The organism is Pseudomonas sp. E45-MNA-CIBAN-0222, from assembly GCF_040310405.1.
Classification (GTDB): domain Bacteria; phylum Pseudomonadota; class Gammaproteobacteria; order Pseudomonadales; family Pseudomonadaceae; genus Stutzerimonas; species Stutzerimonas stutzeri_AC.
This window is the reverse complement of record NZ_JBEOPU010000022.1, coordinates 1-45,650: the sequence shown is the minus strand read 5'-3', so window position 1 is coordinate 45,650 and position 45,650 is coordinate 1. Positions and strand designations below refer to the sequence as shown.

Below are 45,650 nucleotides of genomic sequence, written 5' to 3'. Positions count from 1 at the left end.
GAAGACTCGAACTTCCACGGTGTTGCCACCGCTAGGACCTGAACCTAGTGCGTCTACCAATTCCGCCACCTGGGCACGGGAAACGATGATACTTAGCCGTTTCCGTGTTACAACGTCTACCAGACATTGTGGGCGCGAACTATACGGCCGAGGTATTGCCTTGTAAACCCCTGATGGCGAAAAATAATTCGCGCGAAAGCTGCCGTCAGAGAGCAATTCGCGCTTCAATAGATAGAGGACGTTCTGTCCCTATAAATGAATGAAAGGTGACATCTCTTAATGGCCGATTGGCAATCCCTCGATCCCGAGGCCGCTCGTGAAGCGGAAAAGTACGACAACCCTATTCCTAGCCGCGAGCTGATCCTCCAGCACTTGAGTGAGCGCGGCTCGCCTGCCGCCCGCGAGCAGCTGGTCGAAGAGTTCGGGCTTGTGTCCGAAGAGGATATCGAAGCGCTACGTCGCCGTCTGCGAGCGATGGAGCGAGATGGTCAGCTGATCTACACCCGGCGTGGCACCTATGCCCCGGTGGACAAGCTGGACCTGGTTTGTGGTCGTGTAAGTGGCCATCGTGATGGTTTCGGGTTCTTGATCCCGGATGATGGCAGCGATGACCTGTTTCTCAGTCCTGCGCAAATGCGGCTGGTTTTCGACGGCGATCGCTGCCTGGCGCGAGTCGCCGGACTTGATCGGCGGGGCCGACGCGAAGGTGCGGTCGTTGAGGTAATCAGTCGCGCCCACGAAAGCATTGTGGGCCGCTATCACGTCGAGAGTGATGTCGGCTTCGTCATACCAGACAACCCCAAAATCCAGCAGGAAGTGCTGGTTACGCCGGGGCGGGCGTTGAACGCCAAGCCCGGTCAGTTCGTCGAGGTAAAGATCACTCATTGGCCTACGCAGCGTTTCCAGCCGCAAGGTGACATCGTCGAAGTGATCGGCAACTACATGGCGCCGGGCATGGAAATCGATGTGGCGCTACGCAGCTTCGACATTCCGCACGTGTGGCCTGAGGCGGTGTTGAAGGAAGCTTCGCGACTCAAGCCCGAAGTGGAAGAAAAGGACAAGCACAAGCGCGTCGATCTGCGTCATCTGCCGTTCGTGACTATCGATGGCGAGGATGCCCGCGACTTCGACGACGCGGTGTACTGCGAGAAGCTGGGTGGCTGGAAGGTGCTAACCGGCGGCTTCAGGCTGTATGTGGCGATTGCTGACGTTTCGCATTATGTCAAAGTCGAATCGGCGCTCGACAAGGAAGCTTTGGTTCGCGGCAACTCGGTGTATTTCCCTGAGCGTGTCGTGCCAATGCTGCCCGAGCAGCTTTCCAACGGTCTTTGCTCGTTGAATCCGCAGGTCGACCGCTTGGCGATGGTTTGTGAGGTCACCCTCAGCAAGGCTGGGAAAATGACCGATTACCAGTTCTATGAGGCGGTGATCCACTCACACGCGCGGCTGACCTACAACAAGGTCAGCTCGATGCTCGAGCAGCCCAAGTCCAATGAGGGCAAGCAGCTGAGCGGGGAGTACGCCGAAGTATTGCCGCATCTCAAGCAGCTCTATTCGCTCTACAAGGTACTGCTAAAAGCGCGTCATACCCGCGGTGCGATCGATTTCGAGACCCAGGAAACGCGCATCGTCTTTGGTGCCGACCGCAAGATCGCCGAGATCAAGCCTACGGAGCGCAACGATGCGCACAAGCTGATCGAGGAGTGCATGCTCTGCGCCAACGTGGCCACAGCGGCATTCCTGCAGAAACATGAGATCCCCGCGCTCTATCGTGTCCACGATGCGCCGCCGCTGGAGCGCCAGGAAAAGCTGCGTGCGTTTCTGGGCGAGCTCGGCTTGTCCCTGCACAAGGGCAAGGAGGGGCCGACGCCGAAGGATTATCAGGCGCTGCTGGAGCAGATTCAGGGTCGTCCGGATTTCCATGTCATCCAGACCGTCATGCTGCGCTCACTGAGCCAGGCGGTGTATAGCGCCGAGAATCACGGGCACTTCGGTCTGAACTACGAAGCCTATGCGCACTTTACTTCACCGATCCGGCGCTATCCTGACCTGCTGGTGCATCGGGCTATCCGCAGCGTCATCCGTTCCCGTCGCGATACGCCGCACGTGCGCCGTGAAGGCGCGACCAGCATGCCGAAGGCGCGTATCTATCCTTACGACGAGGCGGCACTGGAGCAGTTGGGCGAGCAGTGCTCGATGACCGAGCGGCGGGCTGACGAGGCTACCCGCGACGTCACCAACTGGCTCAAGTGCGAGTTCATGAAGGATCGCGTCGGCGAGACATTCCCAGGCGTCATCACTGCGGTAACCGGCTTCGGTCTGTTCGTCGAGCTGACGGATATCTATGTCGAAGGTCTGGTGCACGTTACGGCGATGCCGGGCGATTATTACCACTTCGATCCGCTGCACCATCGCCTGTCCGGCGAGCGCAGTGGGCGCAGTTTCCGTCTCGGTGATAGCGTCGAAGTGCGAGTCATGCGTGTCGATCTGGATGAGCGCAAGATCGATTTCGAACTGATCGGGGGCGGTAGCAAGACTGCACCGGGACAGCGAGATGGCGAGGGGCGCGGTCGTGAGCCTGGTAACGCGGATGTGCGTAAAAGTCGTGAGCTTAAAAAGGCTCTCATGGCAGATGCCAAGGGCGGCAGGAAAGACAAGGGTGACAAGGCGAGCGCTAGCAAGGGGCGGTCGGCCTCTGCCAAGCCGAAGTCTGCGGCCAAGTCGGCTGATAAGCCTTCCGGCCCGAGCAGCGGCTCTAGAAAGCGCAAGGCCAAGTCATGAGTCAGCTGGAAAAGATCTATGGCGTGCATGCCGTTGAGGCACTGCTGCGCCATCATCCGAAGCGCGTGAAGCAGGTGTGGCTTGCCGAAGGGCGTGGCGATCCGCGCGCTCAGGTGCTGATTGAGCTCGCAGCGCAGGCGCGCGTCAGCGTCGGGCAGTGTGAGCGTCGGGAAATGGACGCCTGGGTTGAAGGCGTTCATCAGGGCGTTGTGGCTGAGGTCAGCCCGAGTCAGGTCTGGGGCGAGGCGATGCTCGAAGAGCTACTCGATCGAGCGGATGGACCTCCTTTGTTGCTTGTGCTGGACGGTGTCACTGATCCGCACAATCTTGGCGCGTGCATGCGAACTGCCGACGCGGCCGGCGCGCTTGCGGTGATCGTGCCCAAGGACAAGTCGGCCACGCTCAACGCTACGGTGCGCAAGGTCGCTTGTGGTGCGGCTGAGGTTATCCCGTTAGTGGCGGTGACCAATCTTGCGCGTACGCTGGAGAAGCTTCAGCAGCGGGGGTTGTGGGTCGTCGGTACGGCTGGTGAGGCCGAACAGTCGCTCTACGATCAGGATCTCAAAGGCCCCATTGTTCTTATCATGGGCGCCGAGGGTCGCGGTATGCGGCGTTTGACCCGTGAGCATTGCGACTATCTGGTGCGTCTGCCCATGGCGGGGAGCGTTAGCAGTCTGAACGTTTCCGTTGCCACTGGTGTTTGCCTATTCGAGGCATTGCGTCAGCGCAAGACCGTAAAGGCTGCGGGCTGAGTCCTCCGGTCCGCAGCTGACGCTCATCTGAAACCGATTGACTTTTTTGTGGTCAATCGCTGTCCCAGGCCCATCCGCCGGATAGCGGCTTCTCGTCATATTGCTTGAGGGCTCCGGTTGTTTTCGGAGCCTTGCTGAGTTCGTTACGCGGCGTCAGGCTCGTACCATGGAGGTTGTATGCAGCAGCGCCCGTCTTTCGAAAGCCTTTTCCGGCTATCCCCGAACGCTTATGTTCTGCTTGATCGCGATCTGGTCATCATGGACGCCAATGCAGCGTATCTGAATCTGACCGGGCGAAAACTGGACGATATCCGCGGGCAGCGCCTACACGAGGCGTTTGCTGCCGACCCGTCAAGTCCGGAGACGACCCGCGTGCAGGAGCTGCTGGACTCCTTCGCGCGGGTTCTCAGCCGCAAAGCGGTTGATACGCTGCCGGTAATTCGCTACTCCATAGCGCGTCAAACACCGCTCGGCCCCGTTTATGAGGATCGCTACTGGAGCGCTACGCACACACCTATCCTTGATGAACAAGGTGAGGTTGTTGCGATATTGCAGCACACCTCTGACATCACCGAGCTGCAGTCCATGAGGCGCTCGCTGAGTGAATCGGTAATCGGAAAGCAGCCAGTGCAGCAGCTCGAGCAGGACGTCATGTCGCGCGCCAAGTTGCTGCAGTCCGAGGGCGAGCAGCTACGTCGGCTTTTCTCCCAGGCGCCAGGGTTTGTCTGCTTTTTGCGCGGGCCAAGTCATGTTTACGAACTGGTCAACGATGCCTATCGGCAGGTCACCGGCCATCGGCAGTTGCTCGGTAAGACGGTTCGAGAGGGATTGCCAGAGATCGAAGGGCAGGCCCTTATCGGGCTGCTCGACGAAGTCTATCGAACAGGTCAGGCTTATATCGGCAAGCGCGTACCCCTATTTCTCAAGCGACAGCCCGACAGAGACCCGGAAGAGACAATTCTGGATTTCGTTCTGCAGCCGATCCTTGAGAATGACGGCGCTGTCATCGGCATCTTCGTTCAGGGGCAGGATGTGACCGAGCAGCAGCGCAATGAAACGGAGCTACGTCGGTATCGCGATCATCTTGAAGAGCTGGTTGACGAGCGCACGCTGGCCTTACAACAGAGCGAGGCTGAGCGACAGGTCGCCGAGCAAGCCTTGCTGCAGGCGCAGCGGCTGGAGGCGGTAGGTAAGCTGACCGGCGGCATCGCCCATGACTTCAATAATATGCTGCAGATCATCGGCGGTAACCTGCAATTGCTGCGGCGCAGTCTCGGCAGTGATGAGACTGCCGCGCGACGTTTGGATTCTGCTGTCAGTGGTGTGGAAAAGGGCGCTCGCCTGGCTTCACAGCTGTTGGCGTTTGCCAGTCGCCAGCCGCTTCTTCCCCGCCAGATCCTCCTGCCGGAGCTGCTTGAGCAGATGCATGAGCTCCTCAATGGTGCGTTGGGTTCAGCCGTTCGGGTCGAGCTCGAGGTACTGGGAAAGCCTTGGCCGGTGTTGGTGGATGTCGGCAATCTGCAGACTGCGGTCCTGAACCTTGCGGTTAATGCGCGTGAGGCGATGGAGGGCAGTGGTCGGTTGGTGTTGCGCCTGGAAAACCGTACGCTCGGACAGGCTGAGTCATCTGCTCAGGACGCGCCAAGTGGCGACTATGTGTTGCTCAGTGTCATCGATGAGGGTAGTGGCATGAGTGCGGACGTTCGCGCCCGTGCTTTCGAGCCCTTCTTTACGACCAAGCAGGACGGTAGTGCATCTGGGCTGGGCCTGAGCATGGTGTATGGGTTCGTCAAACAGAGCGGCGGTTTCGTTAGCCTGGAGGACGGCGCGTGCGGCGGCACGGTGGTCCATGTGTACCTGCCGCGTTGCGTCGAAGGCGAGCAGGCCGGCAGCGGGCGACCCCTCGACCAGGCGGGTGAGGCTTCGGGCGCGTTGCTGCCCGCCGTTGAGCCCGGAGTCACCGCAGACGATGCTGGGCTGAGGATTCTATTCGTCGAGGATGATCCGACTCTGCGCATGCTGACCGGCGAAGTGATGATGGAGCTCGGTCATCAAGTCGTGGCGAGCGAAACGGCCGAAGAGGCGCTGGAGCTTCTCGAACAGCAGCCTTTCGATGTGCTGCTTACCGATGTCGGGCTGGCGGGCATGAGCGGTATCGATCTTGTGCGTGAGGTCGGGGTGCGGCAGCCGCAGCTGTCTCTGGTGATCGCTTCAGGGTATGCGGTCAGCGCTTCGGATGTCGGTCTGGATCGGCTTCGTACCATGCTCAAGCCCTACGATATCCATCAGGTTCGCCAGTTGCTCGAGGGGATTCGAGCCGAGCGCGGGGCACTGCGGAGCTGAATGTGCTGCGCTGGTTAAATAATCACCAGTTTGCCTTGCGCCCCTGATGACCCTTCTCTAGAATGGCGCCCCTTGCCTGGGTGGCAGGCGTTTGCGCGCCTCTTTACAGGCAGGACACAAGTCATTCACTCCTTGCCTGACCGCATAGTCGGCAGGCTGCAACCCGTAAGGAGCAATTATGCGTCATTACGAAATCATCTTTCTGGTTCACCCGGACCAGAGCGAGCAGGTCGGCGGCATGGTGGAGCGTTACACCAAGCTGATCGAAGAAGACGGCGGCAAGATTCACCGCCTGGAAGACTGGGGTCGTCGTCAGCTGGCTTATGCCATCAACAACGTCCACAAGGCTCACTATGTGATGCTGAACGTCGAGTGCAGCGGCAAGGCTCTGGCCGAGCTGGAAGACAACTTCCGCTACAACGACGCCGTCATCCGCAACCTGATCATCCGTCGCGACGAAGCCGAGACCGAGCAGTCTGAAATGCTCAAGGCCGAGGAAAACCGTAGCGAGCGCCGTGAGCGTCGTGATCGCCCTGACAGCACTGATGGCTCCAGCGAGAGCGACAGTGACAGCGATAACAACGCTGACGAGTAATCCACGGATCTATTGAGGAGCCTATTTCATGGCACGTTTTTTCCGTCGTCGTAAGTTCTGCCGTTTCACCGCCGAAGGCGTGAAAGAGATCGACTACAAGGATCTCAACACCCTGAAGGCCTACATCTCCGAGACCGGCAAGATTGTTCCTAGCCGTATCACCGGAACCAAGGCACGTTATCAGCGTCAGCTGGCTACCGCTATCAAGCGCGCCCGCTACCTGGCCCTGCTGCCCTACACCGACAGCCACGGCCGTTGATCCGGCTGGTCGGCAGAAGTAAAGGATAAATCGCATGCGCGCCTTGGCTGAGTTCATCATGCGCGGCCGTATGCAAGCCATCTTCGTGGTGGCTGGTGCTGCAGCTCTGCCCATGCTGTTCTGGTTGAGTGCCGCCGCAGGCAGCCTAGTGCTGTTGCGGCGTGGCCTAAGTGATGCGCTGGGTGTACTGGTCTGGGCCGTATTGCCTGCACTGGCCTGGTGGTACTTCGGCGATCCGCGAACTCTGCTGGTATTGCTCGGTTCGTTCGGGCTTGCCTTGGTGCTGCGTGGTCAGGCGTCGTGGGTGCGGGTGATGTTGTGCAGTGTGGGCCTCGGACTGCTGTATGTCTGGGCTCTCGGTGCGGTGTTCGGCGAGCCCATTGCGGCGCTGGCCAGCGAACTGCAGAAAGTGTTGCCCGATGCATTTTCGGGCGCCTATCAGCAGCTTTCGGTGGAAGAGCGCAGCCGTGTGGAGTCGCTGTTGGCACCGGTGCTGACCGGCCTGTTGGCCGCGCTGCTGCAGGTCGTCACTTTGCTAAGCCTGATGCTGGGGCGCTACTGGCAAGCGGCGTTGTACAACCCGGGCGGTTTCGGCAGCGAGTTTCGCGCGCTGCGGTTGCCGCCGATGCTGGCGATTCTGCTGCTGGTGGGCATGCTACTGGGGCCGAACCTTGGTGCGCAGTTGGCCGTGCTAACGCCGTTGTGCAGTGTTCCGCTGGTGTTCGCCGGTATCGCGCTTATGCACGGTCTGGTGGCTCAGGGTCGTCTACCGCGCTTCTGGCTGGTGGGGCTGTACGTCACGCTGGTGCTGTTCATGCAGTTGATTTATCCGTTACTGGCCGTTTTGGCCATTGTCGACAGTCTGTTTGATTTTCGTGGTCGCGCAGCCGGTAAGAACGGTGCGGGACCTGCGAACGGTGAAGGTTAAAAGTTAAGAGGTAAGACTCAAATGGAAGTCATCCTGCTGGAAAAGGTCGCAAACCTGGGCAACCTGGGCGACAAGGTAAACGTCAAGTCTGGTTACGGTCGCAACTACCTGTTGCCGCAGCGCAAGGCTACTGCTGCTACTGCAGCTAACATCGCCGAGTTCGAAACTCGTCGTGCTGATCTGGAAAAAGCTGCTGCCGAGCGTAAGGCTTCCGCCGAAACTCGCGCTGCTCAGCTGGCTGAACTGGAAGTCACCATCACTGCTACCGCGGGCGATGAGGGCAAACTGTTCGGTTCCATCGGTACTCACGACATCGCCGACGCACTGACCGCCTCTGGCGTTGAAGTGGCGAAGAGCGAAGTTCGTCTGCCGAACGGCACCATCCGCCAGGTTGGTGAGTACGACGTGGCTGTGCACCTGCACTCCGACGTCGAAGCGACTGTCAAAGTGATCGTCGTAGCCGGCTAAGCCTTCGTCTGGCACCGTTGGTGCCTGACGAGTAACATCGGGCACGTTTCCACGCGAGTGGAGCGTGCCCTTTGTTTTTCTGTAGTTACGAATTCCGAGTGCCATGAACGACATCAGTGTCCCCCAGCAATACGATCTGGAAACCGCAGCGCTAAAGGTGCCGCCACACTCGATCGAGGCTGAGCAGGCAGTGCTCGGCGGTCTGATGCTGGACAACAATGCCTGGGAGCGCGTGCTTGACCAGGTATCCGATGGCGATTTCTATCGCCACGATCATCGCCTCATTTTTCGAGCGATCTACACATTGGCCGAACGGAATTCACCGTTCGACGTGGTTACCCTATCCGAGCAGCTGGACAAGGAAGGCCACCTGCCACAGATCGGCGGGCTGGCCTATCTTGGCGAGCTGGCGAAGAACACGCCCTCTGTGGCGAACATCAAGGCCTATGCACAGATTATCCGCGAGCGAGCCACGCTGCGGCAGTTGATCGGCATCAGCAACGAGATCGCCGACAGCGCCTACGCCCCGCAGGGCCGTACCGGCGAGGAAATTCTCGACGAAGCCGAGCGGTTGATCTTCCAGATCGCCGAGGCACGACCCAAGACCGGTGGGCCGGTAGGTATCAATGACATTCTGGTCAAGGCCATCGACCGCATCGACACCCTGTTCAACGCAGGGGAGGCGATTACCGGCCTGTCCACTGGCTTTACAGACCTGGATGAAGCTACAAGCGGCCTGCAGCCGGCTGACCTGATCATCGTCGCTGGTCGTCCTTCGATGGGTAAGACGACCTTTGCCATGAATCTCGTCGAGAATGCCGTGCTGCGCACCGACAAGGCGGTGCTGGTGTTTTCCCTGGAAATGCCCGCCGACTCCATCGTCATTCGTATGCTCGCTTCACTGGGTCGCATCGACCAGACCAAAGTGCGTGGCGGTAAGCTCGAGGATGATGACTGGCCACGTCTGACCTCGGCGGTAAACCTGCTCAACGACCGCAAACTGTTCATCGATGACACCGCCGGAATCAGCCCATCGGAGATGCGTGCGCGGACCCGGCGTCTGGCTCGTGAGCACGGCGAAATCGCCATGATCATGGTCGACTACCTGCAGCTGATGCAGATTCCCGGCTCGAGTGGCGACAACCGAACCAACGAAATTTCCGAAATTTCGCGCTCGCTCAAGGGCCTGGCGAAGGAATTCAACTGCCCGGTGATCGCCCTGTCCCAGCTCAACCGCTCACTCGAGCAGCGTCCCAACAAACGCCCAGTGAACTCCGACTTGCGCGAATCGGGAGCGATCGAGCAGGACGCCGATATCATCATGTTCGTCTACCGGGATGAGGTCTATCACCCGGAAACCGAGTACAAGGGCGTCGCCGAAATCATCATCGGCAAGCAGCGTAACGGTCCTATCGGCACCACGCGTCTGGCTTTTCTCGGCAGATACTCGCGTTTTGAAAACCTGGCCCCGGGCAGCTACCAGTTCGACGATGAGTAATCGAAGCGGCGTGGCTATTGTGTTTCAGAGGCGGGCGACATCGGCGCCCGCCTGGCACTAGAACCTCTGCCTGCGCGATAGAGTCGACAGGAGTAAGATTTCGACCACCCGCCGTTGTACAGGAAAAACTACATGCGTCCGCTGGTTGCCACGGTCGATCTGACCGCGCTTCGTCACAACTACCTGCTCGCCAAGCAATGCGCACCGCAGCGCCAGGCTTTCGCCGTGGTCAAGGCCAACGCCTACGGGCATGGCTCACGGGAAGCAGTTGCGGCCTTGTGCGAGATTGCCGATGGCTTTGCCGTGGCCTGCCTGGAAGAAGCGGAAGAGGTGCGGCTCAGTGCGCCCGAGGCGCGCATCCTGTTGCTGGAAGGCTGTTTCGAGCCAGCCGAATATTTGCGCGCCGCCGAGCTTGGGTTGGATGTTGCCGTCCAGGATCAGCGACAGGCCGATTGGCTGCTGGCCGCCGATCTGAGTCGGCCACTGAATGTCTGGCTGAAGCTGGATTCGGGCATGCACAGGCTCGGCTTCACCCTGCAAGGCTTGCGTGAGTGCCATGCACAGCTCAAAGGTAAGGCGCAGGTCGGCGAGCTCAACTTGATCAGTCACTTTGCCTGCGCCGATGAGCGCGGTCATGCTCTGACTGAGTTGCAGCTGGAGCGCTACAGTGAATTGCTGGCCCTGGAGTTCGATAACTGTTCGTTGGCCAATTCCGCGGCGGTGCTGACGCTGCCGCAAGCTCACATGGCCTGGATTCGCCCTGGCATCATGCTCTATGGCGCCACGCCATTTGCCGAGCTAAGCGCGCATGAACTGGGGTTGCGCCCGGTGATGACGCTGACCGGTGCGCTGATCGCCGTGCGCGATGTGCCGCAAGGTGAAAGCGTCGGCTATGGCGCCAGCTGGATCGCGCAGCGCGCCTCGCGAATCGGCACCGTCAGCTGCGGCTATGCCGATGGCTATCCGCGTACCGCGCCTTTGGGCACCTCGGTGATGATTCATGGCCAGCGCGTACCGCTGGCCGGCCGGGTGTCGATGGACATGCTGGCGGTGGATCTCACCGATCTGCCGCAGGCGCAGGTGGGCGATGCGGTGGAGCTGTGGGGCGCGCAGATGCCGATCGACGAGCTGGCGAAGGCCTGCGGGACTATCGGCTACGAGTTGCTGACCAAGGTGACCGGGCGGGTGCCGCGGCGTTACGTCGGTTGATCGGCGGGCAGCGGTTGTTTTTCCTGCTGAACCCAGTTCCCGCGGCCTTGGTGTTTGGCACGGTAGAGCGCCTCGTCGGCAGCTTTGTACAACTGTGAAAATCCCTCGGCATGGCGCGGGAAGAAGGCCGCGCCAACGCTAACCGTAACGGCCAGGCTTACGTCGCGGTACGGCACGGGCTGGGACAGCTCGTGCAACAGCCTTTCGGCGATCTGGGCAGCGTCTTGTTCGACGTTTGGCCCGGTTAGCAGCACAGCGAACTCATCCCCTCCCAGCCGCGCCGCCATGTCACTGCTGCGCACCAGATCGCGCAGACGCTGGCTGAGCGCACGCAGTAACAGGTCGCCAGCATCGTGGCCGTGGCTGTCGTTGATCGGCTTGAAGTGGTCCAGGTCGATGAGCAGCAGGGCGATGGATTCATCGCGGCGCCGGGCATCGCTCAGCGCCATCTCTACGCGTTCGATGAGATAGCGTCGGTTGGGCAACTCGGTTAGCGGGTCATGGAAAGCAACCTGCTTGAGCTCGACTTCCCGCTCGCTCAGATGTCGGTTGGCTTCGGCGAGCTCGGCAGTGCGCATTTCCACCGCCATGCTCAGCTGCTCGGCGCTGTCCTGTACCTGCTTCAGTCGGGCGGTTTTCTCCTGGTCGGCGTGTTCCAGAGCTGTTGCCCGTTCCTGTTTGAGTATCTGGATGCGGTAGGCCAGGGCGAAAGAGAACAGGATTGACTCTGCGGCGACTGCCAGTGGAAAAATGTGCGCATTCCAAGGGGCTGGCTGAACCAGACCGGTGGCGCGCAGTAGAAGCAGATTGACGCTGCCCAGGATCACGCCGAAACCGAGCAGATAAAGCAGCGCTGGGAAATATCCCTGGCGCCAGCGGCGGAACGAAGCCCACAGCGAGGCGGGGATCGCGGTGAGCGCCAGCGCCACGAATACCCAGGCGCCGAACGCGCGCCAGCCGAAGGCGTTGAGCAGCACGGCGGAGACATACAGCGTCAAGGCAAAGGTCAGCAGGCGGTGGGCCCAGGGCACGAATTGCCGTGTCTGCAACAGCGTCTGGGTGAAGCGGCAGGCGCTGAATCCCCAGAGCGCCGGGATGCTGATGCGGTCGAGCCAAAAGGGCACCGGGCCATTTGGCCAGAGGTACTGGAAACCATGACCGGTCATCGCCAGGATCATCAACAGCGCGCCGCTGGTGGTCATCACGTACCAGAAATACGCGTTGTCACGAAGGCTGAGGAAGATGAACAGGTTGTACATCAGCATTGCCAGGATGACGCCATAAATCAGGCCGAGAAACAGGTTTTCGCCTACCGCTTGCTCCTGCAGGGCATCGAGCTGCCAGACCTTTAGCGGAAAGGAGTTGCCGGCGGGATCATGGCTTCGCAAATAGAAGGTCAGAGGTTGCTGGTCGCTAAGCTCGGGAAGTTTGAAAAGCATGCGTCGGTAAGGATGGTCGCGGCTCTCGGCAAATCTCACCAGCTCGCCGGACTGACGCTCCTGCCAGCCGCCATTTCCATCCGGCAGGTAGAGGCGCAGATCTTTCAACGTCACTGAGCCAACCTCCAGCCACCACAGCGACGGCGCGCCGCTTTCGCGCTGCAGACTGACGCGTATCCACCAGGGATGCGGGCTCTGTCCGACGCTGGCCTTGCCTTCGGCCGGCTGGAAGCGCGTCTGTACGTCCGGGCGTTGCAGGTCTTCGATGCTCAGCTCCGCCCTGGGATCGGCCAGCAGCGTGATGTGGGCGTTCAGGCCACGGCCACTGTCACTGGCATTCAGGAAGGCGGTTTCGGCATGGGCGGGGGCCAGGCTGCAAAGGCTCAGGAGCAAGGCGAAAAGGACGACGCGCACCAGACACTCCCGGGCTCGAAGCAGTGGTTGAGTCGCGCGAGTATAGCGGGCGGCGGTGACACTGCGCGCGCCCGTCGCGAAGGTCGATAAAGACCCTGCGTGGTAGTCGGGCTTGGTTATTTTTTGTGCTATATTCCGCGCCCGTTTTCGTTGTCCCGGTTTCCCGCCATGCACGCCGTCAAGCCATTGTTCGACTATCCCAAGTACTGGGCCGAGTGTTTCGGTCCGGCGCCGTTCCTGCCGATGAGCAGGGAGGAGATGGATCAGCTCGGCTGGGATTCCTGCGACATCATCATTGTCACCGGTGATGCCTACGTTGATCACCCGTCCTTCGGTATGGCGATCATCGGTCGTCTGCTCGAAGCGCAGGGCTTTCGCGTCGGGATCATCAGTCAGCCGGACTGGCAGAGCAAAGACGACTTCATGAAGCTTGGCGAGCCGAATCTGTTCTTCGGTGTTGCCGCCGGCAACATGGATTCGATGATCAATCGCTACACCGCCGACCGTAAGGTGCGCTCCGATGACGCTTATACCGCCGGCGGTCTGGCTGGCAAGCGGCCCGATCGCGCCAGCCTGGTCTACAGCCAGCGCTGCAAAGAAGCCTACAAGCACGTGCCGGTGGTGCTTGGCGGCATCGAGGCCTCGCTGCGCCGCATTGCCCATTACGACTACTGGTCGGACAAGGTGCGCCGCTCGATCCTGATGGATGCCACGGCGGATGTGCTGCTCTATGGCAACGCCGAGCGCGCCATCGTCGAGGTGGCGCAGCGCCTGGCCCGCGGCGAGCCAATCGAAGCGATCACCGATGTGCGCGGCACGGCGTTCATTCGCAAGGACACGCCCGAGGGCTGGTTCGAGATCGACTCCACGCGCATCGACCGTCCGGGCAAGGTCGACAAGATCATCAACCCGTACGTAAACACCCAGGATCTGCAAGCCTGTGCCATTGAGCAGGAGAAGGGTGCGATCGAGGATCCGAACGAGGCCAAGGTCGTTCAACTACTGCCGAGCCCGAAGATTGAGCGTGACAGGACGGTAATCCGCCTGCCGTCCTTCGAAAAGGTGCGCAACGATCCGGCGCTGTACGCCCACGCCAACCGGGTGTTGCACCTGGAGACCAACCCCGGTAATGCCCGCGCGCTGGTCCAGCGACACGACGACCGTGAGTTGTGGCTCAACCCGCCGCCGATTCCCCTGACCACCGAGGAAATGGATTACGTGTTCGCCGCGCCCTATGCGCGCGTGCCGCATCCGGCCTACGCGGGAGCGAAGATCCCGGCCTACGAGATGATCCGCTTCTCGGTGAACATCATGCGTGGCTGCTTCGGTGGCTGCACCTTCTGCTCGATCACCGAGCATGAGGGGCGCATCATCCAGAGCCGTTCCCACGAGTCGATCCTGCACGAGATCGAGGAGATGAAAAACGTGCCGGGCTTTACCGGCGTGGTCTCTGACCTCGGCGGGCCGACCGCCAACATGTATCGCCTGGCCTGCAAGAGCCACGAAATCGAGAAGCACTGCCGCAAGCCGTCCTGCGTGTTCCCCGGTATCTGCGAGAACCTCAATACTGATCACAGCTCGCTGATCGAACTGTACCGCAAGGCACGTGCACTGCCGGGCGTGAAGAAGATCCTGATCGCCTCCGGCCTGCGCTACGACCTCGCCGTGGAGTCGCCGGAATACGTCAAGGAGCTGGTCACCCACCACGTCGGCGGCTATCTGAAGATTGCCCCGGAGCACACCGAGCGTGGTCCGCTGGACAAGATGATGAAGCCGGGCATCGGCACCTATGATCGCTTCAAGCGGATGTTCGAGAAGTACTCGAAGGAGGCGGGCAAGGAGCAGTATCTGATCCCGTACTTCATCGCTGCGCATCCGGGCACCACTGACGAGGACATGATGAATCTCGCGCTGTGGCTGAAAGCCAATGGCTTCCGCGCTGACCAGGTGCAGGCGTTCTATCCGTCGCCAATGGCCTCGGCAACCGCCATGTACCACACCGGCAAGAACCCGCTGCGCAAGGTGACCTACAAGAGCGAAGGCGTCACCGTGGTCAAGAGCGAGGAACAGCGGCGCCTGCACAAAGCCTTCCTGCGTTACCACGATCCCAAGGGCTGGCCGCTGCTGCGTGAGGCGCTGATTCGTATGGGCCGCGCTGATCTGATCGGCAGCGGCAAGCAGCAGCTTATTCCGGCTCATCAGCCGGCTACCGATGGCTATCAGAGCGCGCGGCGCAAGAACTCCACTCCGGTGGGTAGCAAAAAGGCGGGGCAGGGCGGGCAGATCCTCACCCAGCACAACGGTTTGCCACCGCGGAGCCACGACGGCAATGCCTGGGACAAGCGCGAGCAGGCCAAGGCTGCCGCTGAAGCTCGGCGTAAGGCGGCTAAAGGGGGTAAGCCGGCGGGCAAAGGGGGCAAGCCACAACGCCCCGTGGCACCCCGCTAACCGACGAGGTCTGCCTGCATAAAAAACGGAGCGCCAGGCTCCGTTTTTTTAGAACCTGAATGCCTGGGTCGCCCTATCCAGTTCGCTGCCCAGCTGCAGCATCTGCGCACTCTGCTCGCGCCCCCGGCTGATATGGCCAAGGTTTGCATCTCCGAGTTGATGAATGCGTTCGCTGTGGCCGCGAATCTCGCCTACCGCTTCGCCCTGTTGTGCAGTGGCCTGGGCAATTTGCTCGGCCATACGGCTGATGGTGGCGATGGTCGAGACGATCTCGTCCAGCGCCTGATCAGCACTTTGCGCCAGGTTTGCCGTGCTTTCGGCGTGTGCTACCTGGCTGCGCATGGCCTCAACCGACTGCCTGGCCGCCTGCTGCAGGCGGCCTATCAGTTGCTGGATTTCCTCGGTTGCGCCGCTGGTGCGTTGAGCGAGTGAGCGCACCTCGTCGGCTACCACCGCAAACCCGCGTCCATGACCGCCGGCCCGCGCCGCTTCGATGGCGGCGTTGAGCGCGAGCAGGTTGGTCTGCTCGGCAATGGCACGGATGACGGTCAGTACATTGCCAATGATGGTGGTCTCGTCGGCTAGGCGCTCGATGGCCACGGCATTGTCCTGGACTTCGCTGACTAGGTCATGCAGGCCGTTCAGGCTTTGACCAATCACCTGCTGACCGTGATGCACGGCGCGTGCTGCAGCCCGGCTGGCTTCGGCGGCCTCTCCAGCACCATCGGCTACCTGCTGAATGGTCGTTTCTAGCTCACCCAGCGAATCGCGGATCTGCGCCGTGTCACCGGTCTGGCGTTGGGCGCCGTCATGCAGGCCGCTGCTCATCTGGTCGAGGTCGCGGCTGCTTGCGGCAACCTGAGTCGCCTGTTGGCGCAGGGTGCCGACAAGCTGCAGCAGATAGCTGCGCAGACTATTGAGCGAGCTTTCGATATCGGCGATCTCGCGGATCTTCGAGTCGATTCGCGCATCGCGAGTGAAGTCACCTTCCGCCCACGCCGAAAGTGCGGGGACCAGTTGGCTGAGCGCGCGGGTAAGCTGCCGTTGCAGGCGATCGATGGTCAGCGCGATGAGCAGAATCAGCAGAATGATGCCGCCTTGCAGCAGGCGTACCTCACCCTGAATACGGCCATGCTCGGCGCGCACGGCCGGTTCCAGTTCGGCCAGTGCCTGTTGCACGGCGTCGATCTTGCGGGCACTACTTTCCAGCAGCTCGCTGCGTTGGCGGATCAGTTGGCGGGTGCGCTGCAGTTCGGCCGGGTAGCGCTTGATCAGGCTGGCAAGCTCACGCTTGAGCGAAATGCCGCGGTCCTCGGTGGTGCGCTCTGCCGCATCCCCGAGGTCCAGTAACGCGGCGAAGTTGCTGGCGGCCGAATGGTCCGCGCTTTCGACGCCGAGCAGCGGCAGGGCGTCGAGTGCTTCGGCTTCCTGCTTGAGATTGCGAAGCGTCTGCGCGACATCGCCAGCTAGCTCGTCGCGGCCCGTGCTTACCAGCTTGCCGCGGGCATGGCTCAGACGCAGCAATTGCTGGCTGCCAGCCAGCAACGGCCGTTGGTAGTCCAGCGCGCTCGGATGGCTTGCCTGGGTACGGTAGTCGTCGAGCTGCGTCAGCGCCCCGGCCATTTCGCGTTCTGCCTGTAGCAGCAGGCCCTGCGGATCGCCGGCCAGCTTGCCTGCAGCGAGTAGATCATCGGCGGTGAAGCGGGTGAGCTCCTGCAGGCTCGGACGCAGCCTGTCAGCAAGATCACTGGGTAGCTCGGCGATGTCCTGTTCGAGTTCAGCCAGCGCCTGCTGGGCCTGGCTGTGGCGCAGCGCATCACCGCTAGCCAGATAGCCGTGGATGTTCTCCGCGGCGTGGTGCTGGAACTGCTGGGACAGGGCCAGGTAACGCGCCATGAGGAGATAGGGGCGCTCCATTGCGCGTTCCGACCACCAGAGTGTGGCACCCAGCGCCAAGCAGACCGCAATGAGCAGCAGCGTGTTGAGAGTGGTGAGCGACTTCAGGCGCATGCTCGCCTCGCAGAAAGATCAGGAAGCTTGCAAGGTATGGCAGTTTGATGTCATTGGCGTTACAGCCGGCGCGGTAGCCGGCTAGAGTCGAGGGGGCAGCGGTGGTGGATATCTGGTACAGCGCTGTGCGCTAGCCTGCAGGCGCGCAGCGGCAGGCTAGTAGCACTCGACGCGGTTGCGGCCGCCATGCTTGGCCCGATATAGCGCTTCGTCGGCTTGCTGCGTGAGCATTTTGACCTCGGCATCGTTGCTCAGCTCGGTGATGCCGCAGCTGAATGTGCAGCTGAGGTCGTGCGGCTGAGCGGGGAAGCGAATCTCCGAGAAGCGTTGACGTATCTCGTCGAGCACCTTGCAGGCGGCGTCCGCCGGCGTGTCTGGCAGCACCACGGCAAACTCCTCGCCGCCATAGCGGCCAATGTGATCGGTCTTGCGCAGGCGCTGCTTCAAGAACAGCGCCAGGCTCTTGATGACCCGATCACCCATGGGGTGGCCAAAGGTGTCGTTGACCCGCTTGAAGTGGTCGATATCCAACATGGCAAAGCTTAGCGGACGGTTGTCGCGGCGCGCGCGGAAGCGTGCGTCCTCCAGCAGCTGCAGGCTGTGGGTGTGGTTATAGAGACCTGTGAGGCTGTCGCGCACGATACGCGCCTTGAGGCTTCTGGCGCGGGTCGCGCGGGTGCGCACGGTGGCGATCAGATGGCTGGGCTTGATCGGCTTGGTGAGAAAGTCGTCGCCACCTTCGCCCATGGCATCGAGCTGCTTGTCCAGATCATCCTCGGCGGACAGATAGATGATCGGCACGCTGACGTAGCGCTCGTGCTGGCGAATCACCTTGGCCAGCTCGGTGCCAAGGCATTCGGGCATGTACATATCGAGGATGATCAGATCCGGTTGAAACTCGGCCAGCGCACCTATGGCCTGGATTGGCTCTATCAGCGTCTGGGTCACGATGCCGGCATTGTTCAGCACGCGTTCGGTGTGTGTGGCCTGGGCTCGGGAGTCGTCGATGATCAATACGCGTATCGGTTCATAGTGCGCCGTGCGAGTGAAGATCTCGATCTTTTCCAGCAAGCTGCTGGCATCCAGGGTGCCGGTGAAAAATTCCAGACCTCCCGCGCGAACGGCTGCCAGGCGCGTCGGGGTGTCGGTTTCAGCATGGCTGAAGAAGAGCATCGGCAGCTTGGGGTCCAGTCCCTGTTGCACTTGCTCGGCCAACCGAAGTCCTTCTCCGGGACCATTGAAGTCGACTTCCATGACGATGGCGGCGGGATGACGCCGATGCATGGCGGTGCGAAACGCAGCGACACTGCTAAACGCTTGCGCGGACATGCTGAAGAAGTCCAGCTGGCGTACGAGATGTTCGGCGCGCTCCTGGTCTTGCAGGGCGATGTAAACCGGCTTGCTCAATGGCGGCAGGAACGACTGGTTTTGCGGGTCGCTGTGGCGCAGGCCGGTACGCGCGAGGCGATAAATCAGCTGGCTGAGTGTGGAAATGCTGCTGCTGGAGAGACGACCGCGGTTGTCCCTGATGTCGCCCAGGCAGTCTTCGATGCTCATCGCCAGCTCGCTGTGCTCGGTCTGCTCGAAGCGGTCGGCGAAGCGTCGAAGTCGGGTCGTCGCTTCGGTGAGCGCGGCGTGGTAGTCCTCGTTCCATTCGCTGCGTTGCAATTGCTGCCAGACTTCCAGCACTTCCCGTGCCTGGTGGATGACCCGCTGGGCAAAATGCTGCTTTAGCTCTTCCTGATCCGACATCGCGATTTTCCTGGCGCGCCAGGTGCGCTGCCCCGGGGTTTTATAATGGCGGCATGCTATCACCGCTCGCGCGCTTTGGTAGTGCGCGCTCGCGGTAGTGGTTCTCAATTTGGCACTGAGCACTCAGGGGCCCTGCGTTATAGTAAAGACAAGTCACCGCAACGTCTCTGGCGCCATGCGGTCGAACCCCTGAACTCGCGAAAAGGACACATTGCCCATGTCGGATTGGAAGAATCGCTTCGCTCGTCTTGGCCGCTCGAATGGCTCTGCCGGGGCGACCAGCCATCGGGCAGGTAACCCGCTTTTGCTTATTCTTGCCGGCTTGCTGGGTATTTATCTGCTGGTGGCGCTGGTGCTTGGTTGGTATTGGTCCAGGGAGCCAGATATGTTCCCGGTTCAGCAGCACACTCGCCAGGCTGCCGAGGCCTCACAGCGACAGCTGGTCAGTGGCTACACAACCGTGGAAACGCTTAAGCGTGTTGCCAGTACCTTATTGGATAAGCCAGGCGGTTACCTGAGCAACGACATCGCGCCACCGGGCCTGTGGCTGGACAACATGCCGAGCTGGGAATATGGCGTGCTGGTGCAGGTTCGTGATCTCGCCCGCGCGTTGCGCAAGGACTTCGCTCGCTCGCAGTCGCAGTCCACCGAGGATACCGATCTGGCCAAGGCTGAGCCGCTGTTCAACTTCGACAATCGCAGTTGGGCGCTGCCGGCCTCCGAGTCCGAGTACCGCAACGCCATTCGCGGTCTGGATCGCTACCTGGCTCGGCTCAGCGATCCGGAGCCCAAGGCATTGTTCTACACCCGTGCCGATAACCTGAATAACTGGCTTGGTGATGCTGCCACCCGTCTTGGTTCGCTGTCGCAACGCCTGTCGGCCAGCGTCGGTCGAGTCCGCCTGGATGCCGACATCGCGCCCGAGCAGGAGCGCGCAGGAATCGTTCCGCAGGTCAAGGAGCAGGTGGTCGAGACGCCTTGGATGCAAATCGACAATGTCTTCTTCGAGGCGCGCGGCCAGGCCTGGGCTCTGTCGCACCTGCTGCGGGCAATCGAAGTGGATTTCGCCGATGTGCTAGCCAAAAAGAATGCAACGATCAGCGTCAGGCAGATCATTCGTGAGCTGGAGGCCGCGCAGGAGCCGCTTTGGAGCCCGATGGTCCTTAACGGAAGTGGTTATGGGGTGCTGGCCAACCATTCGTTGGTAATGGCCAACTACATATCCCGCGCCAACGCCGCGATCATCGATCTGCGCAACCTGCTGTCGCAGGGGTAAGGGCGGCCACGAGCTTTGTGAGCGGCAAGTTTAGTGGCGGCGTCTTGAAAGGACGTGAATCTAGCTTGCAGCTCAGTCTAGTCCGAGCTTTTTCAGTCGGTAGCGCATCGAGCGGAAGGTCAGACCCAGGCGCTGGGCCGCCGCTGTGCGGTTCCAGCGAGTTTCTTCCAACGCCTGCATGATCAACTTGCGCTCGATCTCTTCCAGATGATCTTCCAGATTATCGATGTGCGCCAGGCTGCCTTCGCTACTGTCGGACAGGCCTGGGCTGTCTGCTAGGCGCAGGTCGCCGGCCTTTATCTCGTCGCCTTCGCAGAGTGTGTACGCGCGCTCGAGCATGTTCTCCAGTTCACGGACGTTCCCCGGGAAACGATAGTTCTCCAGCTTTGCCAGCGCATCCGGATGTAGGCGGGCGTTGGTGTCGCCACATTCCTGCGCCAGGCGCCGGAGCATTGCTTCGGCGAGCAGCCCGATATCCTCGCGGCGTTCGCGCAGTGGCGGCACGCGCAGTTCGATGACGTTCAGTCTGTAATACAGGTCCTGACGAAAACGACCTGCGGCAACTTCGCTAGCCAGATCCTTGTGGGTGGCGCAGAGGATGCGCACATCGACCATTACTTCCTGGGCGCCGCCGACCGCGCGAACGGCTTTTTCCTGAATCGCGCGCAGCAGCTTGACCTGCATCGGCAGCGGTAGGTCCGCTACCTCGTCGAGAAATAGCGTGCCGCCATTGGCGGCCTGGAACAGACCAGGCTTGTCTTCGATGGCGCCGCTGAAACTGCCCTTCTTGTGACCGAAGAACTCGCTTTCCATCAGCTCCGTAGGGATCGCCCCGCAGTTAACCGGCACGAACGGCTTCTCGTTGCGTGGGCCTTGTTCGTGGATCAGGCGGGACACAAGCTCCTTTCCGCTACCGGACTCACCGCTTATATAGACCGGCGCCTGGCTACGGGCGAGCTTGCCGATCTGCTTGCGCAGGATCTTCATGGGGGGTGAGCTGCCCAGCAGGCGGCTGTCCACCGGTGCCTCAGCGGCAGGCGCGCGCAGGCGTAAAGCGGTGCTGACCAGCTCGCGCAGCCGGTTGAGATCCACTGGTTTGGTGAGGAAGTCGAACGCCCCGGCCTTGAGCGCACCGATGGCGGTATCCAGGCTGCCGTACGCGGTGATCATCGCAACAGGCAGCTGCGGATGCTGTTGCTGGATGTACTGCACCAGTTCCAGGCCGCTGCCATCGGGTAGGCGCATATCGGTCAGGCACAGATCGTAGTGCTCGCGGGCCAGCAGTTCGCGCGCCTCCTTGAGGTTGCGTGCGCTGCGGGTATCGAGCTTCATCCGGCCGAGGGTGATTTCCAGCAGCTCGCGGATATCCGGCTCGTCATCGATGATCAGTGCTTTCTGGCGCGCGGTCATGGTCCTGCTCTTGATTCGTAAAGCGATAGTCACCGCTAAGGCGGCCGGTGACCATGTTAACTCCGCCGGGCGTCGCCGTGGCTGTCGCTTTGGTCGATGTGTGATGCGTTGCCGGCAACCGTGTTGCGAGTGCTAGTTCAGCTTGCGTGGATGGGCGAAGACGATACGGAAACAGCTTCCGCCCTCAGTACGCTCGCGATAATCCAGGCGGGCCTGATTGCTCTCGCACAGTTCGCGGGAGATATACAAGCCTAGGCCCGTGCCTTTGCTCTCGGTGGTGAAGAAGGGTTCGAAGACGTTATGCAGCTGTTCCGTAGCAATGCCGGGGCCATCGTCCAGTACCTCCACTACCGGCAAATCGCTGGATTCCTCGCGGAACAGGCGTAGCCAGACTTGGGCGCGCTCATGTTGCTGGCCGCTGTAGCGAAGACCATTCTGAACCAGGTTGGTGAGCACTTGTGTCAGCTGATTGGGGTCCATGCGCGTCTGCAGTGAGCTGCCTACAACCTCCAGGTGCAGCGTCTGTTGCGAACTGAGTCCCTGACGAAACTCGCTCGCGAAACGGTGCAGCCAGTATTTGAGGTCGAGCAGCTGCGGCTCGGCCTGACGGCGGCGTGAGAGCTGCAGGACGTTTTCAATGACCAGGTTCATCCGTCGCGAATGATCCTGAATTATCTGTGCCAAGCGGCGATCGGAGGCGTCCAGCTCTTCGGATTCATGAAGCAGCTGCGCGGCATGGCTGATGGCGCCCAGCGGGTTGCGGATTTCGTGTGCGATGCTCGCAGTGAGCCGGCCGAGCGACGCGAGCTTTAGTTGCTGCGCCTTTTGCGCGATCTGCGAGATATCTTCGAGAAATACCAGGGTGTCGAGTTTGTTGCCGTGCTGCAGCGCCGCAAAGCTCGGTTGCAGCGTCGGTCCGCCGGGCGTCGCCTTGAGATTCTGTGGGCGCAGGGTAGGGTTGCCACGCCATTGCTGCAGCGCTTTGAGCAGTTCCGGACAGCGCGGGGCGATGCGCTCGCCGGCTAGCGAATCCTGCCCGAGCAACTGCAGCGCGCCTTGGTTGGCCAGTAGGACGCGTTCCTGCGGGTCGAGCACGATGATGCCGGTGCGCATGCGCTGGAGGATCAGCGCATTGAGCGCCTCGAGATTCGCAACCTCTTCGGCACGCTGGCGCGCCAGGTTTTCGCTGACCTGCAGCCGGCGGGTCAGGCCTTGTACGAGGAAGGCGGCGGCGAAGCAGAGCGTGCCGAGCGCGCCCGCTTGAACATACTGAGCGCTCGCCTCGGGGCGGTTGATGCTGAGGTAGAACGTCAGATAGATCAGTCCTGTCGCCGCAACCGCGGCGATGAAGAAGCCCACCTTGCCGCGCAGCAGAATATTCGCGATGGCAACGGCCACGATCAGCAGGTTGCCGATACCGCTCGGCGTGCCACCGGCGAAATAGAACAGCCCTGACAGCAGAATCACGTCCATCAGTGCAAGCCCGAGAACGGGCAGATCGCGCTCTGGACTCTGGACGAGCACGGCGACGAAGATGTTGAGAATGAGATAGAGCCAGGCGCCGTACTGAAACAGCTGCGGATTGCTCATCTGCAGCAGGTCATTGTGCAAGTCGCTGCTGATCAGCAGCACCAGCGCCAGGCCGATGGTCAGTCGATAAAGATGGTACAGGCGAAGAATTCGCCGCCCCTGATCGCCGAAGAAAGTGAGATTTTCAGCGCCCACCAGTACTGCTGTCCTGCTCTAGGTGAGCGCGGCTGCAGTACCAGCGGTCATGTGACTGCAGGGCCTGGTCCTGAGGTACATGCACGCCGCACTGAGCGCAGCGCACCATCGACAACGTGGTCTGCTGGGGTTTAGGTGCAGATTTTCTTTGCGAAAAACGGCGCCAGAGCCAGAAGGCGGCGCCTATCAATGCGATCCAGAACAGCAGTCGAAACAGACCCATATCGCTTCCTTCTCGATTAAGCGTGGCGACCTGCGATCGGTCGAGCCGGGGCCGGTCCTGGCCCATTGCGCCGCAAGCGACGCATCGTGTGCTCGTCGCTCCGGCGCGAGGTCAGGTAGTCAGTCGAACAGGCCGAAGGTCAAGCGGCTCCACCAAGAGCGCTTCTGCTCCTGCTGCTCTACTTCCTTGAGCACCGGGCGGAGTTCTTCGGGTAGATCGCGCGAGGCATTTTCGTACTGACGCAGCACGTCTCGGTTGGCGCGAGAGGTATCCGGGCGCGGTGCCTCGCCTTCGATGAAGCCGAGGGTAGCCTTGCTCAGCCAGCTGCGGTTGTCATCCTCGCGCTCGACGGGCGTGAACTTGCCACCTTCCAGCGTTGCATGATCCGGGTAATTGAGCTGCAAGGTCTGCAGGCTAGTGTCGGCGAGATCGTCGAGGCCCAGGCGCTGGTAGGCCTCGGTCATCACGGCAAGGCCGTCGCCGACGGCTGGTGTGCCCTGGAAGTTCTCTACCACGTAACGGCCGCGGTTAGCCGCAGCGACATACGCCTGACGTTTGAGGTAGTAGTGCGCTACGTGGATCTCGTTGGCCGCCAGCAGGTTACGCAGATAGATCATGCGCGCCTTGGCATCCGGCGAATAACGGCTGTTGGGATAGCGACTGGTGAGCTGGGCGAACTCGTTGAAGGAGTCGCGGGCCGCGCCCGGGTCGCGTTTGGTCATATCCAGCGGCAGGAAGCGCGCGAGCAGGCCGCGATCTTGATCGAATGAGGCCAGCCCCTTGAGGTAGTAGGCATAATCGACGTTAGGGTGTTGCGGGTGCAGGCGAATGAATCGCTCTGCCGCCGAGCGTGCAGCTTCGGGCTCAACGTTGCGGTAATAGGCGTAGATCAGTTCCAGCTGCGCCTGCTCGGCGAAGCGGCCGAATGGATAGCGCGACTCCAGTGCCTTGAGCTTGCTGATGGCGCTGGTGTAACTCTTGTTGTCCAGGTCGGCCTGTGCTTGCTGGTACAGCTCGACTTCACCCAGATTCTCGTCGACGGTGTCATTGGATGAACAGGCGGCGGTTAGGGCGAGAATGGCGATCAGCAGCAGGTGTTTCACTTGCATGGCGGCTTGCGTCCCTGTGACGGCTGGCTGTCTCGCGCGGAGCCGTCCTGTTATGATGAGCGCCCCGGTGCGCCGGGACAAAGACGCCGTATTTAAACACAAGCGTGTAGCCGAAACCAAAGGCCGCTCCGCCATCTGCGGTCCCCGGGCTCTTCCATTGCCAATGGATACCGCCTGCCTCTCTCAGACGAACCTATCACGCCGTATGCCCACGACTTCCAAACAGGCCATCCAACTCAGCGCCCAAGTGCCGTTCGACCTTGGCGGGCAACGTCTCGATCAGGTCGCGGCGCAGCTCTTTTCCGAACATTCGCGCTCGCGTCTCGCCGCCTGGATCAAGGATGGTCTGCTGACCGTGGACGGCGCTGTGCTGCGCCCCCGCGATACCGTGCACGCTGGTGCGATGCTCGAACTGAGTGCAGAGCAGCAGGCGCAGGGCGAATGGGTAGCGCAGGACATACCGCTCGAGATCGTTTACGAGGATGATCAGATTCTGGTGATCGACAAGCCCGCCGGGCTGGTCGTGCACCCCGCTGCGGGCCACGCCGACGGCACGCTGCTCAATGCGTTGCTGCATCACGTACCGGATCTGATCAACGTCCCGCGCGCCGGCATCGTCCATCGCCTGGACAAGGACACCACCGGCCTGATGGTCGTGGCCAAGACCCTGCAGGCGCAGACCCGCCTGGTCGAGCAGCTGCAGGCGCGCAGCGTCAGTCGCATCTACGAGGCGATCGTCATCGGCGTGATCATCACCGGCGGCACGGTGGATGCGCCGATCGGTCGGCACGGCCAACAGCGCCAGCGCATGGCGGTGGTGGAGGGTGGCAAGCCTGCGGTCAGTCACTATCGTGTGCTCGAGCGCTTCCGCTCGCACACACATGTGCGGGTCAAGCTGGAAACCGGGCGAACTCACCAGATTCGTGTGCACATGACGCACCTTGGTTATCCGCTGGTCGGTGATCCGCTGTATAGCGGGCGCTTCCGCATTCCGCCGGCGGCGAATCCGACCATGGTACAAACGCTGCGTGAGTTTCCGCGTCAGGCCCTGCATGCCCGCTTTCTTGAACTGGATCATCCGGTGACGGGCGAGCGCTTGAAATGGGAGTCGCCATTGCCGGACGACTTCGTCTGGCTGCTGACTCTGCTGCAACAGGACCGCGAGGCGTTCGTCGGGTGACTGTCTCGGGGCAGGGTTGGCTCGCGCCTGAGTGGCCTGCTCCACCCGGCGTTCGCGCCTGCGTGACCACGCGTCAGGGTGGCGCCAGCCTCGCCCCGTTCGACAGTTTCAATCTAGGTGATCACGTTGGCGACGATCCGGCGGCGGTGGCCTGGAATCGCCAGCATCTTCAGGAATCGCTCGGCTGCCATCCGGTCTGGTTGAATCAGGTACATTCAAGCGTTGCTGTCCAGGCGGTCCTCGGCGTCTGCGCAACTGCTGATGCGAGCTGGAGTGATACGCCCGGCCAAGCCTGTACAGTGCTGACCGCTGACTGCCTGCCGGTTCTGTTCTGTGATCGCGCCGCGACCCGTGTCGCCGCTGCTCATGCCGGTTGGCGAGGGCTGGCAGGTGGCGTGCTCGAAGCGACCCTCCACGCGCTGGCCGTCCCTACCGAGGAGGTTCTGGTCTGGTTGGGGCCGGCGATCGGGCCGGCGGCATTTGAGGTCGGCCCTGAAGTGCGTGATGCCTTCCAGGCTCAGCATCCGGCGGCGGTAACGGCTTTTTCACCCAGCCAGAATGCCGAGCGGTTTATGGCCGATCTTTACCAGTTGGCGCGTATTCGCCTGGCGGCCGCTGGAGTTGACGCGGTTTACGGTGGTGGCCTGTGCACGCTCAGTGATCCGCGCTTTTACTCCTATCGGCGTGCCTCGCGCACGGGCCGGTTCGCCAGCCTCATCTGGCTGGAGCGATAGAGCCGCTCGCTTCGCAGCGTAAAATTTCGCGCTGACTCTCCAGTCCTGGCATGACCTGCATCAATGTCATGCGCCTTGAATCTCCAACAATCATCCTCATCTATGCTGCATCTCGCAGGTTTCGTGTATGGCGCGATTCACGGCGCCGGCCTGCTTTACTTGAGGATAACGTCCATGCGTATCGATCGATTGACCAGCAAGCTCCAGCTTGCGCTCTCCGATGCCCAGTCCATTGCCGTAGGCCTGGATCACCCTTCCATCGAGCCACTGCACCTGATGCAGGCGCTGCTTGAGCAGCAGGGCGGTTCGATCAAGCCGCTGCTCATGCAAGTCGGTTTCGACCTCAATGCCCTGCGTCAGGCGCTGACCAAAGAGCTGGATCAGCTGCCCAAGCTGCAGAACCCCACCGGCGACATGAACCTGTCGCAGGATCTGGCTCGCTTGCTCAATCAGGCGGACCGCCTCGCCCAGCAGAAGGGCGATCAATATATTTCCAGCGAGCTGGTGCTGCTCGCTGCGCTGGACAGCAATACCCGTCTGGGCAAGCTGTTGTTGGCGCAAGGCGTGAGCAAGAAGGCGCTGGAAAATGCCATCAGCAATTTACGCGGCGGCGATGCGGTCAACGACCCCAATGCCGAGGAGTCGCGGCAGGCCCTCGACAAGTACACCGTGGACATGACCAAGCGAGCCGAGGACGGCAAGCTCGATCCGGTAATCGGCCGTGACGATGAAATTCGTCGCACCATTCAGGTCCTGCAGCGGCGTACCAAGAACAATCCGGTGCTGATCGGCGAACCTGGTGTAGGTAAAACGGCCATCGTCGAAGGGCTGGCGCAGCGCATCGTAAATGGGGAGGTGCCGGACGGGCTCAAGGACAAGCGGCTGCTGGCGCTGGACATGGGATCGCTTATAGCCGGGGCCAAGTTCCGCGGCGAGTTCGAGGAACGCCTCAAGGCCGTGCTCAACGAGCTTTCCAAGCAGGAAGGGCGCGTCATCCTGTTCATTGATGAGCTGCACACCATGGTCGGCGCGGGCAAGGCCGAAGGTGCCATGGATGCCGGCAACATGCTAAAGCCGGCATTGGCACGTGGCGAGCTGCATTGCGTGGGCGCCACCACGCTGGACGAATACCGCCAGTACATCGAGAAGGACGCCGCATTGGAGCGGCGCTTCCAGAAGATCCAGGTGGACGAGCCAAGCGAGGAAGACACCATCGCCATCCTCCGCGGCCTGAAAGAGCGCTACGAAGTGCACCATGGCGTCACCATTACCGACGGCGCCATTATCGCGGCGGCCAAGCTTAGCCACCGCTATATCACCGATCGGCAGCTGCCGGATAAGGCCATCGACCTCATTGATGAAGCGGGAAGCCGTATCCGGATGGAAATCGATTCCAAGCCCGAGGAGCTCGATCGTCTGGATCGTCGTTTGATCCAGTTGAAGATCGAGCGTGAAGCGCTGAAGAAAGAGGACGACGAGGCTACCAAGAAGCGCTTGGCCAAGCTGGAAGACGATATTGCCAAGCTGGAGCGCGAATACGCTGACCTGGAGGAAATCTGGAAGTCGGAGAAGGCAGAAGTGCAGGGCTCCGCGCAGATCCAGCAGAAGATCGAGCAGGCCAAGGCCGAGCTTGAGGCGGCTCGGCGTAAGGGCGACCTGGCGCGCATGGCCGAACTGCAGTACGGCATTATTCCGGATCTAGAGCGCAGCCTGGAGATGGTCGACCAGCACGGCAAGAAAGAGAACCAGCTGTTGCGCAACAAGGTGACTGACGAAGAAATCGCTGAAGTGGTTTCCAAGTGGACCGGTATTCCAGTGTCGAAAATGCTTGAAGGTGAGCGCGACAAGCTGCTGCGAATGGAAGACATGCTGCATACGCGCGTCATCGGTCAGCACGAGGCTGTGGTGGCTGTGGCTAATGCCGTACGCCGCTCGCGAGCCGGGCTGTCCGATCCGAATCGGCCGAGTGGCTCGTTTCTCTTTCTTGGCCCGACCGGGGTGGGTAAGACCGAGCTATGCAAGGCGCTGGCCGAGTTTCTCTTCGATACCGAAGAGGCGATGATTCGCATCGACATGTCCGAGTTCATGGAGAAGCATTCCGTTGCTCGCTTGATCGGTGCGCCTCCGGGCTACGTTGGTTATGAAGAGGGCGGTTATCTGACCGAAGCGGTGCGCCGTAAACCCTATTCGGTGGTGCTGATGGATGAGGTGGAAAAAGCCCACCCGGACGTCTTCAACGTGCTACTGCAGGTGTTGGAAGACGGCCGTCTGACCGACAGTCATGGGCGCACGGTGGACTTCAAGAATACGGTTATCGTCATGACCTCCAACCTTGGGTCTACTCAGATTCAGGAGCTGGTTGGCGACCCTGACGCCCAGCGTGCGGCGGTGATGGATGCAGTAGCGCATCACTTCCGACCGGAGTTCATCAACCGCATCGACGAGGTCGTGGTGTTCGATCCGTTGGCTCGTGAGCAGATTGCCGGTATCGCCGAGATACAGCTGGGGCGTCTACGCAAGCGTCTGGTGGAGCGCGAGTTGAGCCTGGAGCTAAGTCAGGAAGCGATGGATAAGCTGATCGCCGTCGGCTACGACCCGGTCTACGGGGCGCGGCCGCTCAAGCGAGCTATCCAGCGCTGGATCGAGAATCCGCTGGCGCAGCAGATACTCTCTGGTCAGTTCGCCCCAGGCGCCAGCGTCACGGGGCGAGTCGAGGGTGATCAGATCGTCTTCGACTGAGCGATCCACTCATCCGCAGGGCGGTAGTCGCCCTGCGGGTGATGCCCGACGGAGGGTTTTTAGGGGCGCATTGCCGGGTGAACGCAAACTGTTGTCAGGAATCGCATTTTTAGGGTTGACAGCGGAGCCGGGAACCGTAAAATGGCGCGCCTCTGAGGCGGTAACGTAACGCTAAAGAGCTGGAATTGTAGTTGTTCCGCGATAGCTCAGTCGGTAGAGCAAATGACTGTTAATCATTGGGTCCCAGGTTCGAGTCCTGGTCGCGGAGCCAAATTCCAATCGGGGTATAGCGCAGTCCGGTAGCGCGCCTGCTTTGGGAGCAGGATGTCGGGAGTTCGAATCCCCCTACCCCGACCATTTTTGGGTCGTTAGCTCAGTTGGTAGAGCAGTTGGCTTTTAACCAATTGGTCGTAGGTTCGAATCCTACACGACCCACCATACGAGCTTCTCAGGAAGCATAAAAAAGCTGGATGTCCTCACGGACATCCGGCTTTTTTATTGTTTTCGATTTCTTCGCGAAACGTTGAAGGCGCACCCAGGGGCGCGCCTTTTCTGCATCAATGGAGCTTCAGTCGCGGCTCCGTCGTGCGGCTGAGCTTGTCGCCCAGCATCATCAGCAGCGTGCGTGGGAGGCCATAGAGCGCGATCTGGTGCATGCGATACAGCGAGATGTAGAACATTCGCGCCAGCCACCCTTCGAGCATGACGTTGCCGGTCAGGTTGCCCATCAGATTGCCCACGGCCGAGAAGCTCGAAAGCGAAATCAGCGAGCCGTAGTCCTTGTAGCGGTAGGTCGGCAGCGGCTTGCCTTCCAGTCGATTGCGGATCGAGCGGGCCAGCATCGAGGCTTGCTGATGGGCTGCCTGGGCACGGGGCGGGACGTTGCGATCGCTATCCGGTTGGGGGCAGGCGGCGCAGTCGCCAAACGCGAAGATGTTGTCGTCGCGGGTGCTTTGCAGGGTCGGCTCCACGACCAGTTGGTTGATGCGGGTGGTTTCCAGTCCATCGAGTTCATGGAGGAAGCCTGGCGCCTTGATTCCCGCTGCCCAGACCTTGAGGCTCGCACGGACGAATTCGCCCTGTTTCGTATGCAGGCCTTCGGCAGTGACTTCGCTGACTGCTGCGCCGGTAAGAACCTTGACCCCAAGATCGAGCAGGGTTTGGTGTACGGGCTGGCTGATGCGTTCAGGAAGGGCTGGCAACACTTTTGGGCCAGCTTCGATCAGCGTGATCTTCACGTCTTCCGGCTTGATGCCATCCAGCCCATAGGCGGCAAGCTCCTTGGCGGCGTGTAGTAGCTCCGCCGCGAGCTCCACGCCAGTTGCCCCGGCGCCAACGATGGCCATGCTGATCTCGCTTGAGGCGCCCTCACCGGCGTGAGCCTTCATGTAATGGCTCAGCAACTGCCGATGAAAGCGTTCGGCCTGCTCCCGGGTATCGAGGAAAATGCAGTGCTCGCCAGCGCCCGGCGTGCCGAAGTCGTTGGTCGTACTGCCGACCGCAATCACCAGGGTGTCGTAGTTCAGCGAGCGCGATGGCACCAGTTCTACGCCGAACTCGTCGCGCGTAGCTTCAAGTCGAATGCACTTGCTGGCTCTGTCCAGGCCGGCCATACGGCCCATCTGGAACTCGAAATGGTTCCATTTGGCCTGGGCGACGTAGTTGAGCTCGTCTGCGGACGAGTTCAACGAGCCGGCGGCAACTTCGTGCAGCAGCGGCTTCCAGATGTGCGTGAGGTTGGCGTCTACCAGGGTTATTCGTGCTTTGCCGCGTTTGCCCAGGGTTCTACCCAGGCGGGTAGCAAGCTCCAGGCCGCCGGCGCCGCCGCCGACGATTACGACTCGATGTGACATGGGAGTGACTCATAGCTGCAAGGAAATCGGCGGGGGCGGCCAGGCGAGCGAGGCTCAAAGCACAAGGCGGCTCAAGAGGCGGCTCAGCAAGCCGAGCCCGACCACTACGACCAGCACGAGAAGCAGCAAAAGCCAGGGCCTAAAAGGCTGGCGCTCGACTTGGTGCTGGGGCGCGCGGAGGTATTCGTCAACGCGCTGCTGGTCTTCGGGCTTCAGGCGGCTTGGCATAGGCACCTCGAATAGGATGCAGGCATTCTAGCTGCGCAGGGTCAAAAGCCAAGCGTGAAGTGCGGCGTTTTGCCGCGCGAGGGGTGAGCATGCCGGACGGCATGCTCACGGATGGGTCAGGTGTTCTTCAGTTTGCGCAGGTTGCCAATTACCGACTCCAGCGCACGATCGAACAGCAGGGTGTCGTTGAGCAGTCGAATCGCACCGCGCTGAAACTCCGTTGCCAGGCCCATGCGGGTCTTTTCCAGGACTTTCATGCCGGTACGGTTGACGAAGATATACTTGCCGGTTGGCTTGATCACGGCAGCCAGCTTGCAGCGCAGCTTGTGCTCCTCGTCTTCCTGAAACTCGACCCAGCTGCCTACCCGGAGGTTGTCGACCTGAATCAAGGCCTGGTCGTTATCCGGCAGGCTGATTTCCGGTTCTTGTTCGCGGCTTTCGCCGGGTGCCAGAAGAACGATCTCATCAACCACCTCGACCATGGTGGGTGCAGTATCAGCCGTGATTTGGGCTGCGCCGTCGCCATTCAGCTCGATCTCGTCTAGATCGTTCTGTGGCTGCTGGAACCGCTGCAGGGTCTGAACGTGGAGTGCTTCGAGCTGGGTGAAGAAGCTGCCCGTAGAGAAGGGGTCGAAAGCCGCACTGACCAGTCCGTCGCGCAGTGCTTTGAGCAGGCTTGGCACCAACTCCAGCAAGCGGGCCCGCGATTCGTCATCTTCATGTGGCGTCACGCTCCACACCAGGTCATCCATGGTGTCGAGGGCGGCCTGCCACTCTTCGGATTGGGTGCCGTGTTTCAGGCAGGTGAGCAGCAGGACTTTGCTCCAGGCTTCCTGCAGCAGGCGAACCACGACTTCCGGCAGCGTCTTGCCTAGCAGGCGCTGATTGAGCGCGTATTCCACTTCCTGGCGAGCGATTTCGGCCTTGGCGCGGCCTTCCTCGGCATCGCGGGTGCGCTGTTCGAGCAGCTCGCTGCGGCGTCGCTCGTCGCCGATGAAGGCGAGGAAATCTGCCAGCAGTTCGGAGAAGATGGCGGGGTCGTCGACGAAGTCGTTGAGCAGGCGTGCAACGATCTGCTCGATTTTCTGGTAAAGGCTGTCGCGATGCGCCTCGTCCTGATCGCCCCAGCCCATCGCGGCCGATGCGATTTCATTGAGCAGGCGACGTGCCGGATGGCTGCCGCGACTGAAGAATGTCTTGTCCAGCACGGCCACTTTGAGCAGCGGGATTTGCAGTCGGCCGATCAGTGCTTTCAGTGAGTCCGGCAGGGTCCGATCATCGAGGATGAATTCGAACAGCATGGAAACGAGGTTGATGACGTCGTCATCGATCTCGCCGACCACGCGGGACTTGCCGCTCTTGGCGCTGACTCGGCTCAGCAAACTGCCGAGTTGCTGCTGAAGATCGAAATCATCGACGGTTTGCGGCGCGCGGGTTTGCATGTGCGACAGCAGGCGGAGCAGGTCGCCGCTGGAGATCGGTATGGCATCGTTGGGAATGTTGCGAGCTGGCAATGCACTGCTGCCGCGGAGCTCGGAGAGCAGGCTGTGCAGCGCGCTAAAAGCAGCTTCCTGCAGGCCTTCGTCGGCGTGAACGGCATGACCAAGCGGTGCCGAAGGCGTGTGGCTTCCCGCCGGTGCGCCAGGACGCTGCTGGCGGCGAGGCGCAGCTGATTGAAGCTCTGGCAGAATGCCGGCCGCCACCAGTGTCTGATTGGCTTCGGCATACAGCTGGTCGAGATCACCGAGTACATACTTCTCGAAGAGCTTGAAGATGATCAGCTTGACCTTGATTTCCACGCCGAGGCTGCTGCTTGCCTCAATGAAATAGTCGCAGAGTGCATGGGGGCCGAGCGGGTTGCTCTTGTCGTCAAGCTTCTTGCTGATCAGCGCATTCATGCGCGTGGTCAGATGTCCCAGTGGCTGAGCCGCGCGACTCATGACCTTGGCGACCATTGTGTCGACTGCGACGGACGCTTCCAAATCGTCGTTCTGTACCAGCGAAAGGCTATCGAACGAAACCTCATCCATGGCAGGTGGCTTGCCGATTTCGTACTGGTTGAGCTTGGCGAAAGCTTCGAATAACTGCTGCAGAAATCCGCGCTCGATATTGCGACGCTTCATGCGCAGGTCGCGCATTGCTTCGAAGAAGGCATTTTGTTCGACATTGCTGGTTGCGCGGTCGGCAATCTCGAAGAGCGAGTCATCGGCGTTGTCGAACAACGATTGCAGAGCCTGACGCAGCTGCTGAGCTGCCTTATCGCGCACACTGATGAGCGCCACGGGCAGTCGTCCTGCCGGTGAAGAAGGCTTGTGCTCAGGGGCGGCCTTGTTCAGCTGCACCACTTTCGCGTCGGTTCGCATCGAGACTCTCCTGCGGTCGCCTTGCTTAGGGCGGTCACAACGCCAGATTCAGACAGCGTCTTATAAAAGGTAACCAAATCTGCAGGGCAAGGCGGAAGGTACCGGGCGAGCCCGCAATCGTTGAGCGGGTTTCTTCTGTCAAACCGGATCCTGGCGCAGCATAGCCGAGCGTTTCGATTTTACAACGACACCTCGTCAGCAGGGCATCGTCAGCTGGGTGGCGTCAATATTCTTGGTAGGCATTATAAGCATCACTTTCGCATGCCTAGCTCAGTTTTTTATTGGACATGACATGGCTCACAGATACTCGCGGCTTTTCCGCCAGGAGGTAAAAAAAGCCCGCTGAGCTGTCTGTGTTGCTTCAGCAGGTTGTCGCTGTCCTCGCCGAGATGAGCCTTTATACTCCGCGCAATCTTGAGGAGTCAGTCATGCCGAATCTAACCCTTGCCGATCTAGCTGCAGAAATCGATGCCAATGTACGCCGTGCGCTCACTGAAGACGTCGGTAGTGGTGACATCACGGCTCAGCTGATCCCCGCGGAGCGGCTGGCCCACGCCGCAGTCATCACCCGCGAGTCTGCGATCATCAGCGGCGTCGCCTGGGTCGACGCCGTATTCCGTCAGGTTGATCCGCGCGTGGCGGTTCATTGGCAGGTCGCCGATGGCGACAAGGTTGAGGCCGACCGCGTGCTGTTCCATCTCGAAGGGCCTGCGCGTGCATTGCTGACCGGGGAGCGTAGTGCGCTCAACTTCATGCAGATGCTGTCGGGTGTCGCCACGCGCTGTCGTCATTACGCCGATATGGTCGAAGGTACCGGCGTGCGCTTGCTCGATACCCGCAAGACGATTCCTGGTCTGCGCCTGGCGCAGAAATATGCTGTCACCTGCGGCGGGTGCCACAATCACCGAATCGGTCTCTACGACGCCTTCCTGATCAAGGAAAACCACATTGCGGCATGCGGCGGTATTGCCGAAGCGGTGGCGGCTGCACATCGCATTGCGCCAGGTAAGCCGGTGGAGGTTGAGGTGGAAAGTCTTGGCGAGCTTGAGCAGGCGCTGCTGGCGGGTGCCGATATCGTCATGCTGGACGAACTCAGCCTGGACGACATGCGTACCGCGGTGGCGGTCAATGGCGGGCGGGCCAAGCTCGAGGCGTCAGGCGGCATCAGTGATGAAACGCTGCGCAGCGTGGCGGAAACGGGGGTGGACTATATATCCATTGGCGCGCTGACCAAGCACGTGCGTGCGGTGGATCTGTCGATGCGCTTACGCCAGTAGGCGGGGAAGGGACGCTGCGCCTGGCGCAGCGGTTGCGCCAGGCGGATCGGTCAGTGACGGCTCTTCAGGCCGAAGTTCTCGTGCAGCGTGCCAGGGGTGTCATCACCCTTGGGCGCGTAATCCTTTGGTGGCTCGGTGAATGTCGGCGATGAGAGACGTTCACGAGGGCTATTGCTTTCTTCACTGTGCAGCGCTGCCATCAGGCGTTGGCGGGTCTGTTCGTCGAGCGCTAGTCGATCGGCGCCGTCGGCTAGGTGATCCTGGATGTCCTGATAGTTGTTGGTCAGTTTGCGCAGCAGGCTTGCAGTGGTGTTGAAGTGTGTAACCACCTCACTCTGATAGGTATCGAAGCGCTCTTGCAGGTCATCGACCTGACGCTGTGTGCGGTTGGGTGCGCTGCTGCGGGCCACCAGATAACCGATGGCGATGCCGGCGATCAGGCCGACAATCGGGAGCAACCAGGTCGCGAGGGTCTGTTCCACGAGTCCTTCCTCTATATAAACGGCTGTGCTTACGTTAACGTCTCGTACCTGCTCTGTATACCGCAACGCGAGGCGGCGGTTATTGGCAGCTAGTTAGCAAGACGAGTCGACTCGTCCCAAGGTCACGGAGTTCCTGCTTTGTTGAAACGCGAAACCCCCATCATTCTCGACGGCCCTTGCGGGTCGCTTGAAGCGCTGTACTTTGATCAACCTCAGCCGGCGGGGCTGGCGCTGATCTGCCATCCGAACCCGGTCAAGGGCGGCACCATGCTGAACAAGGTGGTATCGACCTTGCAGCGTACCGCGCGCGACGCAGGTTACTGCACGCTGCGCTTCAACTACCGAGGCGTGGGTGGCAGTGCCGGCGCGCACGATATGGTCGAAGGGGAAGTCGATGATGCCGAGGCCGCAATGCGCTGGCTGCGGCAGCAGCAACCCGAGCTGCCGTTGACGCTGCTGGGGTTCTCCTTCGGTGGCTTCGTTGCCGGCAGCCTGGCGGCGCGCCTGGAAGCCGAGGGGCAGAGTGTGCAGCGTCTGCTGATGGTGGCACCGGCCGTGTCGCGGCTGAACAGTCTGTCGCTGGCGGACGATTGCCAGCTCACCATCATCCAGCCGGAGCAGGATGAGGTGATCGATGCCGAGTCGGTCTACGCCTTTTCCTCCGAGGTGCAGCACCCCCACGAGCTGCTGAAAGTGGCAGAATGCGGCCACTTTTTTCACGGCAAACTGGTGGAACTGAAAGAGCTTGTCGCGCCACGCCTCTAGCCGCCGCTTCCGTTCCTCAGTGCGCAACGATTGAGATACAGCTGAATGACTACCCGAATTCTTACTGGCATCACGACCACTGGCACGCCGCACCTGGGCAACTATGCCGGTGCGATCCGCCCAGCGGTCCTCGCCAGCCGTGATGCAGCCGCCGATTCCTTCTATTTCCTGGCCGACTATCACGCGCTGATCAAATGCGATGACCCGCTGCGCATCCAGCGTTCGCGTCTGGAGATCGCTGCGACCTGGCTGGCGTGTGGGCTCGATGCGGAGCGCGTGACCTTCTATCGCCAGTCCGATGTGCCGGAAATCCCCGAGCTGACCTGGCTGCTTACCTGCGTCACCGCGAAGGGGCTGCTCAATCGCGCCCATGCCTACAAGGCCTCGGTGGACAAGAATGTCGAGAATGGCGAAGACCCGGACGCCGGCGTAACCATGGGCCTGTACAGCTACCCGGTGCTGATGGCAGCGGACATCCTCATGTTCAACGCGCACAAGGTGCCGGTTGGCCGCGATCAGATCCAGCATGTGGAAATGGCCCGTGACATCGCCCAGCGCTTCAATCACCTGTTCGGTAACGGCCGCGAATTCTTCACCCTGCCGGAAGCCGTGATCGAGGAGGGCGTCGCTACGCTGCCGGGGCTCGACGGGCGCAAAATGTCCAAGAGCTACGACAACACCATTCCGTTGTTCGGCAGCGCCAAGGAACTCAAGGGGGCGGTCGCGCGCATCGTCACTGACTCGCGCCTGCCGGGCGAGCCGAAGGACCCGGACAACTCCCACCTGTTCACCCTGTACCAGGCATTCGCCACCGCGCAGCAGCAGGCCGCTTTCCGCCAGGAACTGCTCGACGGGCTGGCGTGGGGCGATGCCAAGCAGCGCCTGTTCGAGCTACTCGACAACGAACTGGGTGAGGCGCGAGAGCTATATCACCAGCTGATCACCAAGCCTGCCGAGCTGGAGGATATCCTCCAGGCGGGTGCTGCCAAAGCCCGCCGGATCGCCACGCCGTTCCTTGGTGAGCTGCGTGAGGCTGTCGGCTTGCGCAACTTCCGCAGCGAAGTGAAAAGCGCGGCGCCAGCCAAGAAGAAGTCCAGCAAGGTTGCACGCTTCGCCAGCTTCCGCGAGGCCGACGGCGCCTTCCGTTTCCGCTTTTTCGCCGCCGATGGTGAGGAGCTGCTGCTGTCCCGCCCTTTGAGCAATCCGAAGGCGATCGGCAGCCTGACCCAGCGGCTGATCGCTGGCGGGCCGGACGCGCTGGAACTTCGCGAGGACGAAGGCGATCAATTTACCCTGTGGCTTGACGATGAGTGCATCGCCGACAGCCCGCGCTTTGAGAGCGCCGACGCTCTCGATGCTGCGATGCTGCGGGTACGCGAGGCACTGGCCACGCTCGTCGAGTAATACGTTGCTGCCAAGCGGAGCGCACCATACGGCTGCGCTCCGCCGGTGCGCAGCGATCTCCAGGAACGGCTGTCCCGAGGGGGCTGACGCTTGAACGACCTGAGTAAATTGCCAACCACCGAGGGCGCCGCTAAAGTGTCGGCCCCGTTTCACTACCCAGACTCTGCCATGACTCCTCTTGAGCGCTATCAGGCCGACCTGAAACGTCCTGACTTTTTCCACGATGCCGCCCAGGAAAACGCGGTGCGTCACCTGCAGCGTCTGTACGACGATCTGGTGGCCGATGATCGCAGCAAGAACGGCCTGCTCGGCAAGCTGTTCGGCAAGAAACAGCAGGAGCCGATCAAGGGCGTCTATTTCTGGGGTGGCGTCGGCCGTGGCAAAACCTACCTGGTCGACACTTTCTTCGATGCGCTGCCGTTCGAGCAGAAGACGCGTACGCACTTCCATCGATTCATGAAACGCGTGCATGAAGAGATGAAAACCCTCAAGGGCGAAAAAAACCCATTGACCATCATAGGCAAGCGCTTCGCCGACGAGGCTCGGGTGATCTGCTTCGACGAGTTTTTCGTCTCCGACATTACCGATGCGATGATTCTCGCGACCCTGCTCGAGGAGTTGTTCAAGAACGGCGTGAGCCTGGTGGCGACGTCCAACATCGTCCCGGACGGTCTGTACAAGGACGGTCTGCAGCGTGCGCGCTTCCTGCCCGCGATCGAACTGCTGAAAAAGCACACCGAGATCGTCAACGTCGACAGCGGTATCGACTACCGTCTGCGCGCACTCGAACAGGCTGAGCTCTACCACTTCCCGCTGGATGCTGAGGCCGAGCTGAGTCTGGAAAAGAGCTTCCGCAGCCTGTTGACGGAAAACTGCAAGGTGCTGGAGAACGAGGCGCTGATGATCGAGAACCGCGAGATCATGGCGCGCAAGGTGGCCAATGATGTCGCCTGGTTCGATTTCCGCGCCCTGTGCGACGGCCCACGCAGCCAGAACGACTACATCGAGCTGGGCAAGATTTTCGATGCTGTGCTGGTCTCCAATATCGAGCAGATGAACGTGGCCAAGGACGACATGGCGCGCCGCTTCATCAACATGGTCGACGAGTTCTACGACCGCAACGTGAAGCTGATTCTTTCCGCCGAGGTCGAGCTCAAGGACCTTTATGCCGGTGGTCGACTGGAGTTCGAGTTCCAGCGCACGCTGAGTCGCTTGCTGGAAATGCAGTCGCACGAGTATCTGTCACGGCCGCACAAGCCCTGACGTTTCCTTGGCCGCTTCGCAGGCAGAGCCGCGCCCAACAAACGTCTGGCACGTTTTGTAGGGGCGGCCTCGGCCACGAAGGGGCTTGAGAGCAGTCAGTAGGCTTCAGCAAGGAAGCATAGGCTTTCCAGTGTTCCCCTACGACTCTGGCCGGTATTTCTGGCGGTAGTGGTTGGGTGACAGCTCGGTATGTTGGCGGAACAGCCGGGCAAAGAAGCTGGCATCGTCGTAACCCACTTCGTAGCTGATTGTCTTGATGCTCTTGCCGGTGGTGGCGAGCAGACTCTTTGCCGTCTCGATACGCAGTCGCTGCAGATAGTGCAGGGGTTTGTCGCCGGTAGCGGCCTGGAAGCGCCGCATGAAGTTGCGAATGCTCATGCCATGCTGGCGAGCCACGTCTTCGAAGCGAAACTTTTCGGCGAAGTTGGCTTCCAGCCATTCCTGAATCTGCAGAATCCGCGTGTCCAGATGCAGCTTCTGCCCGCCGAAACCCAATCGTCCTGGGCTGTAGCTGCGTTGCAGTTCGAACAGCACATCGCGCGCCATGCCTTGGGCGACATGGGCGCCGCAGAAACGCTCTACCAGATACATGTACAGGTCGCTGGCCGAGGTCGTGCCGCCTGCGCAGTAGAGGTTGTCGCTATCGGTGAGGTGCTTGTCGGCGCTGAAGTTCACGCCAGGGAAGCGTTCGGCAAAGTCATTGGCAAAGCGCCAATGGGTGGTCGCCTCGCGGCCCTCCAGCAGCCCGGCCTGGGCCATCCAGAACACCCCGGTGGCTTCGCCGCAGATGACACTTCCCGCGGCATGTCGCTCGGACAACCAGGGCGCCACTTCGGGGAACCGCAGACAGAGTGCATCGAAATCTCCCCAGAACGCCGGCAGAATCACCATGTCGGCGTTGTCCAGCGGGCCATCTACTGTAATGGGTGTCCCACTGAAGGTGTTCACCGCCTGACCGTCCGGGCTGACCAGGCGGGTTTCGAAGGCTGGGGTGAGGTCAAGGCCGAGCTGCTTGCCGTAGCGCAGGCTGGCCATATGGAAGAAGTCCTTGGCCTGCATTAGGGTCGAGGCGAATACCCCTTCGGTGGCAAGTATGCTGACGCGCTGGATCGAGGAGAGCTTGGGCATGCGATTCTAATTATTGTGGTGGAATAACAGGGTAAAACTGCCGTGCGGCGGCTGGAGCGTCCTATTTTTTCGCGGCACTGTCTAGCCTGAACTGAAGCGGGACGGCTGAACCGCCGCTCTGGTATGGCGTCGAACCGCTGATGTACAGGAGCGAAATATGAGCGAAACCAGTCAATATCCGATCGCACCTTTCGGTGATTGGGACGGCAGTCCGGCCGCGGCGCGAGCGATGCAGCAGACCCTGGCCTCGCAAGTGCGCTTGCAGGATGACTTTCCGCCGTTGCGGTTGATTGCCGGGGTGGATGTCGGCTTCGAGGAGGGCGGCAGCATCACCCGTGCAGCCGCTGTTCTGCTGGATGCCGATACGTTGGAGCTGGTTGGCAGCAGCCTGGCGCGAATTCCGACAAACATGCCCTACATTCCCGGTCTGCTGTCGTTTCGTGAGTTGCCCGCCGTGCTGCAGGCGCTCGGTGAATTGCCGGCCGTTCCCGATCTGATCTTCTCCGATGGCCACGGTATCGCACACCCTCGGCGCCTTGGCATTGCCGCACACCTGGGCGTGGTGACCGGTTTGCCCACCATCGGCGTGGCGAAGAAGCTGCTCACCGGCGAGCATGACGAGCTCGATCTGACGCGTGGTGCGCAGGTAGAGCTGCGTGACAAGAAAACCGGCGAAGTGATCGGCTGTGTACTGCGCAGCAAGGACAAGGTGCGGCCGCTGATCATTTCCCCCGGCAACCGTGTGAGCATCGCCACCGCGCCGCAACTGGTGATGCGTTACCTGACGCGCTATCGCCTGCCGGAACCGACCCGACTGGCCGATCGTCTTGCATCGCGCCGCGAGGAAAAGGCCGCAGCGCGCCGTCTCGGGGCAGCTGGCACGGCCGGCGACTCGTAGGGACGTCGGTTAGAGCTTGGCTGGGCTTGCGGGCGGCCTCTCGCAGGCGATAGCCTGCGGGCCTGCTGTCAGCATGGGCCTCAATGATGAATCTGGATTCTGCCACCGGCTGGTGTCACGGCGTCCTTCACTGCCCGTCGCCAAACTTCAATCAGCGCCCGGCATGCGAGATATCCCTGCTGGTGATTCACAACATCAGCCTGCCGCCGGGGCAGTTCGGCACCGGCAAGGTTCAGCAGTTCTTCCAGAATTGCCTGCAGTGCAGCGAGCACCCCTTCTTCGAGGAGATTGCGGAGCTGCAGGTGTCGGCGCATTTTCTTATCGAGCGTGATGGCGCGATCACTCAGTTCGTCTCCTGTCTGGATCGAGCGTGGCATGCTGGTATTTCCCGCTTCGACGGCCGCGAAGGCTGCAACGATTTCTCCATCGGCATCGAGCTGGAGGGGACCGACAATGAGCCATTTAGCGAGGCGCAGTATCACGCGCTGATCGAGCTTTGCCGGGTGCTGCAGTGTGCCTATCCGGCGATCACGCCCGAGCGGGTATGCGGTCATAGCGATATCGCCCCTGGGCGCAAGACCGATCCCGGCCCGGCGTTCGACTGGCAAAGGCTGCGTGACGCTTCCATTACCTGCTGATGAAAGGAACGGACGATGAGTTTTCTGGTGATTCTGCTCGTGCTGCTGGTGGAGAAATTCTCCGATTGGCGGCCACGGCTGCAGCACGATGGCCCCTGGCTGGCGCGGCTGCGTCAGGTCGAGGCCAGTTCGCGCATGCAGCATGCACCCTGGTTGGCGTTACTGCTGCTGGTGTTGCTGCCAGTGGCTCTGCTCGGCTTGTTGCTGGCGACGTTGGAGCCTTTGGCCTATGGCTGGCTGAGCCTGCCGCTGCATCTGCTGGTGCTGCTGTACAGCCTTGGCCGTGGCCATGCCAAGGCTGAGCTCGGTGCCTTCCGCGATGCGTGGCGACGTGGCGACCAGGAAGCGGCTGCGCTGGCTGCCGAGCGTGACGTCGGTTTGCAGGAGCAGGACCCACCCAGCCTGATGCAAGCGGTGCAGGCGCGCCTGCTGTGGAAGAGCTACGAAGGCTTTTTCGCCGTCATCTTCTGGTACCTGCTGCTCGGGCCGATGGCGGCGCTGGCGTATCGGCTGCTGGCGTTGTGTGCCGAGCATGCGGAGCTTGCCGGATTGCGTGAGCGGGCCGAACAGCTGCGGCATGCCTTCGACTGGTTGCCGGTGCGGGTCCTGCTGGGCAGTTTCGCGCTGGTCGGCAACTTCGTCGCAGTCAACCGAGCGCTGCTGCATGAGTTGCTGAGCTGGGATGTGCCTGCGCGTCGGCTGCTGGCCGATGCCGGGCCTTTGGCCGCCGACCTGCCACCTGTGATCGATGGTGAGGCGGGCATCGCGCGGCTCGATGCGATTGCCGCGTTGCTGGTGCGCACGCGCGTGTTCTGGTACGCGGTAATCGCGGTCTGGACGATTCTCGCTTGAGCCTCGATGCGGCGATCGCTGCTGAATAGCTCTCCATAAAGCCGCTGTATGGTCATTTTGCCCTGCAGCGCCGCAACCCTCAGGCCAGACGCCTTGCGCTATCGCTGGTCACCGCTTGCCTGCTGGCCATCATTTGGCTATTACCTTAAGTTACAAAAGCATCAACCGATATCCCGTATAACCCGGGCAGATGACATCCTCTGACGAGCCCTGCTACGCGCTGCAATAGCGTGTAAGCCAATACCAATAAAATTGGGAGACGTCGTGTGAATAGCCTGTTGTATCCCGCGATCGCGTTCATGAACCGCCTGAGCTTCGGCATGAAGTTCAGCTTGGTCAGTGTCTTGTTTTTCGTTCCCATGTTGCTAACCAACTACTACCTGGTGCGTGATTCGTACCGGGAATTCGTCGGTACCCGCACCGAACTGCAGAGCCTGGATCTGCTTGGTTCGACGCTGCAGGTGCGGCGCAGCATGGAGGACTGGCTGGACCTGGTGCGCATCGAATCGGTCATCGGCCAGACCGGCAATGTCGCGGCGCTCGCCGCCGGCCTGAAAAGGGTTGAGGGCGAACTCGCTACGCAGCTTCAGGCCCTCGTGCCAGTGGGTGATGCGCCAGAGCAGATCGCCGAGTTCAACACCCGCCGCGATGAGCTGGTGGCCGGATTGAGCGCCGCGCAGGCTGAGCAATCGTTGCAGTCCAAGGCCGCCATGGCCGAAACACTGCTGGGCCAGACACAGGTGATGATCAAGCTGGTGGCAGGGCAGTCCGGGCTCAGCCAGGACGTCGCCCGTGAGGTGCGCTTGCTGGCCGAGCTGCTGACCACGGTGACGCCGGCCATCAGCGCATCACTGGGTCAGGGGCGCGCAGTGGGCTCCTATACCTTCGGCCAGGGCTATCTGAATTCCGATGCCAGCAATACGCTGGACAACCTTGTGCTGGAGCTGGAAAAGCAGCAGGTGCAGTACGCGGCGCAGTTGCAGGACGCGCTCGGCGCGAGCGCAGCGGCGCGTAGTCGGCTTGAGTCGTTTGCCACCGCCAGCCGTGAGTCGCTGCAGGCGAGCAGCGATATCCTGCAGGACGAGGTGATCATGGCCGAGGCGCTGGATCGCCCGTGGGAGCAGTTCTACGAGCGCGTCAGCGCGCAGATGGCCAAGACCTATCAATTGAACGATGCCATTCTCGATTTCCTCGCGGTGCAACTGGCCGAACGGCTGGAGGAAAAGCGCCTGTTGATGACCTTGCTGCTGTCGGCGCTGGCTATAGTGCTGTTTCTGGTGGCTTACCTGTACGCCGGCTTCTATGCCTCTACTCGTGCATCACTGCGTAGTCTCGGCGAGATCATGGGCAAGGTCGCCGCCGGTGACATGACCGCGCGTTATCAGGTGCAGAGCCGTGACGAGTTGGGTGACTTGGGTAAGGTATTCAATACCACCGTGGCGCAGATCCGTGAGCTGATCGAACGGGTCGGCCAGACGGTCGCCGAAGTCGAGCGTCAGGCGCAGCGGGTCGAAAGCGTCTCCGGGGAGAGCAACCAGACGGTGTCTGAGCAGCGCGGCCAGATCGAGCAGGTGGCCACCGCGATGAACGAGATGTCGGCCACTGCCCAGGAGGTTGCCAGCAGCGCCGAAGCGGCGGTTGGCAGTGCGCAGAGCGTCAACCGGGAAACCGTAAGCGGACGCGCACTGGTAGTGGCCCAGGTTGGTGGCATCCAGCGGCTGGCGAGTGAAATCGAGCAGTCCGTGCAGGTGATCAACCAGCTGGCTGGCGATAGTCAGGCGATTAGTCAGGTTCTGGATGTGATCAAGGCTATCGCCGAGCAGACCAACCTGTTGGCCCTCAATGCCGCTATCGAGGCGGCTCGTGCCGGTGAGCAGGGTCGCGGTTTCGCCGTGGTCGCCGATGAGGTGCGCGGGCTGGCGCAGCGGACGCAGAAGTCCACAGCGGAAATCGAGCAGATGATCGCCCGTTTGCAAAATGGCGTCGGTGCTGCAGTGAATGCCATGCATGCCAGTCAGGCGCTGGCCGAAGGCACGGTTGGCCAGTCGGCGCAGGTGGAGCAGGCGTTGGAAAACATCCTTGGCGCAGTAGGCCAGATCGTCGATCAGAACCAGCAGATTGCGGCGGCGGCAGAGCAGCAGACTGCCGTTGCTCACGATATTGATCGCAATATTGTTGCGATCAATGAAGCTGGGCAACGTACTGCTGAGGGTGCCGGACACACCGAGCAGGCGAGTCGTGAACTTTCGCAGTTGGTCGGCCGCCTGCAACAGCTGATCGGTGCGTTTCGTGTCTGAAACGGTGCTGGCGCAGGTTTTTCAGGTCTGCGGCCAGCCAAACAACTCACAGCTGTTATGGTAGCTGGCAGCCGCCAGCTCATCGGCGTCTATGCCCTTCAGATCGGCCAGCATTCGGCAGATGTCTGGTAGCAGTTCGGGGCTGTTGCGCTCACCGGCGTGGCCTGCCGGTGGAATGTCCGGAGAGTCGGTCTCCAGCACAATGGCCTCCAGTGGCAGTTGTTTCAACACCCGATGCATCCGCAGTGCCTGTGGCCAGGTGCCGGCGCCGCCGAGGCCGAGCTTGAAGCCCAGGCGCAGGTACTCCCGAGCCTCTTCCAAGCTGCCACTGAAAGCATGAACGACTCCGCTTCGCTGCAGCTTGTGTCGCTTGAGCATGGCGATCATCGGTGCATGTGCGCGACGCACATGTAGCAGCACCGGCAGGCTGAATTCCGCGGCCAGCGCCAGCTGCGCTTCGAGCAGGTGATGTTGGCGTTCTATGTCTGGGTCTTGGATGTAGTAGTCCAGGCCGATTTCGCCGATGGCGCACAGCTTGGATTCCCCTCGTAATCGGTTCAGCCAGCCGCGCAGCTGCTCCACGTGCTCGTCCCGATGCTCCTCGATAAATATTGGGTGCAGACCGAGTGCGGCGTACGCGGCTGGTTGCGTACAGGCCAGCTGCCAGACCCGTTCCCAGTTCGGCTCGTGCACGCCGAGCACCACTATGCGCTCTACACCGGCAGCCTGGCTGCGTGAAAATACCTCGGTGCGGTCGTCATCGAACATCTCGAAGTCGAGGTGGGTATGGGTGTCGATCAGCTGCACGAGCAGGCTCCGTACGGTCAGCAGTGGGTCGGGTAGGGACAAGCCATTACTGGCCCGTCCCCCCCTAAGAACCGTACGTGCGGCTTTCACCGCATACGGCTCA

Annotated in this window: 34 protein-coding genes, 3 tRNA genes and 2 pseudogenes; 26 read left to right on the top strand and 13 right to left on the bottom strand. The window is 61.1% G+C overall.

The genetic code is table 11. The annotated features are described in order from the left end of the window. Window positions 1-279: 279 nt before the first annotated feature. The 9 genes from rnr (at window position 280) to alr (ending at window position 10,833) form a co-directional block, all read left to right on the top strand. Complete coding sequence (rnr, locus tag AAEZ08_RS21600) at window positions 280-2,781, top strand: ribonuclease R (RefSeq protein ID WP_102821343.1); 2,502 nt, start codon at window positions 280-282, stop codon at window positions 2,779-2,781. After that, window positions 2,778-3,533 carry a 23S rRNA (guanosine(2251)-2'-O)-methyltransferase RlmB gene (gene rlmB, locus AAEZ08_RS21595; protein WP_003283107.1) on the top strand — a complete coding sequence of 252 codons (756 nt, stop codon included), beginning with the start codon at window positions 2,778-2,780 and terminating at the stop codon, window positions 3,531-3,533. Before rnr ends, rlmB begins: the two co-directional genes overlap by 4 nt. Before the next feature lie 177 nt (window positions 3,534-3,710). Then, window positions 3,711-5,876, top strand: coding sequence for a PAS domain-containing protein (locus AAEZ08_RS21590; protein ID WP_058065088.1), 2,166 nt, complete (start codon window positions 3,711-3,713; stop codon window positions 5,874-5,876). Between the two features lie 178 nt (window positions 5,877-6,054). Further along, the gene (rpsF, locus tag AAEZ08_RS21585; protein ID WP_003283109.1) at window positions 6,055-6,471 is read left to right on the top strand and encodes a 30S ribosomal protein S6; all 417 of its coding nucleotides are present in this window, start codon (window positions 6,055-6,057) and stop codon (window positions 6,469-6,471) included. A 28-nt stretch (window positions 6,472-6,499) separates the two neighbouring features. Then, entirely contained in the window at window positions 6,500-6,730 is a 231-nt protein-coding gene (gene rpsR, locus AAEZ08_RS21580) for a 30S ribosomal protein S18 (protein ID WP_003283112.1), read from the top strand. Window positions 6,731-6,764: 34 nt separating this feature from the next. Next, complete coding sequence (locus tag AAEZ08_RS21575) at window positions 6,765-7,658, top strand: hypothetical protein (protein WP_500125107.1); 894 nt, start codon at window positions 6,765-6,767, stop codon at window positions 7,656-7,658. Window positions 7,659-7,679: 21 nt separating this feature from the next. Then, window positions 7,680-8,126 (top strand): 50S ribosomal protein L9, encoded by a 447-nt coding sequence (gene rplI, locus AAEZ08_RS21570; RefSeq protein ID WP_003283114.1) that lies wholly within the window; start codon window positions 7,680-7,682, stop codon window positions 8,124-8,126. Window positions 8,127-8,229: 103 nt separating this feature from the next. After that, a complete protein-coding gene (dnaB, locus tag AAEZ08_RS21565) occupies window positions 8,230-9,624 on the top strand; it encodes a replicative DNA helicase (protein ID WP_003283115.1) in 1,395 nt (464 codons plus the stop codon). Between the two features lie 132 nt (window positions 9,625-9,756). Beyond that, window positions 9,757-10,833 carry an alanine racemase gene (alr, locus tag AAEZ08_RS21560; protein ID WP_500125106.1) on the top strand — a complete coding sequence of 359 codons (1,077 nt, stop codon included), beginning with the start codon at window positions 9,757-9,759 and terminating at the stop codon, window positions 10,831-10,833. On the opposite strand, the gene AAEZ08_RS21555 is transcribed toward alr, so the two are convergent. Continuing rightward, entirely contained in the window at window positions 10,821-12,686 is a 1,866-nt protein-coding gene (locus AAEZ08_RS21555; protein WP_500125105.1) for a diguanylate cyclase domain-containing protein, read from the bottom strand. The two genes, alr and AAEZ08_RS21555, sit on opposite strands and share 13 nt — an antisense overlap. A 168-nt stretch (window positions 12,687-12,854) precedes the next feature. Between AAEZ08_RS21555 and AAEZ08_RS21550 the strand changes: the two genes are divergently transcribed. Continuing rightward, entirely contained in the window at window positions 12,855-15,134 is a 2,280-nt protein-coding gene (locus AAEZ08_RS21550; RefSeq protein ID WP_500125104.1) for a YgiQ family radical SAM protein, read from the top strand. Window positions 15,135-15,182: 48 nt separating this feature from the next. Here the strand turns inward: AAEZ08_RS21550 and AAEZ08_RS21545 are convergent. Beyond that, a pseudogene (locus AAEZ08_RS21545) lies at window positions 15,183-15,698 on the bottom strand (methyl-accepting chemotaxis protein); the annotation flags it as partial. 1,602 nt (window positions 15,699-17,300) lie between these two features. Continuing rightward, entirely contained in the window at window positions 17,301-18,896 is a 1,596-nt protein-coding gene (locus tag AAEZ08_RS21540; protein WP_058065092.1) for a response regulator, read from the bottom strand. Window positions 18,897-19,113: 217 nt separating this feature from the next. Between AAEZ08_RS21540 and AAEZ08_RS21535 the strand changes: the two genes are divergently transcribed. Further along, on the top strand, window positions 19,114-20,172 hold the full coding sequence (locus AAEZ08_RS21535; RefSeq protein ID WP_003283123.1) for a DUF2333 family protein: 1,059 nt from the start codon (window positions 19,114-19,116) through the stop codon (window positions 20,170-20,172). 72 nt (window positions 20,173-20,244) lie between these two features. Here the strand turns inward: AAEZ08_RS21535 and AAEZ08_RS21530 are convergent, their stop codons facing one another. The 4 genes from AAEZ08_RS21530 to AAEZ08_RS21515 all read right to left on the bottom strand — a co-directional run bounded on the left by AAEZ08_RS21530 (window position 20,245) and on the right by AAEZ08_RS21515 (window position 24,639). Continuing rightward, the gene (locus tag AAEZ08_RS21530; protein WP_003283124.1) at window positions 20,245-21,582 is read right to left on the bottom strand and encodes a sigma-54-dependent transcriptional regulator; all 1,338 of its coding nucleotides are present in this window, start codon (window positions 21,580-21,582) and stop codon (window positions 20,245-20,247) included. A gap of 132 nt (window positions 21,583-21,714) precedes the next feature. Continuing rightward, a complete protein-coding gene (locus tag AAEZ08_RS21525) occupies window positions 21,715-23,307 on the bottom strand; it encodes a sensor histidine kinase (RefSeq protein WP_102821336.1) in 1,593 nt (530 codons plus the stop codon). Then, window positions 23,297-23,530 (bottom strand): PP0621 family protein, encoded by a 234-nt coding sequence (locus AAEZ08_RS21520; RefSeq protein WP_003283126.1) that lies wholly within the window; start codon window positions 23,528-23,530, stop codon window positions 23,297-23,299. Before AAEZ08_RS21520 ends, AAEZ08_RS21525 begins: the two co-directional genes overlap by 11 nt. A gap of 119 nt (window positions 23,531-23,649) precedes the next feature. Next, the gene (locus tag AAEZ08_RS21515) at window positions 23,650-24,639 is read right to left on the bottom strand and encodes an outer membrane protein assembly factor BamD (protein WP_003283127.1); all 990 of its coding nucleotides are present in this window, start codon (window positions 24,637-24,639) and stop codon (window positions 23,650-23,652) included. A 205-nt stretch (window positions 24,640-24,844) separates the two neighbouring features. Here AAEZ08_RS21515 and rluD point away from each other — a divergent pair, with 205 nt between their 5' ends. The 6 genes from rluD to AAEZ08_RS21485 all read left to right on the top strand — a co-directional run bounded on the left by rluD (window position 24,845) and on the right by AAEZ08_RS21485 (window position 29,730). After that, the gene (gene rluD, locus AAEZ08_RS21510; protein ID WP_003283128.1) at window positions 24,845-25,819 is read left to right on the top strand and encodes a 23S rRNA pseudouridine(1911/1915/1917) synthase RluD; all 975 of its coding nucleotides are present in this window, start codon (window positions 24,845-24,847) and stop codon (window positions 25,817-25,819) included. Then, window positions 25,816-26,553 carry a peptidoglycan editing factor PgeF gene (gene pgeF / locus AAEZ08_RS21505; RefSeq protein ID WP_500125103.1) on the top strand — a complete coding sequence of 246 codons (738 nt, stop codon included), beginning with the start codon at window positions 25,816-25,818 and terminating at the stop codon, window positions 26,551-26,553. The genes rluD and pgeF overlap by 4 nt, the downstream gene beginning before the upstream one ends. Before the next feature lie 174 nt (window positions 26,554-26,727). After that, window positions 26,728-29,292, top strand: coding sequence for an ATP-dependent chaperone ClpB (gene clpB / locus AAEZ08_RS21500; protein ID WP_003283131.1), 2,565 nt, complete (start codon window positions 26,728-26,730; stop codon window positions 29,290-29,292). 195 nt (window positions 29,293-29,487) lie between these two features. After that, window positions 29,488-29,563 (top strand) — tRNA-Asn (locus tag AAEZ08_RS21495). A 9-nt stretch (window positions 29,564-29,572) separates the two neighbouring features. Continuing rightward, window positions 29,573-29,649 (top strand) — tRNA-Pro (locus AAEZ08_RS21490). Between the two features lie 5 nt (window positions 29,650-29,654). Next, window positions 29,655-29,730: transfer RNA gene (locus AAEZ08_RS21485), tRNA-Lys, on the top strand. A gap of 119 nt (window positions 29,731-29,849) precedes the next feature. On the opposite strand, the gene AAEZ08_RS21480 is transcribed toward AAEZ08_RS21485, so the two are convergent. From AAEZ08_RS21480 to AAEZ08_RS21470, 3 genes are all read right to left on the bottom strand, one after another. Then, on the bottom strand, window positions 29,850-31,145 hold the full coding sequence (locus AAEZ08_RS21480) for an NAD(P)/FAD-dependent oxidoreductase (protein ID WP_003283132.1): 1,296 nt from the start codon (window positions 31,143-31,145) through the stop codon (window positions 29,850-29,852). A gap of 54 nt (window positions 31,146-31,199) precedes the next feature. Continuing rightward, window positions 31,200-31,373 (bottom strand): DUF3094 family protein, encoded by a 174-nt coding sequence (locus AAEZ08_RS21475; protein ID WP_003283133.1) that lies wholly within the window; start codon window positions 31,371-31,373, stop codon window positions 31,200-31,202. Between the two features lie 116 nt (window positions 31,374-31,489). Further along, window positions 31,490-33,736, bottom strand: a complete 2,247-nt coding sequence (locus tag AAEZ08_RS21470; RefSeq protein ID WP_003283135.1) for a DUF1631 domain-containing protein — start codon at window positions 33,734-33,736, stop codon at window positions 31,490-31,492. 428 nt (window positions 33,737-34,164) lie between these two features. Here AAEZ08_RS21470 and nadC point away from each other — a divergent pair, with 428 nt between their 5' ends. Then, entirely contained in the window at window positions 34,165-35,013 is an 849-nt protein-coding gene (nadC, locus tag AAEZ08_RS21465) for a carboxylating nicotinate-nucleotide diphosphorylase (RefSeq protein ID WP_003283137.1), read from the top strand. A 50-nt stretch (window positions 35,014-35,063) separates the two neighbouring features. Here the strand turns inward: nadC and AAEZ08_RS21460 are convergent, their stop codons facing one another. Beyond that, entirely contained in the window at window positions 35,064-35,495 is a 432-nt protein-coding gene (locus AAEZ08_RS21460; RefSeq protein WP_003283138.1) for a Z-ring associated ZapG family protein, read from the bottom strand. A gap of 138 nt (window positions 35,496-35,633) precedes the next feature. Here AAEZ08_RS21460 and AAEZ08_RS21455 point away from each other — a divergent pair, with 138 nt between their 5' ends. The 3 genes from AAEZ08_RS21455 to zapE all read left to right on the top strand — a co-directional run bounded on the left by AAEZ08_RS21455 (window position 35,634) and on the right by zapE (window position 38,927). Then, complete coding sequence (locus AAEZ08_RS21455) at window positions 35,634-36,260, top strand: alpha/beta hydrolase (protein ID WP_500125102.1); 627 nt, start codon at window positions 35,634-35,636, stop codon at window positions 36,258-36,260. 45 nt (window positions 36,261-36,305) lie between these two features. After that, window positions 36,306-37,664, top strand: coding sequence for a tryptophan--tRNA ligase (locus AAEZ08_RS21450; protein ID WP_003283140.1), 1,359 nt, complete (start codon window positions 36,306-36,308; stop codon window positions 37,662-37,664). Between the two features lie 168 nt (window positions 37,665-37,832). After that, window positions 37,833-38,927 (top strand): cell division protein ZapE, encoded by a 1,095-nt coding sequence (zapE, locus tag AAEZ08_RS21445; protein ID WP_003283141.1) that lies wholly within the window; start codon window positions 37,833-37,835, stop codon window positions 38,925-38,927. A 138-nt stretch (window positions 38,928-39,065) separates the two neighbouring features. On the opposite strand, the gene AAEZ08_RS21440 is transcribed toward zapE, so the two are convergent. After that, window positions 39,066-40,055 (bottom strand): GlxA family transcriptional regulator, encoded by a 990-nt coding sequence (locus AAEZ08_RS21440; protein WP_058065098.1) that lies wholly within the window; start codon window positions 40,053-40,055, stop codon window positions 39,066-39,068. 157 nt (window positions 40,056-40,212) lie between these two features. Here AAEZ08_RS21440 and nfi point away from each other — a divergent pair, with 157 nt between their 5' ends. The 5 genes and pseudogenes from nfi to AAEZ08_RS21415 all read left to right on the top strand — a co-directional run bounded on the left by nfi (window position 40,213) and on the right by AAEZ08_RS21415 (window position 44,740). Continuing rightward, window positions 40,213-40,953, top strand: a complete 741-nt coding sequence (nfi, locus tag AAEZ08_RS21435; protein WP_482694370.1) for a deoxyribonuclease V — start codon at window positions 40,213-40,215, stop codon at window positions 40,951-40,953. Between the two features lie 86 nt (window positions 40,954-41,039). Continuing rightward, window positions 41,040-41,591, top strand: a complete 552-nt coding sequence (ampD, locus tag AAEZ08_RS21430; RefSeq protein ID WP_003283145.1) for a 1,6-anhydro-N-acetylmuramyl-L-alanine amidase AmpD — start codon at window positions 41,040-41,042, stop codon at window positions 41,589-41,591. Between the two features lie 15 nt (window positions 41,592-41,606). Then, window positions 41,607-42,443, top strand: coding sequence for a regulatory signaling modulator protein AmpE (gene ampE / locus AAEZ08_RS21425; RefSeq protein ID WP_003283146.1), 837 nt, complete (start codon window positions 41,607-41,609; stop codon window positions 42,441-42,443). Window positions 42,444-42,742: 299 nt separating this feature from the next. Further along, window positions 42,743-43,885 (top strand): annotated as a pseudogene (locus AAEZ08_RS21420) (HAMP domain-containing protein); the annotation flags it as partial. 141 nt (window positions 43,886-44,026) lie between these two features. Next, window positions 44,027-44,740 (top strand): methyl-accepting chemotaxis protein, encoded by a 714-nt coding sequence (locus AAEZ08_RS21415; RefSeq protein WP_500125109.1) that lies wholly within the window; start codon window positions 44,027-44,029, stop codon window positions 44,738-44,740. 21 nt (window positions 44,741-44,761) lie between these two features. Here the strand turns inward: AAEZ08_RS21415 and AAEZ08_RS21410 are convergent, their stop codons facing one another. Next, on the bottom strand, window positions 44,762-45,547 hold the full coding sequence (locus AAEZ08_RS21410) for a TatD family hydrolase (protein ID WP_500125108.1): 786 nt from the start codon (window positions 45,545-45,547) through the stop codon (window positions 44,762-44,764). Window positions 45,548-45,650 lie beyond the last annotated feature (103 nt).

Coding starts and splice junctions, on each gene's coding strand:
- rnr (WP_102821343.1), top strand. CDS start 280: ATGGCCGATTGGCAATCCCTCGATCCCGAGGCCGCTCGTGAAGCGGAA.
- rlmB (WP_003283107.1), top strand. CDS start 2,778: ATGAGTCAGCTGGAAAAGATCTATGGCGTGCATGCCGTTGAGGCACTG.
- AAEZ08_RS21590 (WP_058065088.1), top strand. CDS start 3,711: ATGCAGCAGCGCCCGTCTTTCGAAAGCCTTTTCCGGCTATCCCCGAAC.
- rpsF (WP_003283109.1), top strand. CDS start 6,055: ATGCGTCATTACGAAATCATCTTTCTGGTTCACCCGGACCAGAGCGAG.
- rpsR (WP_003283112.1), top strand. CDS start 6,500: ATGGCACGTTTTTTCCGTCGTCGTAAGTTCTGCCGTTTCACCGCCGAA.
- AAEZ08_RS21575 (WP_500125107.1), top strand. CDS start 6,765: ATGCGCGCCTTGGCTGAGTTCATCATGCGCGGCCGTATGCAAGCCATC.
- rplI (WP_003283114.1), top strand. CDS start 7,680: ATGGAAGTCATCCTGCTGGAAAAGGTCGCAAACCTGGGCAACCTGGGC.
- dnaB (WP_003283115.1), top strand. CDS start 8,230: ATGAACGACATCAGTGTCCCCCAGCAATACGATCTGGAAACCGCAGCG.
- alr (WP_500125106.1), top strand. CDS start 9,757: ATGCGTCCGCTGGTTGCCACGGTCGATCTGACCGCGCTTCGTCACAAC.
- AAEZ08_RS21550 (WP_500125104.1), top strand. CDS start 12,855: ATGCACGCCGTCAAGCCATTGTTCGACTATCCCAAGTACTGGGCCGAG.
- AAEZ08_RS21540 (WP_058065092.1), bottom strand. CDS start 18,896: ATGTCGGATCAGGAAGAGCTAAAGCAGCATTTTGCCCAGCGGGTCATC.
- AAEZ08_RS21535 (WP_003283123.1), top strand. CDS start 19,114: ATGTCGGATTGGAAGAATCGCTTCGCTCGTCTTGGCCGCTCGAATGGC.
- AAEZ08_RS21530 (WP_003283124.1), bottom strand. CDS start 21,582: ATGACCGCGCGCCAGAAAGCACTGATCATCGATGACGAGCCGGATATC.
- AAEZ08_RS21520 (WP_003283126.1), bottom strand. CDS start 23,530: ATGGGTCTGTTTCGACTGCTGTTCTGGATCGCATTGATAGGCGCCGCC.
- AAEZ08_RS21515 (WP_003283127.1), bottom strand. CDS start 24,639: ATGCAAGTGAAACACCTGCTGCTGATCGCCATTCTCGCCCTAACCGCC.
- rluD (WP_003283128.1), top strand. CDS start 24,845: ATGCCCACGACTTCCAAACAGGCCATCCAACTCAGCGCCCAAGTGCCG.
- clpB (WP_003283131.1), top strand. CDS start 26,728: ATGCGTATCGATCGATTGACCAGCAAGCTCCAGCTTGCGCTCTCCGAT.
- AAEZ08_RS21480 (WP_003283132.1), bottom strand. CDS start 31,145: ATGTCACATCGAGTCGTAATCGTCGGCGGCGGCGCCGGCGGCCTGGAG.
- AAEZ08_RS21475 (WP_003283133.1), bottom strand. CDS start 31,373: ATGCCAAGCCGCCTGAAGCCCGAAGACCAGCAGCGCGTTGACGAATAC.
- AAEZ08_RS21470 (WP_003283135.1), bottom strand. CDS start 33,736: ATGCGAACCGACGCGAAAGTGGTGCAGCTGAACAAGGCCGCCCCTGAG.
- nadC (WP_003283137.1), top strand. CDS start 34,165: ATGCCGAATCTAACCCTTGCCGATCTAGCTGCAGAAATCGATGCCAAT.
- AAEZ08_RS21450 (WP_003283140.1), top strand. CDS start 36,306: ATGACTACCCGAATTCTTACTGGCATCACGACCACTGGCACGCCGCAC.
- zapE (WP_003283141.1), top strand. CDS start 37,833: ATGACTCCTCTTGAGCGCTATCAGGCCGACCTGAAACGTCCTGACTTT.
- AAEZ08_RS21440 (WP_058065098.1), bottom strand. CDS start 40,055: ATGCCCAAGCTCTCCTCGATCCAGCGCGTCAGCATACTTGCCACCGAA.
- nfi (WP_482694370.1), top strand. CDS start 40,213: ATGAGCGAAACCAGTCAATATCCGATCGCACCTTTCGGTGATTGGGAC.
- ampD (WP_003283145.1), top strand. CDS start 41,040: ATGAATCTGGATTCTGCCACCGGCTGGTGTCACGGCGTCCTTCACTGC.
- ampE (WP_003283146.1), top strand. CDS start 41,607: ATGAGTTTTCTGGTGATTCTGCTCGTGCTGCTGGTGGAGAAATTCTCC.
- AAEZ08_RS21415 (WP_500125109.1), top strand. CDS start 44,027: ATGAACGAGATGTCGGCCACTGCCCAGGAGGTTGCCAGCAGCGCCGAA.